At 74.3% G+C, this 57,410-nt stretch carries 46 protein-coding genes and 1 pseudogene (1 of these 47 running past the window's edge); 20 read left to right on the top strand and 27 right to left on the bottom strand.

Going from position 1 to position 57,410, the window contains the following annotated elements; translation table 11 throughout:
* Positions 1-5: 5 nt before the first annotated feature.
* Complete coding sequence (locus Ani05nite_RS36710; RefSeq protein WP_203776152.1) at positions 6-671, bottom strand: response regulator; 666 nt, start codon at positions 669-671, stop codon at positions 6-8.
* Positions 668-1,876 carry a sensor histidine kinase gene (locus Ani05nite_RS36715; protein ID WP_203776154.1) on the bottom strand — a complete coding sequence of 403 codons (1,209 nt, stop codon included), beginning with the start codon at positions 1,874-1,876 and terminating at the stop codon, positions 668-670. Before Ani05nite_RS36715 ends, Ani05nite_RS36710 begins: the two co-directional genes overlap by 4 nt.
* Before the next feature lie 127 nt (positions 1,877-2,003).
* On the opposite strand from Ani05nite_RS36715, the gene Ani05nite_RS36720 reads away from it, so the two are divergent.
* The gene (locus Ani05nite_RS36720; protein ID WP_203776156.1) at positions 2,004-2,348 is read left to right on the top strand and encodes a TM2 domain-containing protein; all 345 of its coding nucleotides are present in this window, start codon (positions 2,004-2,006) and stop codon (positions 2,346-2,348) included.
* 136 nt (positions 2,349-2,484) lie between these two features.
* On the opposite strand, the gene Ani05nite_RS36725 is transcribed toward Ani05nite_RS36720, so the two are convergent.
* On the bottom strand, positions 2,485-2,973 hold the full coding sequence (locus Ani05nite_RS36725; protein WP_203776158.1) for a winged helix DNA-binding protein: 489 nt from the start codon (positions 2,971-2,973) through the stop codon (positions 2,485-2,487).
* A 128-nt stretch (positions 2,974-3,101) separates the two neighbouring features.
* On the opposite strand from Ani05nite_RS36725, the gene Ani05nite_RS36730 reads away from it, so the two are divergent.
* A complete protein-coding gene (locus Ani05nite_RS36730) occupies positions 3,102-4,724 on the top strand; it encodes a methyl-accepting chemotaxis protein (RefSeq protein ID WP_203776160.1) in 1,623 nt (540 codons plus the stop codon).
* A gap of 103 nt (positions 4,725-4,827) precedes the next feature.
* Positions 4,828-6,021 (top strand): endonuclease, encoded by a 1,194-nt coding sequence (locus tag Ani05nite_RS36735; RefSeq protein WP_239131011.1) that lies wholly within the window; start codon positions 4,828-4,830, stop codon positions 6,019-6,021.
* Here the strand turns inward: Ani05nite_RS36735 and Ani05nite_RS36740 are convergent.
* The 6 genes from Ani05nite_RS36740 to Ani05nite_RS36765 all read right to left on the bottom strand — a co-directional run bounded on the left by Ani05nite_RS36740 (position 6,018) and on the right by Ani05nite_RS36765 (position 11,841).
* The gene (locus Ani05nite_RS36740; protein ID WP_203776162.1) at positions 6,018-7,739 is read right to left on the bottom strand and encodes an acyl-CoA dehydrogenase family protein; all 1,722 of its coding nucleotides are present in this window, start codon (positions 7,737-7,739) and stop codon (positions 6,018-6,020) included. The genes Ani05nite_RS36735 and Ani05nite_RS36740 overlap by 4 nt on opposite strands.
* Positions 7,740-7,766: 27 nt before the next feature.
* The gene (locus Ani05nite_RS36745; RefSeq protein ID WP_203776164.1) at positions 7,767-8,312 is read right to left on the bottom strand and encodes a PadR family transcriptional regulator; all 546 of its coding nucleotides are present in this window, start codon (positions 8,310-8,312) and stop codon (positions 7,767-7,769) included.
* A gap of 49 nt (positions 8,313-8,361) precedes the next feature.
* Positions 8,362-8,799, bottom strand: a complete 438-nt coding sequence (locus tag Ani05nite_RS36750) for a hypothetical protein (RefSeq protein WP_203776166.1) — start codon at positions 8,797-8,799, stop codon at positions 8,362-8,364.
* A gap of 103 nt (positions 8,800-8,902) precedes the next feature.
* Positions 8,903-9,301 (bottom strand): hypothetical protein, encoded by a 399-nt coding sequence (locus tag Ani05nite_RS36755; RefSeq protein ID WP_203776168.1) that lies wholly within the window; start codon positions 9,299-9,301, stop codon positions 8,903-8,905.
* 176 nt (positions 9,302-9,477) lie between these two features.
* The gene (locus Ani05nite_RS36760; protein ID WP_203776170.1) at positions 9,478-10,815 is read right to left on the bottom strand and encodes an alpha/beta hydrolase; all 1,338 of its coding nucleotides are present in this window, start codon (positions 10,813-10,815) and stop codon (positions 9,478-9,480) included.
* 84 nt (positions 10,816-10,899) lie between these two features.
* Complete coding sequence (locus tag Ani05nite_RS36765) at positions 10,900-11,841, bottom strand: LLM class F420-dependent oxidoreductase (protein WP_203776172.1); 942 nt, start codon at positions 11,839-11,841, stop codon at positions 10,900-10,902.
* Positions 11,842-11,919: 78 nt separating this feature from the next.
* Between Ani05nite_RS36765 and Ani05nite_RS36770 the strand changes: the two genes are divergently transcribed.
* Both Ani05nite_RS36770 and Ani05nite_RS36775 read left to right on the top strand, forming a co-directional pair.
* Positions 11,920-12,516 carry a TetR/AcrR family transcriptional regulator gene (locus Ani05nite_RS36770; RefSeq protein ID WP_239131013.1) on the top strand — a complete coding sequence of 199 codons (597 nt, stop codon included), beginning with the start codon at positions 11,920-11,922 and terminating at the stop codon, positions 12,514-12,516.
* A 9-nt stretch (positions 12,517-12,525) separates the two neighbouring features.
* Positions 12,526-13,323, top strand: a complete 798-nt coding sequence (locus Ani05nite_RS36775) for an isocitrate lyase/PEP mutase family protein (RefSeq protein ID WP_203776185.1) — start codon at positions 12,526-12,528, stop codon at positions 13,321-13,323.
* A 797-nt stretch (positions 13,324-14,120) separates the two neighbouring features.
* On the opposite strand, the gene Ani05nite_RS36780 is transcribed toward Ani05nite_RS36775, so the two are convergent.
* The gene (locus tag Ani05nite_RS36780) at positions 14,121-14,348 is read right to left on the bottom strand and encodes a hypothetical protein (RefSeq protein ID WP_203776187.1); all 228 of its coding nucleotides are present in this window, start codon (positions 14,346-14,348) and stop codon (positions 14,121-14,123) included.
* Positions 14,349-14,545: 197 nt separating this feature from the next.
* Here Ani05nite_RS36780 and Ani05nite_RS36785 point away from each other — a divergent pair, with 197 nt between their 5' ends.
* Positions 14,546-15,985 (top strand): GGDEF domain-containing protein, encoded by a 1,440-nt coding sequence (locus Ani05nite_RS36785; RefSeq protein ID WP_203776189.1) that lies wholly within the window; start codon positions 14,546-14,548, stop codon positions 15,983-15,985.
* A gap of 39 nt (positions 15,986-16,024) precedes the next feature.
* Here the strand turns inward: Ani05nite_RS36785 and Ani05nite_RS36790 are convergent, their stop codons facing one another.
* A complete protein-coding gene (locus Ani05nite_RS36790; protein WP_203776191.1) occupies positions 16,025-17,011 on the bottom strand; it encodes an aldo/keto reductase in 987 nt (328 codons plus the stop codon).
* Positions 17,012-17,198: 187 nt separating this feature from the next.
* On the opposite strand from Ani05nite_RS36790, the gene Ani05nite_RS36795 reads away from it, so the two are divergent.
* Both Ani05nite_RS36795 and Ani05nite_RS36800 read left to right on the top strand, forming a co-directional pair.
* Complete coding sequence (locus Ani05nite_RS36795; protein ID WP_239131014.1) at positions 17,199-17,891, top strand: response regulator transcription factor; 693 nt, start codon at positions 17,199-17,201, stop codon at positions 17,889-17,891.
* Positions 17,881-19,248 (top strand): sensor histidine kinase, encoded by a 1,368-nt coding sequence (locus Ani05nite_RS36800; protein ID WP_203776193.1) that lies wholly within the window; start codon positions 17,881-17,883, stop codon positions 19,246-19,248. The genes Ani05nite_RS36795 and Ani05nite_RS36800 overlap by 11 nt, the downstream gene beginning before the upstream one ends.
* Before the next feature lie 11 nt (positions 19,249-19,259).
* On the opposite strand, the gene Ani05nite_RS36805 is transcribed toward Ani05nite_RS36800, so the two are convergent.
* Positions 19,260-19,652, bottom strand: a complete 393-nt coding sequence (locus Ani05nite_RS36805; protein ID WP_203776195.1) for a DUF302 domain-containing protein — start codon at positions 19,650-19,652, stop codon at positions 19,260-19,262.
* 32 nt (positions 19,653-19,684) lie between these two features.
* Positions 19,685-20,416 (bottom strand): DUF2202 domain-containing protein, encoded by a 732-nt coding sequence (locus tag Ani05nite_RS36810; RefSeq protein ID WP_203776197.1) that lies wholly within the window; start codon positions 20,414-20,416, stop codon positions 19,685-19,687.
* Between the two features lie 183 nt (positions 20,417-20,599).
* Between Ani05nite_RS36810 and Ani05nite_RS36815 the strand changes: the two genes are divergently transcribed.
* Positions 20,600-22,906 carry a heavy metal translocating P-type ATPase gene (locus Ani05nite_RS36815; protein WP_203776198.1) on the top strand — a complete coding sequence of 769 codons (2,307 nt, stop codon included), beginning with the start codon at positions 20,600-20,602 and terminating at the stop codon, positions 22,904-22,906.
* Here Ani05nite_RS36815 and Ani05nite_RS36820 read toward each other — a convergent pair whose 3' ends face one another.
* Positions 22,907-23,140, bottom strand: a complete 234-nt coding sequence (locus tag Ani05nite_RS36820; RefSeq protein ID WP_203776199.1) for a hypothetical protein — start codon at positions 23,138-23,140, stop codon at positions 22,907-22,909.
* 410 nt (positions 23,141-23,550) lie between these two features.
* On the opposite strand from Ani05nite_RS36820, the gene Ani05nite_RS36825 reads away from it, so the two are divergent.
* Positions 23,551-25,059 carry an FG-GAP repeat domain-containing protein gene (locus Ani05nite_RS36825; RefSeq protein WP_203776200.1) on the top strand — a complete coding sequence of 503 codons (1,509 nt, stop codon included), beginning with the start codon at positions 23,551-23,553 and terminating at the stop codon, positions 25,057-25,059.
* Between the two features lie 32 nt (positions 25,060-25,091).
* Positions 25,092-25,211: pseudogene (locus Ani05nite_RS42480) on the top strand (IS110 family transposase); the annotation flags it as partial.
* A gap of 94 nt (positions 25,212-25,305) precedes the next feature.
* Here the strand turns inward: Ani05nite_RS42480 and Ani05nite_RS36830 are convergent.
* Positions 25,306-28,401: a DNRLRE domain-containing protein gene (locus tag Ani05nite_RS36830; RefSeq protein ID WP_203776201.1), complete on the bottom strand. Its 3,096-nt coding sequence runs from the start codon at positions 28,399-28,401 to the stop codon at positions 25,306-25,308.
* Positions 28,402-28,852: 451 nt separating this feature from the next.
* Here Ani05nite_RS36830 and Ani05nite_RS36835 point away from each other — a divergent pair, with 451 nt between their 5' ends.
* Positions 28,853-36,667, top strand: a complete 7,815-nt coding sequence (locus Ani05nite_RS36835) for an RHS repeat-associated core domain-containing protein (protein ID WP_203776202.1) — start codon at positions 28,853-28,855, stop codon at positions 36,665-36,667.
* A 45-nt stretch (positions 36,668-36,712) separates the two neighbouring features.
* A complete protein-coding gene (locus Ani05nite_RS36840) occupies positions 36,713-37,150 on the top strand; it encodes a hypothetical protein (RefSeq protein ID WP_203776203.1) in 438 nt (145 codons plus the stop codon).
* Positions 37,151-37,328: 178 nt separating this feature from the next.
* On the opposite strand, the gene Ani05nite_RS36845 is transcribed toward Ani05nite_RS36840, so the two are convergent.
* The 8 genes from Ani05nite_RS36845 to Ani05nite_RS36880 form a co-directional block, all read right to left on the bottom strand.
* A complete protein-coding gene (locus Ani05nite_RS36845) occupies positions 37,329-37,739 on the bottom strand; it encodes a hypothetical protein (RefSeq protein WP_203776204.1) in 411 nt (136 codons plus the stop codon).
* 66 nt (positions 37,740-37,805) lie between these two features.
* Positions 37,806-38,327: a pyridoxamine 5'-phosphate oxidase family protein gene (locus Ani05nite_RS36850; RefSeq protein WP_203776206.1), complete on the bottom strand. Its 522-nt coding sequence runs from the start codon at positions 38,325-38,327 to the stop codon at positions 37,806-37,808.
* A 198-nt stretch (positions 38,328-38,525) separates the two neighbouring features.
* Complete coding sequence (locus tag Ani05nite_RS36855) at positions 38,526-39,821, bottom strand: vanadium-dependent haloperoxidase (protein ID WP_203776208.1); 1,296 nt, start codon at positions 39,819-39,821, stop codon at positions 38,526-38,528.
* 160 nt (positions 39,822-39,981) lie between these two features.
* Positions 39,982-41,397, bottom strand: a complete 1,416-nt coding sequence (locus Ani05nite_RS36860; RefSeq protein WP_203776210.1) for an NAD(P)(+) transhydrogenase (Re/Si-specific) subunit beta — start codon at positions 41,395-41,397, stop codon at positions 39,982-39,984.
* Entirely contained in the window at positions 41,394-41,690 is a 297-nt protein-coding gene (locus tag Ani05nite_RS36865) for an NAD(P) transhydrogenase subunit alpha part 2 (protein WP_203776212.1), read from the bottom strand. The genes Ani05nite_RS36860 and Ani05nite_RS36865 overlap by 4 nt, the downstream gene beginning before the upstream one ends.
* Positions 41,687-42,829, bottom strand: coding sequence for a Rossmann-fold NAD(P)-binding domain-containing protein (locus Ani05nite_RS36870; protein ID WP_203776214.1), 1,143 nt, complete (start codon positions 42,827-42,829; stop codon positions 41,687-41,689). Before Ani05nite_RS36870 ends, Ani05nite_RS36865 begins: the two co-directional genes overlap by 4 nt.
* Positions 42,826-46,416, bottom strand: a complete 3,591-nt coding sequence (nifJ, locus tag Ani05nite_RS36875; protein ID WP_203776216.1) for a pyruvate:ferredoxin (flavodoxin) oxidoreductase — start codon at positions 46,414-46,416, stop codon at positions 42,826-42,828. Before nifJ ends, Ani05nite_RS36870 begins: the two co-directional genes overlap by 4 nt.
* On the bottom strand, positions 46,413-48,050 hold the full coding sequence (locus Ani05nite_RS36880) for an NAD(P)-binding protein (RefSeq protein ID WP_203776218.1): 1,638 nt from the start codon (positions 48,048-48,050) through the stop codon (positions 46,413-46,415). Before Ani05nite_RS36880 ends, nifJ begins: the two co-directional genes overlap by 4 nt.
* Positions 48,051-48,228: 178 nt before the next feature.
* Here Ani05nite_RS36880 and Ani05nite_RS36885 point away from each other — a divergent pair, with 178 nt between their 5' ends.
* Entirely contained in the window at positions 48,229-48,510 is a 282-nt protein-coding gene (locus Ani05nite_RS36885) for a hypothetical protein (protein WP_203776220.1), read from the top strand.
* A 22-nt stretch (positions 48,511-48,532) separates the two neighbouring features.
* Here Ani05nite_RS36885 and Ani05nite_RS36890 read toward each other — a convergent pair whose 3' ends face one another.
* Entirely contained in the window at positions 48,533-48,928 is a 396-nt protein-coding gene (locus tag Ani05nite_RS36890; RefSeq protein ID WP_203776222.1) for a helix-turn-helix domain-containing protein, read from the bottom strand.
* Positions 48,929-48,937: 9 nt separating this feature from the next.
* Complete coding sequence (locus tag Ani05nite_RS36895) at positions 48,938-49,828, bottom strand: alpha/beta fold hydrolase (RefSeq protein ID WP_239131015.1); 891 nt, start codon at positions 49,826-49,828, stop codon at positions 48,938-48,940.
* A gap of 136 nt (positions 49,829-49,964) precedes the next feature.
* On the opposite strand from Ani05nite_RS36895, the gene Ani05nite_RS36900 reads away from it, so the two are divergent.
* Together Ani05nite_RS36900 and Ani05nite_RS36905 are read left to right on the top strand one after the other, a co-directional pair.
* Positions 49,965-51,410 (top strand): WS/DGAT/MGAT family O-acyltransferase, encoded by a 1,446-nt coding sequence (locus Ani05nite_RS36900; protein WP_203776224.1) that lies wholly within the window; start codon positions 49,965-49,967, stop codon positions 51,408-51,410.
* A 29-nt stretch (positions 51,411-51,439) separates the two neighbouring features.
* Entirely contained in the window at positions 51,440-52,942 is a 1,503-nt protein-coding gene (locus Ani05nite_RS36905) for a long-chain-fatty-acid--CoA ligase (RefSeq protein ID WP_203776226.1), read from the top strand.
* Positions 52,943-53,005: 63 nt separating this feature from the next.
* Here Ani05nite_RS36905 and Ani05nite_RS36910 read toward each other — a convergent pair whose 3' ends face one another.
* Together Ani05nite_RS36910 and Ani05nite_RS36915 are read right to left on the bottom strand one after the other, a co-directional pair.
* A complete protein-coding gene (locus Ani05nite_RS36910; protein ID WP_203776228.1) occupies positions 53,006-53,881 on the bottom strand; it encodes a universal stress protein in 876 nt (291 codons plus the stop codon).
* 97 nt (positions 53,882-53,978) lie between these two features.
* Positions 53,979-54,866, bottom strand: coding sequence for a universal stress protein (locus Ani05nite_RS36915; RefSeq protein WP_203776229.1), 888 nt, complete (start codon positions 54,864-54,866; stop codon positions 53,979-53,981).
* Positions 54,867-55,080: 214 nt separating this feature from the next.
* Between Ani05nite_RS36915 and Ani05nite_RS36920 the strand changes: the two genes are divergently transcribed.
* The 4 genes from Ani05nite_RS36920 to Ani05nite_RS36935 all read left to right on the top strand — a co-directional run.
* The gene (locus Ani05nite_RS36920) at positions 55,081-55,431 is read left to right on the top strand and encodes a hypothetical protein (protein ID WP_203776231.1); all 351 of its coding nucleotides are present in this window, start codon (positions 55,081-55,083) and stop codon (positions 55,429-55,431) included.
* A 98-nt stretch (positions 55,432-55,529) separates the two neighbouring features.
* Positions 55,530-56,417 carry an esterase/lipase family protein gene (locus tag Ani05nite_RS36925; protein WP_203776232.1) on the top strand — a complete coding sequence of 296 codons (888 nt, stop codon included), beginning with the start codon at positions 55,530-55,532 and terminating at the stop codon, positions 56,415-56,417.
* Positions 56,418-56,523: 106 nt separating this feature from the next.
* A complete protein-coding gene (locus Ani05nite_RS36930; protein WP_203776234.1) occupies positions 56,524-57,276 on the top strand; it encodes a GAF and ANTAR domain-containing protein in 753 nt (250 codons plus the stop codon).
* Positions 57,260-57,410, top strand: the 5' end (the start) of a protein-coding gene (locus Ani05nite_RS36935; RefSeq protein ID WP_203776236.1) for a hypothetical protein. The gene runs 332 nt beyond the window's last position; only the first 151 of its 483 coding nucleotides appear in the window; its start codon is at positions 57,260-57,262; the stop codon falls past the right edge of the window. Before Ani05nite_RS36930 ends, Ani05nite_RS36935 begins: the two co-directional genes overlap by 17 nt.

Raw genomic sequence — 57,410 nt, forward strand, 5'->3', positions numbered from 1 at the left:
GGCCGTCAGTCGTCGCGGCGCCCGGGCACGATCAGCCCGGTCTCGTACGCGGCCACCACCGCCTGCGCCCGGCTGGAGAGGGCGAGCTTGGCCATCAGCCGCGCCAGGTGGGTCTTCACGGTGGCCTCGCTCACCACCAGCGTGCGGGCGATGGCGGTGTTGGACCGGCCGGTGCCGACCAGCCGCAGGATCTCCGTCTCGCGGGGGGTCAGCGGGGCCAGGTCCGGGGCGGGCCGGTCGGGCCGGGGCGACGTCACGTGCGCCTCCACCAGGCGGCGGGTGACGCTCGGCGTGAGCAGCGTGTCGCCGGCGGCCACCGTGTGGATCGCCGCCAGCAGCCGTTCCGGCGGGGTGTCCTTGAGCAGGAAGCCGCCGGCGCCGGCGCGCAGCGCGGCGTAGATGTACTCGTCCAGGTCGAAGGTGGTCAGCACCAGCACCCGGGGCGGGGGCGGGGCTCCGGCGACGATGCGGGCGGTGGCGGCGACGCCGTTGAGGCCGGGCATCCGGATGTCCATGAGCACGACGTCGGGCCGCAGCTCGGCGGCGAGCGCGACCGCCTCCTCGCCGTCGGCGGCCTCGCCGGCCACGTCGAGCCCGGGCGCCGCCCGGATCAGGGCGGCCAGGCCGGCCCGGATGAGGACCTGGTCGTCGACGACGAGCACGCTGGTCATCGGGCTGGGCCGGCTCCTTCCCCCTCGGCGCCGTGCGCGGGCAGCGGCAGGACCAGCCGGACCTCGAACCCGCCGCCGGGCAGCGGCGCCGCGTCGGCCGTCCCGCCGTAGAGCATGGCGCGTTCGCGCATGCCTATCAATCCCTGCCCCGGCCGGCCGGTGGCGGGCGCCTCCCGGCGGGCGCCGTCGTCGCGTACGGTCGCGGTGATCCGGTCCGGGCCGTAGTCGAGCGTGACGGTGGCGGTCGCCGGGGCGGCGTGTTTGAGCACGTTGGTGAGTCCCTCCTGGACGACCCGGTAGACGCAGAGCTGGATGCCGGGCGGCAGCGGCCGCGGCCGGCCGGTGACGTCCAGCCGGATCGGCACCCCGGCGGTGCGGACCCGTTCGATCAGGTCGGGCAGGCCGAGCAGCCCCGGCGCCGGGGCGTACGCGGGTGGTTCGGCCGGCCCGTCGTCGGCGGCGCGCAGCAGGGCCAGCATCCGCCGCATCTCGTCCAGGGCCTCCCCGTCGGCGGCCAGGACCGTGCCGAGCGCCGCCTCCGCGGTCTGCGGGTCGGTGCGCAACACGTACCGGGCCAGGCCGGCCTGGACGCTGATCACCGACATGTGGTGGGCGACCACGTCGTGCAGCTCCCGGGCGATGCGGACCCGCTCGTCGGCGACCGCCCGCCGGGCCCGCTCCTCGCGGTCGCGGCGCAGCTGCTCGTTGGCCTCGGCGAGCAGGCGGTTGGTGCGGTCCAGGTGCCGCGCGCTGTCGGCGACCTTCCAGATCGCGGCCGGGATGGCCAGGGCCTGCAGCACCAGCCCGGCGAGCGAGCCGGCGTGCGCGGCGAGGCCGACCACGACCCAGAGGACGGCGCCCGGGGCCAGCGCGGCCGCGGTGTGCCACAACGGCCGGCTGGCCGCGACCGCGTACATCGCGAGCAGCATCCCGTACGTGGTGACGACGGGGTTGTAGCCCAGCACGACCTGCCACACCCAGAACGTGTAGCAGACCAGCACGACCGGCACCGGCGCCCGCCGCCGGGCCACGGTCGGCAGCGTGGCCAGCGCGGACAGCGCCGCGGCGGTCAGGTCGAACGGGCGCCAGCGGCCCGAGTCGTCGTCGAGGCCCTGCAGGATGCTGACCGCCGTCAGCGCGACCGCGAGCCCGGTGTCCACGACCAGCGGCGAGCGGACGAACCGCGGCCACGATGCGGTGCGCACGGGGGCACCATAGCCGCGGGCGCCGCCGCTGTCGTCAGCCCGGCGCGGTAGCCGGCTACCCCAGCGGGCTGACCCCCGGGACGGTACGGCCGCCCGGAACCCCGGCCCCCGGGCTATCGTTGCGCCGATGAAACCGGGCGACTCCCCGCACCCCCACGCCCCGGCCGCGCTGCCCGGCTGGGAACGGTTCACGGTGCTGAAGGCCGAGGCGGAGTACGAGTCCGTCAAGAAGGACCCCCGGGTGGCGTACGCGTTGTGGGCGGTGGTCGGCCTGCTCGGCGGGCACCGTTTCTACCTGGGTGACACCGGCCGGTCCATCGCGATGTTGTTCACGCTCGGCGGGCTGGGCGTGTGGACGCTGCTCGACGTGTTCTTCGTGGGCCGCCGGGTGCGCTCGGTCAACCGTTCCCGCCGAGCCGCGATCATGGCCCGGCGCGGCATCGTCGAGGACGTCACCCGCCTCCGCTCCTGACGGCGTGGCCGGGCCGGGCGCGCTGATCGCCGAGTTCCGCGCGGCCGGCGAATGACCCGGCGGCGGTGTCCCGGCGCCCCGGGACGATTCCGCGCCGAAACGTTCCGGCCCGGCCGGCGCCGAGGTCCGGCGCGGGTCAGATGGCCATCCCGGCCGCCGCCGCGTGCCGCCGGCCGCCGGGGATCATGTCCTCGGCCTCGATGACGCGGACCAGCAGGTCGTGCAGCAGCTGGCGGTCCTCGGCGCCGAAGATCTCGTAGAGGCCGGCCACCGCCTTCTCCAGGTCGGCCCGGACGGCCTCGACGAAGGCGGTCCCGGCCGGGGTGATGGTGACCACGGTGGTCCGGCGGTTGTCCTTCGGGCGCCGCCGCCGGGTCAGCCTCCGCGCGGTCAGCAACTCGGTGGCGATGGTCGCCGAGGACGCCGCCAGGCCGCTGCGGCGGGCGTGCTCGCCGATGGTGGCCTCCGGCTCGTGCCGGCTGCGGTACAGCTCGGTGAGCAGCCACCACGCGTTGCGGGTCATCCCGTACCGGTCCATGACCTCGACGAACGGGGTGTCCAGCACGCGGCCGGCCTGGACGATGACGCGGCCCAGGACGGAGGCGGTGACGTCGGCATCGGGCATCTCTGCAGTATCGGCGTTCGGGCCCGGCCCGTGCCGTGGAACCCGGCAAACCCCTCATGATCGGTCGTTGACCGCCGAACAGGGGAACGTTCGGGGCTGAAACGTTGCGGGGTCAAGGAGAGTGCGGCATGTCGGTAGCTACGTCAGCACGGGGACCCGGCCGCTCCGGCCGGGGGCGGTTCGGCGATCTGCGGGTCGGGGTGAAGATCAGCATCGCCCTGGGCGCGGCCCTGCTGGCCGGCACCGTGGTGGCCGTGCTGGGCCTGCGGGCGATGAGCGCCGCCGACGCCAACGCGACCGCCATTTACGAGGAGAACCTCCTGCCCCGCGCCGTCCTGGCCGTCGCGCAGGACGCGTTCGACGACGAGCTGCTCGCGCTGGCCATGATGACCATCGCGCCGACCGCCGCCGACACCGCGGAATACCGCCGGCAGGCGCTGGCCGCCGGGGACAAGGTCCGTGCCGAGCTCGACGGCTACGCCCGGCACGGCCTCGAGCCCGCGCAGCAGGACGTGGTCGTGCGGCTCGGCCGGGAACTCACCGCGTTCGCCGCGGTCCGCGACGACCGGCTCATCCCGGCCCGCGACGACGCCGCCTACGCCGCGGCCTACCAGGCCGACGCGGCGCCGCTGGTCGGCCGCGTCACCGGCGCCTTCGACACGCTCGGCGCCTTCGAGGCGGCCAGCGCCGCCGCGGCCGCCCGGGCCAACGCGGAGCACTACCGGTCCAGCCGCGCCGAGATGCTGCTCAGCCTGGCGGCCGGGTTCCTGATCGCCGGCCTGCTCGGCGGCTTCACCGTCCGGCGCATCACCCGCCCGCTCGGCGAGGTCGGGGCCACCCTCGCCCGCGTCGCCGCCGGCGACCTCACCGGCGCCGTCACCGTACGCTCACGCGACGAGGTCGGCGCCATGGCGGCCTTCCTCAACACCGCCACCACCAGCATGCGCAGCACCGTGCAGGCCCTGGGCACCGCGTCGCAGTCGCTGGCCGCCGCCGCCGAGGAACTGTCCGCCACCAGCACCCAGATCGCCGGCGGCGCCGAGCGCGCCAGCGCCCAGGCCGTCGCCGTGGCCGCCTCGGCCGACGTCGTGCGGCGCAACGTCGACACCGTCTCGGCCGGCTCGGAGGAGATGGGCGCCTCCATCCGCGAGATCGCCCAGAACGCCAACCAGGCCGCCGAGGTCGCCGGGCAGGCCGTGACGATGGCCGAGACCACCAACCGGCGGGTCGCCCGGCTCGGCGACTCCTCGGTCGAGATCGGCAACGTCATCAAGCTGATCACGGCGATCGCCGCGCAGACCAACCTGCTGGCCCTGAACGCCACCATCGAGGCGGCCCGGGCCGGCGACGCGGGCAAGGGCTTCGCCGTGGTGGCCAGCGAGGTCAAGGACCTGGCCCGGGAGACCGCCCGGGCCACCGAGGACATCAGCACCCGGGTGACCGCCATCCAGGCCGACGCCGGCACCGCGATCACCGCCATCGGCGAGATCTCCGAGGTCATCGGCCGGATCAGCGACTACCAGACCACCATCGCCGCGGCCGTCGAGGAGCAAACCGCGACCACCGGCGAGATGAACCGGGGCGTCGGCGAGGCCGCCGTGGGCGTCGGCGAGATCGCCACCGGGGTCGAGGCCCTGGCCACCGCGGCCCGGCTCACCACCGAGAGCGTCGACGACTCCCGGCGCGCCGCCGGCGACCTGGCCCGGATGTCGGGCGAGCTGCAGACGATGGTGGCCAGCTTCCGGGTCTGATCCGGTACGGGCGCCCGTATGACGATGCTGGTATGGACCGGGCGGCGCCCCGGGCCCGCATACTTTGTCGATCGTCGATACGTCCCCGGTGAACGGAGCGCCCATGCCCGCACTGACCTCGCAGCGGCGGGCGGTGGCGCTCACGATGCCCGCCCTGCTCGCCGTGCTCGCCCTGGCCGTCACGCTGGTCCGGGCGCCGGCGGGCGCCCCGACCGGGATGCTGCCGATGGCGGCCGGCACGCTGACCGTCGCCCAGGCCATCGGCAGCCAGGGCGGCGCCGGCACGGTCCGCGGGTACGTCGTCGGGCAACCCACGGCCGCCAACACGGTGCTGTCGTCCGGCTTCACCGGGGACACCGCGCTCGCGATCGCCGACAGCAGCGGCGAGACCGACACCGGCGACATGCTGTACGTGCAGGTCACCAGCGCGTACCGGTCGGCCTTCGGCCTGCGGACCAACCCGGGCCTGGTCGGCGACGCGGTGACCGTGACCGGCACGCTGAGCGCCTACTTCACCCACCCCGGCCTCAAGTCGCCGACGGCGATGACGCTCGGCGGCGGCACCCCGACGACGGCGCCGACGCCCGGTCCGACCGGCTCCGGCGGCAGCGACGCCTACTACGCCGCCGCCGCGGGCAAGACCGGCGCGAGCCTCCGGACCGCGCTGCACACCATCATCTCCAGCGGGGTCACCAAGCTGTCGTACGACGCGGTGTGGAACGCGCTCAAGGCCACCGACCAGGACCCGGCCAACTCGGCCAACGTGATCCTGCTCTACTCCGGGACCAGCCGGTCGAAGACGCTCAACGGCGGCGACGCCGGCGACTGGAACCGCGAGCACGTCTGGGCGAAGTCGCACGGCGACTTCGGCACCGCCGCCGGCCCCGGCACCGACCTGCACCACCTGCGCCCCGAGGACGTCCACGTCAACGCCGAGCGCGACAACAAGGACTTCGACACCGGCGGCACGGCCGTCGCCGACGCCCCCGGCAACCGCACCGACGCCGACTCCTGGGAGCCGCGGGCCGCCGTCCGGGGCGACGTGGCCCGGATGATCTTCTACATGGCGGTGCGGTACGAGGGCGGCGACTCCTGGCCCGACCTGGAGGTCGACGACGCCACCGGCAGCGGCACCGCGCCGCGGCTGGGCCGGCTGTCCGCGTTGCGGCAGTGGAACGCCCAGGACCCGCCGGACGCGTTCGAGAAGCGCCGCAACGAGCTGATCTACAGCGCCTACCAGCACAACCGCAACCCGTTCATCGACCACCCGGAATGGGTCGGCGCGATCTTCGGCTAGGGGTGCATCTCGTACGCGCCGCAGAGGGCGACCACCTGCTCCCACACCCGCGCGGTGCGGCCGGCGTCGTGGACCGGCCGGCGCAGGTGGGCCAGCGCCCAGCCGGCCTGCTCCTCGGTGGTGGCCGCCTTGCCACTCAGCTCGGTGGCGTACCCGGAGAAGTCCTGGATCAGCACGGCGAAGATCTCGTCCAGCACGTCGGGGCCGAGGCCGGTCGGCGCGGCCTGTTCCAGGATGAGCTGGCCGTAGACCACGAGGGCGAAGAGCTGGCCGAGGGCGAGCAGGAAGTCCAGGTCGCGCTGCTGCCCCTCGTCCGGGGCGTGGGCGCGCAGCAGGGCGCACAGCCCGTCGGCCTGCTCACGGAAGCGGGCGACGTTGGGCAGGTCGGCGTGGGCGTCGTAGGCCGTGCGCCAGTCGTGGAAGCGGATCGCGCCGAGGCCGCGGGCCGGGCCCTGGTGGAACAGGAACTCGTCGTCGGCGGCGTCCCGGCGGGCCGGCACGGGCGGGTAGCCGGCCGGGTGGAACAGGTAGTTGGGCATGAACTTGAGGATCAGCGCCAGGTTGACGTGCACCGTGCCCTCGAGCTTGGGCAGGCCGCGGATGTCCTTGGCCGCCTTGTCGAAGTAGGTGTCGGCCTCGAAGCCCTTCGCGGCGATCACGTCCCAGAGCAGGTCGATGACCTTCTCGCCCTCGGTGGTCACCTTCATCTTGGTCATCGGGTTGAACAGCAGGTAGCGGCGGTCCTCGGGGCCGGCCGAGCGGAAGTAGTCGACGGCGCGGTCGCTGAACAGCTTCATCGCGACCAGCCGCACGTACGCGTCGGTGAGCTCGCGGCGCACGTGCGGGAAGTCGGTGACCGGCCGGCCGTAGAGCACCCGGCGGTGGGCGTGGGTGACGGCCTCGTACATGGCGTGCTCGCAGATGCCGACGGCGGCGGTGCAGAGGTTGAACTTGCCGATGTTGACGGTGTTCAGCGCGGCGTCGAACGCGGCCCGGCCGGTGTGCAGCACGTCCTGCTCGCGCACGGGGTAGTTCTCCAGCCGGAACTCGCTGACGAACATCTGGCCGTTGACCACGTTCCTGACCAGGTGGTACGCGGGGTGGCGGCTGTCGGCGGCGAAGAACACGTACCCGTCCGGCCCCTCGACGCCGGCCCGGCGGCCGAAGACCGACACCAGGCCGGCGACGTTGCCGTTGCCGATGTAGTACTTGGCGCCGTCGGCCCGGAACCCGCCGGCGCCGTCCGGGGTGAGGATCATGTCGGTGGCGTAGATGTCCGCGCCGTGGCCGCGTTCGGACAGCCCGAACGCCAGCACGTGGCCGTCGTCGAGCAGCCGGGCGGTGTGGGCCCGGGCGCCGGCGTTGGCGCTCTGCCAGACCGGTCCGAGCCCGAGGACGGTGACCTGCCACGTGTACCAGTAGCCCAGGCCGTAGAAGCCGAGGATCTCGCTGAGGGCGGCGTTGCGGGCGGTGTCCCAGCGCTTGTCGGGGTGGCCGTCACCGTCGGCCTCGGGCGTCAGGAACGTCGCGAAGAGGCCCTCCTTCGCGGCGAAGTCCAGGAAGTCGCCGTACCAGGCCCGCTCGATGTAGCTGTCGATCAGCGCCTGCTTGCCGCGCTGCTCGAAGAAGTCGACCGTCGCGCGCAGCAGCCGGCGGGTCTCGGCGTCGAAGTGCGCCGGGTCGTAGGTGTGCGGGTTGAACAGCAGCGAGTCCGCCATGGCGGCGTTCCCCTTCCTGGTGAGGTGTCACAGACCGCGGAGGGTGTCGAGGACGTCGTCGAGCCAGTCCAGCACCATGCGCTCGTACGCGATGCCGCCGCGCAGCACGGTGTGCTGCAACCGCTGCTGGACGTCCAGGCGGGCGCCGGCGGGGAAGTCCCGCCGCTCGCCGGCCCGGTACCGGCCGAGGGTGGCCGCGTGGGTCTCGCGGTAGCGCTCGACCTCGGCGATCAGGGCCGAGCGACCGTCGGCGTCGTCGAAGGCGGCCCCGCGGATCTTCACGGCCAGCTCGTGCCGGACCGCCTCGGGCTGCACGGGGGCGCGCAGCCACGAGGTGAGGGCGGCCCGGCCGGGCGCCGCGACGGAGTAGGACCGCTTGTCGGGGCGCCCGCCCTGGCCGATCTCCTCGGCGGTGACCCAGCCGTCCGCCTCCATCCGCCTGAGCACCCGGTAGATCTGCTGGTGGGTGGCTGTCCAGAAGCGGCCGATGGACCGTTCGAAGCGCCGGGTCAGCTCGTAGCCGGACCCGGGCTGCTCCAGCAGGGAGACCAGGATCGCGTGCTCGAGGGCCATGCCGGCCATCCTGCTATGCAACTCGTTGCATAGCAACCGGCCCCGGCGCTCAGTGCTCCGCCGGCGGGTGGTGGACGGCGCAGCGCCGGCCGAGCTCCGCCTTCGCGACCGTGCGTCCCACGCACAGCCGCAGTTGCGGCGCGAAGCCGCCCCACAGGTAGCCGGGCTCGGCGCCGAAGGCCCGCCGGCCCGGGCCGCAGCGCCGGGCCAGGGTGCGCCACTCGATGCCGTCCGCCGGGCCGTTCTGCGCGAGCTGGACCACACCGCACCGGCCGGGCCCGGCGACCGTCAGCGTGCCCCGGATCCGGATCGGCGGCACCGGCCGCTCCGGGATGCTCATCATGAAGGCGTAGCTGCCGGAGGCGGTGGCGGCGCCGGCCCGCAGCGCGAACGTGGGGCCGGCGGCCGCGGCCGGGGCGGCGGCCCCGGCCAGGGCCAGGCCCGCGCCGGCCAGAATGGCGGTGAAACGGGTGACGGGAGACGGCATTGTCTGCTCCTGGATACGGCGCCCGGCGGCGGAACGGGGACGCGCGGAAGTGGCGCGGCACGGCGCCGCCGGGCGCGGGAAAATGGTCGGTGGAATGCGCGGGTCAGCGCACGAAAAGGGTGTAGCTCGGCGCGAATCCGGTGTGGCAGCGGTAGGACACCCACACCTTGCGGGCGACGCCCGCCGCGCCGACCTGCTCGCATTCGGACCAGGCGTCGTCCACCTCGTAGAAGGCCGCGGTGTAGACCTCACGCTCGTGGGCGCGGGCCTTGGTACGCGGCCGGTAGGTGACCGACAGGTCGTCGCCCGCGAAGCCGGAGCGCACGGAATACGCGCTCCAGACGCCCGCGGCGCGGCCCGCGGCGCCGATGACGCCGGCCCGCCCGAAATCGTAGGTGCCCAGCAGCCGGGTGGTCCGGTGCGGGGCCGCTTGGGCGGCCGACGGGGCCAGCACGGCCAGGGCGGTGCCGGTCAGGAGTACGGCCTGAGTGAACCTGCGCATTTTCCCATGTCCTTCACGAATGGCCGCGGGGATCCGCCCGCGGCGTCCGGACGAGCGCCGAGGGGTTCTTCCCCCGGCGAATCCGTGACGGACGATACGAGACATCCACAGCGGACGGTGTACGGCATCTCACACTTAGTGAAGAACGATTTGTTACGTTGTTGATGACGCGCGGTTCAGTCGATTTCCACCGAGACGCGGTGCGCGCTCGATCGCCAGTTCGGCACCGCCAGGGCCGTACGGCCGCCGCCGCGCCGCCGGGTCACCACCGACACCGTGCCGAGGTGTCGCCGGGCCGCCGGGATGAACAGGTCCAGGCCGGTGAGGAAGGGCTGCGCGAAGAACGCCGGCAGCGGCGCGCTCAGGTCGGTGACGCCGTCGCGGCCCGCGTCGAACGCGAAGATGCCGATCACCCGCTTGGCCCGGGGCGCGTTCGCCGCGTTGAGCACCTCCCGGCCGTTGATCCAGAGGCGGTCGCCGGCGTCGCCCTGGTCGCCCCACCACTCCTGCTGGCGCTGGATGGTCAGGGCCGTGTGCCGGTCGCTCGTCTCGACCAGCGCTCCGATGCCCTCGCCGGGGCGGCTGGTGAGCAGGCGCACCAGCGTGTCGGTGCGCCGGAACGGCTCGAAGTAGAAGTGGTGGACCGGCTGGCCCGGGCGGAGCAGGGCGAACTCGTACCGGGCGTGCGGCAGCACCGGCAGCGGGCCGAAGGAGCCGTCGGCGGCCAGCGGTGTCACGTGGACCGGCCGGTGGGAGAGGCGCCGGCCGGTCAGCGGGCCCACTGCGTACAGCTCGAGCGTCGCGTCGGTGACGCCGGCGTTGCTGGGGAAGAGCACGGCGCGGCCGGAGACCCGGACGGCGCCCGGCGGCTGCCCGACGATCGCGGTCGTGCGCGGCGCGTGGCCCCGCAGGAACCGGAAGATCTCGGTGAAGGACTCCGCGGACGAGACCGTCTGGGTGTGCGACTGCTCCGGGAAGGACACGTTGAGCGCGCCGGCGATGCTGCGGGCCGGGTCGCCCTCGCCCCAGATCGCGAGCGTCGGCACGCCGCCGGGTGGGGCGGCGGCGGTGCGGCCGTCCAGATTGACGTAGTGGGCCACCCGGGCCGCCCGCGCCGGCGAGCCGGCCAGGTAGCCCTGCACGACGAAGGTGCCGAGCGAGTGGGCGATCAGGTCCACCCGGTCCGCGCCGGTGGCGGCGAGCAGCCGGGCGATCCGGGCGTCCAGGTCCGCGTACACCTGGGACAGGATGGTGGCGATGGCCGGCGAGTCGTACTCGTGGGCCTCGATGATCCCGCTCGGGTAGCCGTTGCCGGCCAGGCGCTTGGCCTGGAGCCGGAACTGCAGCGCCGATCCGGCGCTGCCGTGCACGAACACCACCGGCCGGAAGGCCGCCCGGCCCGCGTCCGCGGCGGCCGGGGCCGGCCCGGCGGCGGCGGCCACCGCGGCGGCGGCCGGCAGCGCGAGCAGGTGCCGGCGGGAGATTCTCAGCGGTCCACGGTCATTGACGCCCATGATTATGCACTTTAGGTGCGACTACTGTTGTCGTCCAGGCCCGCGGCCGGCCGGGTCCGCGCGCCGGCCGGCCGCGGGCGCGGATCAGGCCGCGACCAGCGGCTTGAGCGCGGCGCCGACGCCGGCGACCACGCCGGGCCGGTGACCGTTGCGGATCAGGTTGATGGTGATCCCGTCGATCCCCGCGCCGAGCACCTGCTCGTGCAGCTGCTCGGCGACCTGCCCGGCCGTGCCGAGGAAGGCCCGGTCGCGGCGGTCGGCCGGGATGGTCTCGCCGAGCTCCTTCACCTCCTGCTCCGTCTCGCCGACCATGCCCATGACCAGGTAGCTGGTCGCCAGCGTGGCCGGGTCGCGGCCGATCTCCTCGCAGCGCTGCCGCAGGACGGCGACCTTGCGGGCCAGGTCGGCCACGTCGCAGATGATGTTCATGTGGTCGGCGAAGCGGGCGGCCAGCCGGAACGTTTTCTGCTCGCCGCTGCCGCCCAGCATGATCGGCACCGTCGGGCGGACCCGGGGGTTGTTCATGGCGCCGCGGGCCGTGTACCACTTGCCGTCCAGCGTGCCCGGCTCGCCCTTGAGCATCGGCGCGATGATGGTCAGCGCCTCCTCGAGCCGTTCGAAGCGCTGGCCGAAGGTGCCGAACTCGAAACCGTAGTCGTGGTGCTCGCGCTCGAACCAGCCGGCGCCGATGCCGAGGATCGCCCGCCCGTGCGAGACCACGTCGAGGGTGGTGACGGTCTTGGCCAGCAGGGCGGGATTGCGGTACGTGTTCCCGGTGACCAGCGTGGACAGCTGGACCGTCGAGGTCAGGGAGGCCAGCGCGCCGAGCGTCGTGTACGACTCCAGCATCGCGTTCTCCGGTGCCCCGATGCCCGGCAGCTGGTAGAAGTGGTCCATCACCAGCACGGTGTCGAACCCGGCGGCCTCGGCCTCGCGGGCCTGGGCGGCGACGGTGTCGAAGGTGTTCTCGACCGGTACGCCGGGATAGGTGAAGTTCGGAATCTGGTACCCGAGCCGGATGCTCACAGTGCCTCCGCCATGTAAGAGGGCTATCACCTGCTAATGTAAGAGCCCTCTTACACGATGGCAAGCGAGGAGGCCGGTGTGTCGGGGCGGGCCTACCATCACGGCGACCTCCGGGCCGCGCTGATCGAGGCGAGCTTCGGCCTGCTCGCCGAGTGCGGGCTGCAGCGCTTCTCGGTCGCCGCCGTCGCCCGCCGGCTGGGCGTCAGCTCGGCCGCGCCGTACCGGCACTTCCCGGACCGCGACCACCTGCTCGGCGCGGTCTCGGCCACCGCCGCCCACGACCTGCGCGCGGCGATCACCGCCGCCGCCGACGCGGCGGGCCCGGACCCGGCGGCCCGGCTGGCCGCGGTGGCGGGCGCCTACGTCCGGTACGTCACCCGCACCGGCGCCGGCTTCCACGTCATCTTCGCCGCCGAACTGGCCCGGCTGCCCGGCGACGCCCGCCGCGAGCAGACCCGGGCCCTGATGACCACGCTGCTCGACCTGGCCACGGCGGCCGGCACCGCCTCGTACCCGGAAGCGGTCCGGCTGGTCGAGGCGACGATCGCCGTGGCCCACGGCTACACGTCGCTGTACGCCGACGGCTTCTTCACCCGCACCGCCGGCGCCGTCGACGACATCGCGGCCCGCGCCGTGCAGGCTGCCCGCGCGCTGCTGGCCAGCGCCCGGCGGTAGCTTCGGGGCATGAACGACCTTCGTGAGCGCTTCCGCGCGCTGCATGCCTCCGGCACCTTCCTGCTGCCCAACCCCTGGGACGCCGGCTCGGCGCGGCTGCTGGCCGGCCTGGGCTTCGCGGCGCTGGCCACCACGTCGTCCGGCCTGGCGGCCGGCCTGGGCAAGCGCGACCAGCAGGTCACCCGCCAGGAACTGGTCACGCACGTGGCCGCGCTGACCGCCGCGGTCGACATCCCGGTGACCGTCGACGCCGAGCACGGCTACGCGGACACCGCGACCGGCCTCGCCGAGACGGTGGACCTGCTGGCCGAGGCGGGGGCGGCCGGCCTGTCCATCGAGGACTACGACCCCGCCACCGGCCGGCTGGAGACGCCGACCCGCGGCACCGAACGGGTCGCCGCCGCGGCACGGGCCTGCGCCCGGCACGGCCTGGTGCTGACCGCGCGGGCCGAGAACCACCTGTACGGCCACGACGACCTGGACGACACGATCGCCCGGCTGCGGGCCTACCGGGAGGCGGGCGCCGAGGTGGTGTACGCGCCGGGCGTGCGCACCCCGGCGGAGATCTCCCGGCTGGTGCAGTCCGTCCCCGCGCCCCTCAACGTGCTGGCCGTGGCGGGCGCGCCGAGCGTGCCGGAGCTGGCCGCCCTGGGCGTCCGCCGGGTGTCCACCGGCGGGGCGCTGGCCTGGGCGGCGTACGGGGCGCTGCGCGATGCTGCCCGGGAGCTGCGCGACACCGGCACCACGACGTTCCGGGAGCGGTCGCTGAGCGGCGCGGAGATCGAGGCGGCGTTCGGACCGTCCTGAGCGCGCCCGGCCCGCGACTCGCAAGCGGGGTCGTGCTGCTCCGTGGGGTGCGGATCTTGTGGCCTTGGGCGGTCCGCTGGTTCACAAGGTCGGCTGTGCTGGTGCGGTGGGTCGTGCTGGCGCCTGTGGGCGGATCTTGGGGCCGTAGGTGGGCTTTGGCGGGCGGTGTGTCTCAAGATCCGAGTCGTGCTGCCCCCGGGGTGTGGATCTTGTGGCGTTCGTGGCGCTGGATGGGCCGCTGGTTCACAAGATTGGTGTACCAGTGCTGTGGCCATTGGTCGTGCTGTCACCTATGCGCGGATCTTGGAGCCGTGGGCGTGCTTCGGCGGGCCGTGTGTCCCAAGGTCGGATCGGGCCGCTCCGTGGGGCGCGGATCTTGTGGCGCTCGCAGCGTTGAACGGGCCACCACTTCACAAGATCGGCTGCGCCGGCGCCCTTGGCATGCTGGCGCCCTTGGCCGCTCCGACGCGTTGGCTGTGCTGGCGCCCTTGGCCGTTCTGACGCGTTGGCTGTGCTGGCGCCCTTGGCCGCTCCGACGCGTTGGCTGTGCTGGCGCGTCGGCCCGTGCTGGCGCCGTCAATCGTGCTGTCGCCTATGCGCGGATCTCGGTGCCTCAGGCGTGCTTCGGCGGGCGGCGTGTCACAAGATCGGGGTCGGGCTGCCCCCTGAGCGCGGATCTCGCGACGTTCATCCCGCAAAACAGGCCACCCCTTCACAAGATCAGACCGAGCTGCCCCCCCAGCCGGATCTTGAAGCAGCCAACGCCAGCTCGCCCTTCCCCAAGATCAAACCCACGCTCACCAGTAGCGCAGCGCCTGAACGACGAACGACACACCGAACGAGCCCACAATCACGCCCACGACAACGCGCAGAACCACACGCGCCGCCCGCCCGCCCCCGGTGCCCTCGGCGAGCCGTCCCACCATCTCCGTGCGCGCATCGGGGGAGTACGGATTGGTGCTCGTGTCGGTGTAACTGCGCTTCAGCCAGTCACGGTCCGGATCCGGGTCCTGGATGGTTCCCACGCGACCCATTGTGCGCCCCGCCACCAAGCCACGCTGCCGTCGGGAAGCCCACTGAACGGGTGGCCCGCCGGGCTGAGCCGGACCTGCATGGCCCCACCCTTCCCCGTCGTCGGCCCGTCTCTCCGCGGGATGCGCCTGCGCTGGGGGCCGCCTCACACCCGCTCAGGTCGGTTGCCGGCCGTCCGATGGTCCCCGGTATGAGTTCCCGGAACGTCTGGCTGCTGGTGGCGTCGGCCCTCGCGGTCACCGTCGCGACGATCGTCTGGTACACCACGGACGCCGCCGCCGTCGGCTACACCGTCGCCTACGTCGCGCTGTGCGGTCTGGCGTGGTGGTCGGCGCTGCGCCGGCAGTCGCCGCGGGACCGGGGCCCGTGGGCGCTGGTCGCGGCCGCGCTGAGCCTGTGGGGCGCCGGCAACGTCCTGGAGCTGGTCGAGTACTACCTGGTCGAGGTGCCGCACCTGACGCCGGACGTGCTGTGGCTCGGCGGCTATCCGGTGTTGGCCGTCGCCCTCGTCCGGATGGCCCGGCGCCGGGCGCCCGGCCGGTTGCGTGGCGCGGCGCTGGACGGGATGACGGTGGCCGTCGCGGCCGGCGTGGCCAGCTGGCAGTTCTTCATCGCGCCCTGGCTGGCCGAGGGCTACACGGTGGTCGAGTCCACGGTGACCGCGCTGTACCCGGTCGCGGACGTGGTGCTGCTCGCCGCGGTGCTGCTGATCGCGCTGTCGCCCGGCACCCGGACCGCGCCGACCCGGCTGCTGCTCTGCGCGATCTTCGGCTATCTCGGCGTGGACGTGGGCCTGAACGTGGGCCTGTACTTCGCCGACTACGCCGCCTTCGAGCCGCTCAACTCGGTCATCCTGCTGGCCAACGCCCTGCTGGTCGCGGCCGGGCTGCACCCGCGGCGCGCCGAGCTGACCCGGGCCGGTCACCAGGTGCCGTCGCTGCACCCGGCGCGGGTGCTGTTCCTCGGCCTGGCCCTGATGACCGCGCCCACGCTGACCCTGGTGAGCTCCGGGATCGGCCAGGACCAGATCCTCGCGCTGGTGGCCACCGCGGTGTGCGCGGCGTTCGTCCTGGCCCGGTTCACCATCGCGGTCCGCGAGCAGGAACGGGCCCAGGCCAGCCTGGTCTTCCAGGCCCGGCACGACCCGCTGACCGGCCTGGCCAACCGCACCACGCTCGGCGACCGGCTGGCCCGCCAGGTGGCCGCGCCGGACGCCGCGGTCACCGTGCTCTACCTCGACCTGGACGGCTTCAAGCAGGTCAACGACCAGCACGGGCACGACGCCGGCGACGCGGTGCTGCTCGCCGTGGCGGCCCGGCTGTCCGCCGCGGTCCGCGAGGGTGACCTGGTGGCGCGGCTCGGGGGCGACGAGTTCGTGCTGCTCTGCCCGGGCGTGCCGGAGGACGAGGCCGTCCGGCTGGCCGAGCGCGTCCTGCACGACGTCGCTCAGCCGGTCGCCTTCCGGGGCCACCAGTTCACCGTCGGCGCCAGCATCGGCATCGCCGCCCGCGCGGGCGGCGCCGGGGAGGGCGCGGCGGCCGTGCTGCGCACCGCCGACGCCGCGATGTACCAGGCCAAGCGGCTGGGCCGGGGCCGCTGGATCCTCGCCGAGCCGGCCCTGGCCGGCTGAGCGGGACGGCCGCGGCCGGCCGGCGAGCGGTGCTCCCGCTCAGCGGTTGGTCATGCGCTCCAGGTGGTCCGGGTACCGCGCGCCCTGTACCTCGATCTCGGCCGCGGCGACGTCGAGCTCGTGCCGGTCGTCGGCGGTGAGCTCGACCTCGACCGCGCCGAGGTTCTCCGCCAGCCGTTCCCGCCGGCGGGTGCCGGGAATGGGCACGATCCACGGCTGCCGGGCCAGCAGCCAGGCCAGCGCGATCTGGGCGACGGTGGCGCCGGCGCGGGCCGCGACGCCGCCGAGCAGGTCGACCAGCGCCTGGTTGGCCTGCCGGGCGGCGGCGTCGAAGCGGGGGATGCCGGCGCGGATGTCGCCGTCGGCGAAGCTGGTGTTCTGGTCGATCGTGCCGGTGAGGAAGCCCTTGCCGAGCGGGCTGTACGGGACCAGGCCGATGCCGAGCTCGGCGCAGAGCGGCAGGATCTCCGTCTCGGGCCGCCGCCACCACAGCGAGTACTCGTTCTGCAGGGCCGTGACCGGCTGCACCGCGTGCGCCCGCCGTACGGTGGCCGCGGCCGCCTCGGACATCCCGAAGTGCTTGACCTTGCCCGCCCGGATCAGCTCCCGGACGGCGCCGGCGACGTCCTCGATGGGCACGTCGGGGTCGACGCGGTGCTGGTAGAACAGGTCGATGCGGTCGGTGCGCAGCCGCTTGAGGCAGGCGTCGGCGGCCTGCCGGATGTGCTCGGGGCGGCTGGACAGGCCGGTCTGGCGGCCGTCGGCGTCGAACGCGAAACCGAACTTGGTGGCGATGACGACCTGGTCGCGTACGGGTTGCAGGGCCTCGCCGACCAGCTCCTCGTTGACGAACGGCCCGTACACCTCGGCGGTGTCGAAGAACGTGACGCCGAGCTCGACGGCGTCGCGCAGCAGCGTGATGTTGGCGGCCCGGTCGGGGCCGGGGCCGTAGCTCTGGCTCATCCCCATCGCGCCGAAGCCGAGGGCGGAGACCCTCAGGTCCCGGCCGAGAATGCGGTACTGCACAGCGGTCTCCCTTCGAGCGTGACGTGCGGGCGCTGGATCCGACGCTAGCGGCGCCGTGGCCCGGGCACACCGGTTGCGGGGGGTTCTGTCATTACCTGGTTCGGCAGACCGCCCACCGGCGCCGGGACCGCCGGTCCGGGCCGTCCGGCCCTGTCCGGCGGGCGGTCCGCCGCCGCAGAGTGGGGTCATGACCGGTCCCGTGCTCGTCGTCGAGGACGACCGCGAACTGCGCGGCGTCGTGCGCCGCTACCTGGAGCGCGCCGGCTACGCCGTGCACACCACCGGGCTGGGCGCCGAGGCGCTGCGGCTGCTCGACACCGCCGATCCGGTGGCCGTGGTGCTCGACCTCGGCCTGCCCGACATCGACGGGCTGGCGGTGCTGGCCGCCGCCCGCGACGGCCGGCAGGTGCCGGTGGTGGTGCTGACCGCCCGCAGCGCCGTGGAGGACCGGATCGACGGCCTGCGGCGCGGCGCCGACGACTACGTGACCAAGCCGTTCAGCCCGACCGAGCTGGTGCTGCGGGTGGAGGCGGTGCTGCACCGCACGGGCGGCGCGCCCGCGACGCCGGGCGTGGCCACGTTCGGCGCCGGCCGGCTGGCCATCGACGAGGCGCGGCACGAGGCCCGCCTCGACGGCGTACTGCTCGACCTCACCCCCACCGAATGGGGCGTGCTGACCACCCTGGGCTCGGCGCCGGGCCGGGTCTTCTCCCGCTACGAGCTGGTCAACCGGGTCCGCGGGTACGAGTTCGCCGGCTACGAGCGCACGATCGACTCGCACGTGAAGAACCTGCGGCACAAGCTCGGTCCCGACGCCGCGCGGATCGTGGCGACGGTCCTGGGCGTCGGCTACCGGCTGGGGTGGGCCCGTGACGGGTGAGCCGACCGTGCTGCGCAGCCCGCTGGGCCGCCGCCTGCTGGCCGCCTTCCTGCTCGCCGCCCTGTCGTCGGTGCTGGTCCTGACCGTCGCGGCGCTCATCGCCACCGACCGGGGCCTGAGCGGAGCCCGGCGCGCGGACCAGCAGCGGGTGGCCGACCGGGCGGCCGCCGCGGCCGCCACCGCCTACGCCGCCGCCGGCGGGTGGGCGGCGGCCGATCTGGGCCGCGCGGCCGACCTGGCCGAGGCCGCCGGCGGCACTCTGGTGGTGCTCGACCGCTCCGGCGCGATGGTGTGGCCCGGTCACGGGATGGGCGGGATGGGCATGGGGGCGATGGGCGCCGCCGACCGGCGGCAGGCGCCGGTCGAGGTGGCCGGCGCCCGGGTCGGCACCGTCCGGGTGGGCTTCCCGGCCGGCTCATCCGCGGCCCGGCGGATCGCCTGGTCGTGGGTGGCCGGCGCCGCGGTGGTGGCGCTGCTGGCGGCGCTGCTGGTCAGCGGCTTCGTCACCCGGCGGCTCACCCGGCCGCTGATCGCCCTGGCCGGCGCGGCGCGCCGGTTCGCCGCAGGGGAGCGCGGGGCCCGGGCCGGCGCCGGCCCCGGCGTTGGCGCGCCCGGGGAGATGGGTGAGGTCATCCGGGCCTTCGACGCCATGGCCGACGAGGTCGTCCGGGCGGACACCGTACGCCGCCGGCTGGCCGCCGACGTGGCCCACGAGTTGCGCACCCCGCTCGCCGGGCTGCAGGCCGGGCTGGAGGAACTGCGCGACGGCCTGCGTACCGCGGACCCCGAACGGCTGGGCGCCCTGCACGACCAGGCCCTGCGCCTGGGCCGGATCGTCGCGGACCTGGCGGACCTGTCCGCCGCGGAGTCGGCGGCGCTGTCCCTGCGCCCCGCCGACGTCGATCTCGCCGTGGTCGCCCGGGCCGCGCTGGCCGCGCAGCGGTCCCGGCTCGACGCCGCCGGCCTGCGGGTCGAGACCGACCTCGCGGCTGCCCTGCCGGTGCGGGCCGACCCGGACCGCCTGCACCAGGTCGTCACCAACCTGCTCACCAACGCGGCGCGGTACTGCCGCCCGGGGGACCGGCTCACCCTGCGCGGGTACGCCGACGGCGCCGGCGCCGTGCTGGAGGTGGCCGACACCGGGCCGGGCATCGCCGCCGCGGACCTGCCGCACGTCTTCGACCGGCTCTGGCGCGGCGACCGCCACCGCGACGTCGCCGGCTCGGGGATCGGCCTGGCCATCGTCCGCGAGCTGGTCACCGCCCACGCCGGTACGGTCGAAGCCGCGTCCCGGGAGGGCGCGGGCACCGTCATCACGGTCCGCCTGCCGTCGGCGGCGCCCCGGCCGGCGCCCTGACCCGGGGTCGTTCAGCCGCCGAGCGTGGCCAGCGCCGCCCGGAGCCGCGCGGTGGCGTCGTCGGCCACCTCCTTGAGCGCGGGCCGGCCGGACAGCTGCACCATCGTCTGCGGGTCGACGGCCTGCACCAGGACGGCGCCGGGGCCCTCGCCCCGGACCACGACGTTGCAGGGCAGCAGCAGGCCGATCTCGCGGTCGATGCCGAGCGCCCGGTGGGCCAGCGCCGGGTTGCAGGCGCCGAGGATGAGGTAGTCCTCCATCTGCTCGCCGAGCTTGTCGTGCAGGGTGGCCCGCACGTCGATCTCGGTGAGCACCCCGAAGCCCTGCTCCTGGAGCGCGGCGCGGACCCGCTCCACGGTCTCGCCGAACGATCCCGCCACCCGGGCCGTGATCGCGTACGTCATCGCCGGTCGTCTCCTTTCCGGGCCGGACCGGGTCACCGGTTCGCCCAGCTGGTGAATGCGGTCAGGTGGTGCTGTGAGGCCATCCGCAGGTGCTGGTAGACCTGCGTGACGTCGGGGGCGGTCAGGCCGGTGAGGGCCCGGTCCAGGTCGGCGATGTCCGTGCGTTCCACCTCCTGGCCCACCCGCAGGGCCTCGGCCCGGCTGGTGCCGCGGGCGAGCAGCCGGTCGTAGGTGGCCTGCACCGCCGGGTCGCTGAACCGGCCCGCGGCCACGCCGGCCGTGGGGTCGTCGAGCCCGTACCGGGTGAGCAGGGTGCGCACGGTGGTCAGGTGCTGGGTCTCCGCGACGGCGATGTGGTCGAAGACCGGGGCGTCGTACTTGCCCGCGAACGTCACGTAGAGGTCGTGGGCCAGCTTCTCCTCCTGCGCCATTGCGGCCAGCGTACGCTTCTGCTGATCGGTGAGGGTGCCGCTCGGGGCGGTGACCCCGGCGCCGGGGCAGATGCCGCCGCCCATCCCGTAGCCGCCGCCCATGCCCATCCCGTTGCCGCCCATCCCGTTACCGCCCATCCCGTAGCCGCCCGTGCCCATGCCCATGCCGCCCATGCCGTAGCCGGCGCCGCCCGGGTCCTGCCGGGTGGCCGTGGTGCGGGTGGCGGTGAAGACGTCGGAGCGGGCCAGGGCCGGGCCCGCCGCCGCGATCGCGCCGAGTCCCAGCGCGCCGGCGGTGGCCAGGACGGCCGCCCGGCGGGTTGTCGCGTTCATGATTCCTCCCTTTTCGTGCTGCATCTCAGCCTCCCGCGCCCGGGTGCGGACCGGATGCATCCGGTGTGGAGACCGTGTGGAGAAACCCGAGGTCTTGTGGCCCTGCCGGGGCGCCGGCCCGGGCCCGATCATGAAGGCGCGCCGACGGACGTCCGGCTCCGTCCCCGCCCGGTGGAGGTCTGTATGCGGTGGTGGCAGCGACGGGAGCAGGCGTTGTTCGCCGCGGTGACGCTGCTGACGACGGCCGGGCTGGCGGCCGTCGCGGCGGGCGCCCGGGGCCCGGCCGAGGCGGCGTGGGTGACCGCGACGGTGCTTGGCCTGGTGTACTCCACGGCGTCGCTGATCGCGGCGGTGCGGCGGCGCGAGCCCAGCGTCGACGTGATCGCCTGGTTGGCGCTCGCGGGGGCGCTGGGGGTCGGCGAGGCGTTCGCCGGCGCGGTGATCGCGGTCATGCTGGCCGGCGGCGTGCTGCTGGAGGCCCGCGCCGCGGCCCGGGCCCGCCGGGAGCTCAGCGCGCTGGTGGCCCGGGCGCCGCGTACCGCCCGGCGGGACACCCCGTCGGGGCCGGTCGAGATCCCGGCCGCCGAGGTGGTGGCCGGTGACCGGCTCGTGGTCGGCGCCGGGGAGATCGTTCCGGTGGACGGCCGGCTGCGCGGCCCGGCGGTGCTGGACGAGTCGGCGCTGACGGGCGAGCCGCTGCCGGTCGAGCGGCGCGCCGGCGAGGACGTCCGCAGCGGCGTGGTGAACGCGGGCTCGCCGGTACGGCTGACAGCCACCGCGACCGCCGAGGCATCGACCTACGCCGGTGTGGTTCGGCTGGTGGAGCAGGCGCAGGCGGCCGGCGCGCCGTTCGTGCGGCTCGCGGACCGGTTCGCGATGGCCTTCGTCCCGGTGACGCTGCTGCTGGCCGGCGTGGCCTGGGCCGTCGCCGGCGATCCGGTCCGGGCGGTGGCGGTGCTGGTCGTGGCCACGCCGTGCCCGCTGCTGCTGGCCGCCCCCATCGCGATCATGTCCGGGCTGTCCCGCGCGGCCCGCAGCGGGGTCGTGGTCAAGGGCGGTGGCGCCCTGGAGCGGCTGGCCGCGGGCCGGGTCGTGCTGTTCGACAAGACCGGCACGCTGACCGCCGGCCGGCCCGTGCTCACCGACGTGGTGACCCCGGTGGAGCCCGGGTTGGCGGCGGGGGAGGTGCTCCGCCTCGCGGCGAGCCTGGACCAGAGCTCGGCCCACGTGCTGGCCGGCGCCCTCGTCACCGCGGCCCACGACCGTGGCCTGCGCCTGGTCGCCCCCGAGGGGGTGCAGGAGCGGCACGGCTACGGGGTGGAAGGTGTGGTCGACGGCCACCGGGTCCGGCTCGGCAAGGCGGCGTGGGTGCTCGGCGGCCCGGTGCCGCCCTGGGTCCGGCACGCCCGCCGGCGCGCCGCCCTCGACGGCTCGCTGACGGTGTTCGCGGCGGTCGACGACCGGCCGGCGGGCGTCCTGCTGCTGGAGGATCCGGTACGCCCGCAGGCCCCGCGCATGGTCCGGGCGCTGCGCGGCGCCGGCATCGACCGCGTCGTGCTGGTGACCGGCGACCGGGCCGACACGGCGCAGGCCGTCGGCCAAGTCGTCGGCGTCGACGCGGTGCACGCCGAGTGCGACCCGGCGGACAAGCTGGCCCTGGTCCGGGCCGAGCAGGAGCTGGCCCCGACGATCATGGTGGGCGACGGCATCAACGACGCGCCGGCGCTGGCCGCGGCGGGCGTGGGAGTCGCCCTGGCGGCCCGCGGCGCCACCGCGTCCGCCGAGGCCGCCGACGTGGTGCTCACCGTCGACCGCATCGACGCGCTGGCCGACGCCATCCTCATCGCCCGGCGCTGCCGGGTCATCGCCGGCTGGGCGGTCGGGGCCGGGATGGGAATGTCGATGGCGGCGATGCTCGTGGCGGCGGCCGGTCTCCTGCCCCCCGCCGCGGGCGCCCTGCTGCAGGAAGGCATCGACCTGGCGGCCATCGCCGTCGCCCTGACCGCCCTGCTGCCCGGGCGCTCGCACACCGTGACCATGCGGCCCGCCGACGTCGCCACCGCCCGCCGGCTGTACGCCGAGCACCGCGACGTGCGCCCCCTGGTCGAGCAGGTCCGCACGGTCGCCGACGCGCTGAACCGGCCGCCGTACGACCTGCGCCCGGTCCGGGAGCTGCTGGACCACCTCGAGGTGCGCCTGCTGGCCCACGAGCACGCCGAGGAGGCCGAGCTGCTGCCGATCATGGCGCGGGCGCTGGGCGGCGTCGAGGCCACCAGCGGGCTCAGCCGCACCCACGCCGAGATCGAACATCAGATCGGGCGCCTGCGCCGGACGGTGGACGACCTGGTCCAGGAGGCGGAGGCCGAGGACGTCACCGACGTACGGCGGCTGCTGTACGGCCTCTACGCGATCCTGCGGCTGCACAACGCGCAGGAGGAGGAGGGCGCCTTCAGCCTCGTACCGGACCCGGACCCGCCGTCCCGCCCCTGATCAGTCCACCGTCCGGATGGTCGCGGTGGCGCCGTTGTTCCAGCCCATCGCCTCGCTGATCGGCGCGCCGGCGCGGTTGGCGCCGACGACCCCGAGGTCGAGGCTGACCCCGATCCACGGGCTGGTCGGCGTGGTGACGATCGGCGGCCAGGACGAGCCGGCCCGCTCCAGGCCCGCGCCCGGGAAGAACTCGATGCTCAGGCGGGCCGGGCGGACGCCCCAGCGGTGCCGCACGGTGACCGCCAGCGTGCCGTAGCGGTGACCGCCGACGGCCGGGGCCGAGGGTCAGGTCGCCGGCGGACACCGAGGTCTCCGCCACGGACGGGCTGACCGTCATGACGCTCGGCCCGCCGACCTGCACGAAGTGGCCGTGCGTTGCGCAGCACCGACAGGGCGATGTGGCCGTCCGGCGCGGCGCGGCGGGGAGAGGCCGGGGCCGACGGCCCGGCCGGCGACCGTGGAGGCGCCGCCGGGCGGCGGCCGGAGGCGGAGGTCGTGCGGTGCCGGTACGAAGGTCGGGAAGTGGCGCATCGGGGCGTGGCGCTCCGGTGACCGAATTGTTAGGGTCGCTGTCGAGGGGACGAACTCGCCGGGCCGCGTCGCCCACGCGCAGCTGCGGCCCGTTCCCGCGGGGGGAAGATGTGATGAGGCTGTCCACTGTGCCCGGCGTGCTGCTGACCGCAGCCGTCGCGACCGCGTCGCTGGCCGCGCCGGCCCCGGCGGGCGCCGCGGTCCCCGCGGCCCTGCGGGCGGCGCCGGCCACCGCCTCGTGCCACCCCGCCGGCGTCACCGCGGCCGACACCGCGATCGCCCAGCGCCTGCGCCCGGCGATGACCGGGCGGCGGCTCGGCCGGTCCGTGAACGGCTACACCATCTCGTGCGCCCGGGCGATCGTGGAGCAGGTGAAGCGGCGCGGCCTGCCGGTGCGGGCGGCCGTGATCGCGGTGACCACCGCGATCACCGAGAGCACGCTGCACAACTACACCGTCGCCGTCGACCACGACAGCCTCGGGCTGTTCCAGCAGCGTCCGTCGATGGGCTGGGGCTGGCCCGAGCAGCTGCTCGACCCCCGCTTCGCCACCGACGCGTTCCTGGACAAGATGATCCGGCTGCATCCCGGCGACGGCTGGGCGGCCGGGGACATCGGCCAGATCAGCCAGCGGGTGCAGGTCTCGCGCTATCCCGCCGCGTACGCGCCGGAGGCCAACGACGCCCGGCTGATCGTCGCCCAGCTGTGGAGCGGCCCGGCCGCCGCGCCCCCGCCCGCGCGGCCCGGGCCGGGCGGGAAGAAGGCCGGCCCGTTCGGCACGACCCTGCTGAAGACCGTGCCGGGCTTCCCGGCGGCGCTCGACCAGCGGCACCAGGTGCTGCTGGCCGACTGGAACGGCGACGGGGAGTCCGACCTGGTCGTGGTGCAGCCGTCCGGCACGGTCACCGGCAAGACCGAGGTACGCGTCGTGAACGGCGCCTACGACTTCCAGCACCTGCTGCTGAACACGGCCACCGCGCTGCCCGCGACCGACACCCCGCCCGACTTCGCCGTGGCCGACTGGAACGCCGACGGCCGCCCCGACCTGCTGGTGATCCAGCGGCCCGGCCCGGCCGGCGGGCGTACCGTGGTCAAGATCCTCGACGGCGCCTCGTACCTGCAGCGCACCCTGCTGGAGACCGCCACCGCGCTCGGCCCGGCCGACGCCTGCCACGCGTTCTCGGTGGCCGAGTGGAACGCCGACGGCCACCCCGACCTGGTCGTGGTGCGGCGGTGCGGCACCGCGAGCGGCAAGACGGAGGTGCGGGTGCTGGACGGCGCCTCGAACTTCCAGCGCTACCTGCAGGAGAGCGTCACCGCGCTGGGCCGGGCCGGCGCCGACCACTCGTTCGCGGTGGCCGACTGGAACGGCGACCTCTATCCGGACCTGGTCGTGCTGCGCCGGTCCGGCGCGAAGAGCGAGCGGACCGTGCTCCAGGTGCTCAACGGCGCCACCCGCTTCCGGAGCTTCCTGGTCAAGAACAGCGTCGCGCCGGTCAGCACGGACGCCCGGCACAGCCTGGCCGTGACGGACTGGAACCAGGACGGCCGGTTCGACCTCGTGGTGGTGCAGAAGTGGGGCACCGCGGGCGGCCGCACCGAGGCCCGCATCCTCGCCGGTTGACGGACCCCCCCCGTTACCCGCGGCCGAGACGGCCCGGACTGGCGCCGCGCCGGATCGCTGACCTGCACCCCGGCGCGGCGAAGACCGACGCCCGCGACGCCGATGCCGCCGCTGTGCTCGCGACAACGTCCCCTGCCCACCTCGGCCAGCTCAACCCTTGGCGCACCCCCGGCCTCGACCGCTGTCCGGGGGCGCACGCGAAGGCCCGGGCAGCCGAGCTGCCCGGGCCTTCGCGTCCCGCCCGGCCTACCCGAATGCCTTGATGCCCCGCCAGTCCACCGACAGCACGGTCTTCTGCGCGCCGCCGTAGGTGGTGGTGGCGTGGTAGATCCGGGTCGTGCCGTCCACCCCGGACACGGCCCACATGTCCGGCACGCGGTCGCCGTTGACGTCCGGGATGCCGATGACCGCGTAGATGTTCGCCGCGCCCCAGCCCGTCCCGTACTGCACGTCGCCCGCGCGGGAGGCCGCGGCCGTCTTGAGCGAGTCGAGGTTGACGCTGCCCGCGACCGTCCCGGGCTTGCCGTGGCGCAGGTTCATGATCCCGGTGTCGAGGTGCCGCCAGGTCAGGTCCGGGGTGCCGTCCAGGTCGATGTCGGCGATGTTGACGATCTCGGCGCGGGCCCAGGCGGTGCCCTCCATCAGGGTCGCCTGCTGGAAGCTGCCGCCGGTGTAGCCGCTGAGCAGCCAGAACGCCGTGCCGGCCCGGACGGCCAGGTCGGGCAGCTTGTCGCCGGTGATGTCGCCGATCGCCTTGACCTGGGTCCAGGTCGAGGGCGCCGGCGCGTTGGCCGGCAGCAGCACCCGCAGCCGCTGGTCGACGTTGAAGCTGCCGTACCCGTCGCCGGGGTAGAGCCAGAAGCCGCCGTCGGGGGTGCGGGCGAACAGGTCGGTGGTGCCGTCGCCCGGGTACGCGTCGCCGAACTTGGCGATCAGGGCCGCCTTGCCGGTGGCCGGGTCCAGCCAGTGGCCGGCCGGGTTGAGCTTGCCGCCGGTGGAGTACGACGCCGCCAGGTTGCCGTACAGCTCGCCGTCCACGTCGCCGGGCAGCGTGAGGAGCCGGCCGGACGCGTCCACGACCATCAGGTCGGCGCGGCCGTCGCCGCCGACGTCGCCCGGCCCGTCGGCGGTGTCGCGGGGCGGCACGTAGAAGTGGTAGAGGGTGGCGTCGCTGCGGTTGCCGGCGGCGTCGTAGGCGTACACGACCAGCGTGTTGGGGCCGGAGTGCCGCGGGGCCAGGTTCTGCACCGTGTAGGTGCCCGTCGTGGTGGTGACCGGGGTCGGGCCGACGTACCCGAAGGAGTACTCGAATTTCTTGGCGTCCGGCGACTTGAAGGTGACCGGGCCGGTCGAGCCGAACTTCACCGTGGACCAGGTCGCGCCGTCGGGGGTGGCCTCCAGCCAGACGCTGCTGTCCACGTCGGGCGGGCTGGGTTTGGTGGCGTCGATGGTGATGAGGCAGGTGTTGGTGCCCGGCGGGTAGTACGTCGACTCCGCGCTCGAGGTGTCCTCGGCCCGGGCCGCCCACGAGTAGGTCGTCTTGTCCACCAGGGTGGTGGAGGCGATGGTCAGGCTCGCCTTGCCGGTGCTGTCCGGGGTGACGGCCGTGCCGGCGGGCAGCGTGGTGCCGGACTTCCAGAACTGGAAGCGCACCTTGCTGAGGTTGCCGTCCGGGTCGGTGGCCTTGACCGACAGCGTGATGTTGGTCTTGGCGACCGTGACACCGAGCGCGCCGGTGGCGCCGGTCACGCAGGCCCCGCCGGGGGAGGAGACGCCGGTGGTCGGCTCCGGCGGCGGCGTGTTGTAGGTGGCCTCCAGCGTCGCGGTGGTGGCCGCGAACTTGCGCCAGGTCTGCGTGTCGGTCTCGGTGGTGGCGCGCAGGCCGAGCGTCAGGTTGGTCGCGCCGACGTCGGCGGCCCGCTGGGCGGCGTCCCGGATGTTGAACGAGACGTAGTCGTCGGCGCAGGAGCTGCCGTAGCCGTACGCGAAGGACTTCTTCTGCTGCAGGGCGGTCCACGCCGGCTGCTTGTTCCAGGTGGTGCCCGAGGAGATGGCGCCGGTGAACCAGAGCTGGAACTCGCGCGAGGTGCAGGACCACGAGTGGTTGTTGAGCACCTTGAAGGTGGCCGCGCTGACCTCGGCGTCCTTGATGTTCTTGAAACCCATCCGCCAGAACGAGCGGGCCAGGCCGCCGTTCTCGCTCTCGTAGCCCACCCGGGCGTCGGAGGTGCCGCCGTTGTAGCTGGTGCCGTTCATGAAGTTGCTGTTCGCGTTCTGCTTGTGCACGAACGTCCAGGCCTGGTCGCCGCTGTTGATCGGCGGGTCGAGGAAGACCGGGAACCGGGTCCGGGCGTCGGTGAGCAGGCCGGTGGCCGCGGCGTCGAGGTGCAGGCGCGCGGCGCCGGTGCCGTCGCCGTCGAGGCGGGTCGGCATGGGGGCCTGGCGGGCGCCGGGCTCCAGGCCGCTGAGGCCGGAGAGCTTCAGCACGTCCGCCGGGGTGGCCGTGGAGGTGCGCGGCGCCTCGGGGGACTCCGGGTCCCGGCCGGCGGAGTCCCACGCGAACGGGGTGGGGATCGCGCCGATCTCGGCCCGGGTCTTCGCGTCCAGGATCCGCACGCCGCCGGTGGCGGCGTCGCGGCGGAACACCGCGCCGGCCGACCGCAGCCCGTAGCTGAGCGAGGCGAGCGCTGTGCCGGCCGCGGCCGCGCGGGTCTTCACGATGAGCAGCTGGCCGAAGCCGCCCTCCGGCCGGGCGACCAGCAGCAGGTCCACGCCGGGCAGCACCTCGGGGTAGAGGGCCCGGGAGCCGTCGAGCACCGGCGCCGGCAGCGTGCCCGGCCAGGTGTAGGCGATGGTGCGGCCGCCGATCTCCATCTCGGCCAGCACGGTGTCGCCGTCGCCGCCCGGGCGGGCCGCCGGGCCACCGGCGAAGCGTACGGGGGTGGGCGGGTTGCCCGGCCGCACGCTCAGCCCGTCCGGGGCCTCCCCGGTGCTGGTCAGGTTCATGTCGACCGGGGCCCACCGTCCCTGCGCGTCCTGGGTGCGCTGGGCCACGGCGTGCACCTGGGTGCGCCGCTGGCCGTCCGGCAGCGCCCAGGTAAGCGACGTGGCGGTGGTGGCGGAGTCGATCAGGACGTCCTTCTTGGACGCCCGTGCCTCGGTGAGCGCGGCTGCCTCGTCCCGGAACGGCACGGCGCCCGCGCCGGGGACCGGAGGCGTGGCGCGCGACGACGGCCACCATGCCAGGCCGGCGGCGACGAGCGCGGCCACCAGCAGGGCCGAGGTGCAGATCAGCCGGGTACGCGTACGCACGAAGCAACTGAAGAGGCGAGGCACAGTCACGGCGGTCTACTCCCGTGGGACCAGGCGGAATGGGGACAGCACAGGCGGCCCCGTCCGGCGAATGGCCGGGGCAGAAAGCGCCGACACGATCGCACGGCACCCCGGCGGCCCGTCTACCCCGTGACCGTTATCGATCCGTGATGTCGCGTATGGCGACGGATCGACGCCGTCCCATATGGACGCTTCGGCGACTTATACGGGCCATAGTTAGGCCGGATGTCCGGCATATCCTCAAGATCCATAAACGGCTCAATGTCTGGCGATGATCAAGATCGTGATGTGACCGGGATCACCATGGATCGAGGACTGTCACTCTCTGTCACGTTGAGTTTGGCCGCCGGCTGCCGGAGAGTCGCCCCACGCATGCGCCGTGCGTCTCGTCCGGCGGGTGCGTCTCCGTGTCTCGTGCACTTCTTCTTTTCGTCCTCGCCTGGGTGGGAGTCGACTCGTTATGCGTGGAACAGGTCCGCTGTGGTGGCGTGGTCGCCGGCCCCTCGGTGCCCGCCGGCCAGGCCGTGCCCGTCAGGCGCTCATCCTGGGTCTGTCGGCCACGTTGGTGGCGACCATGCTGCCCACCCGGGCGCTGGGCGTCCCCGGCGACGGCATGTCCCGCGAGGACGCCGCGGTCACCCTGCCCAAGCTGCCCACGCCGGCGCCCGCCGGGCAGGACGAGCAGGCCGAGGCCGACCTCACCACCGCCGACGAGGTGCCGGTCGAGGAGTACCAGCCGACCGCCGTCGCCCCCTGGCAGCAGGACAGCGGCGTGGTCGACCTGACCGGCCTCGAGCCCGGCGCCAGCAAGCCGGTCGACGACCTGCCGATCGCCCTGGGCGTGCCCGAGGGCGGCGACCCGGCCGCGCTCGCCGGCAGCTGGACCGTGGACCTCGCCGCACCGGAGGCGTCGCAGGCGTCCGACGTGGCCGGCCTGATCATGAAGATCGTCCCGCCGGCCACCGCCGCGCCGGACGCCGAGGTGGCCCTCAGCGTCGACTACACGACCTTCGCCGACCTCTACGGCCCGCAGGCCGCCGACCGGTTCGGCATCGTCGTGCTGCCGGACTGCGTCTACGACGCGCCCGGCACCGGCGAGTGCGCCTCCACCGGCGAGACCGGCGAGGAGCCGGCGGGCGGGACCGCCGAGGCCGTGCCCAGCGAGGTACGGATCGAGTCGGCCGCCACCGCGACGACGCTCAGCCGTACCGCCTCGGCCACCGCCGCGCCGAAGCGGCGCATCGTCAGCGCCGACGTGCCGCTCGACAAGCTGCTCGACGACTCCGGCACCGGCGGCGCCGGCGGCGGGGTCACCAGGCGGGCCCTGGCCGGCACGGACGGCGGTGTCGTCGGCGCGATGGACACCGGCGCCTCGGCGGCCGGCGACTTCACCGCCACGCCGCTGCTGTCGTCCGGCTCGTGGGCGGCGGGCTCGTCCTCGGGCGCGTTCACCTACTCGTACCAGGTGCAGGTGCCGGAGACCGCCGGCGGCCTGATGCCCAAGGTCAACCTGGGCTACTCCTCGCAGTCGGTCGACGGGCGCACCTCGGCGACCAACAACCAGGCCTCCTGGATCGGCGACGGCTGGGACTACAGCGCCGGGTCGATCACCCGTACGTACGCCAACTGCAAGCAGGATTCCAAGAAGGCCGGCGCCAACAACACCGACCTCAAGACGGCCGACCTGTGCTGGGGTTCCAAGAACGCCACCCTGTCGCTCGGCGGCATGAGCACCGAGCTGGTCTGGGACGCCGGCCAGGACAAGTGGGTCACCGCCAACGGCGACGGCTCCGTGATCGAGCAGAAGTTCGACACCGGCAAGGCCAACGGCGACCAGGACGGCGAGTACTGGATCGTCACCACCCGCGACGGCACGAAGTACCACTTCGGCCTGAACCGGCTGCCCGGCTGGTCCGACCACGGCGACGACGCCGACGACCCGGTCACCCGGTCCGTGCTGACCGTCCCGGTCTACAGCAACCACGCGGGTGAGCCCTGCTACCGGGGCTCGACCACCGCCGACTACAAGAAGTCCTTCTGCACCGAGGGCTGGCGCTGGTCGCTGGACTACGTCGAGGACGTGCACGGCAACGCGATGAGCCTGTGGTGGGCCCAGGAGGAGAACTACTACGCCCGCGGCTTCGACTGGAAGAAGCCGGTCAAGTACCACCGCGGCGGCTACCTCACCCACATCGACTACGGCCAGCGCCGGGACAGCCTGTTCACGGCGACCGCCCCGGCCCGGGTCGGCTTCTCGGTCGCGGAACGCTGCTACGACAAGGGCGCCGCCACCTGCACCGAGGAGAACTTCGCCAGCAAGAACCCCGGCGACTACCGGATCTGGTACGACACGCCCGCCAACCTGCGCTGCGCGGCGCCCACGCCCAAGGTGCTGTGCTGGAACGCCGCGCCGACCTTCTTCTCCCGCAAGCGGCTCGACAAGATCACCACCTCGGCGCAGCGGCGCACCGACACCACCGCCCGCCAGGTGGTCGACGACTACCAGCTCAAGCAGTCCTTCCCGATCCTCAAGACCGGACCGAACACCGCGCTCTGGCTGGAGTCGATCACCCGCACCGGCTACGCGCGCAACGGCACCACCGACGAGAAGGTCACCCTCAACCCGGTGCGCTTCGAGTCCAACGTGGACAACATGCCGAACCGGGTGCTGCGCGGCGCCAACGACCCGCGCCCGGGCTTCTCCCGGCTGCGCATCGGCCGCGTGATCAACGAGTACGGCGGCGAGACCGTCATCACGTACTCCAAGCCCGAGGGCGCCTGCGCCAGCGGCTCCGGGCTGCCCGGCAAGAACGACACCGCCGCGCTCAAGAGCAACACCAGGCTGTGCTACCCGGCGTTCTGGCACCCGGACCCGGCGGTCGAGGACATCGACTGGTTCCACAAGTACGTGGTCGACAGCGTCGAGGAGCTGCCCGCCGTCGACGGCGCGTTCGGCACCACCACCCGGTACGCCTACGACAAGGCCGGCTGGAAGCTCGCCGAGCAGGAGTTCACCAAGAAGTCCACCCGCACCTACTCGCAGTTCGCCGGCTTCCAGCAGCTGACCGTGCTGACCGGCGAGGACAACGCGAACTTCGGCGGCAAGCGCACCAAGTCGGTGACCCGGTACTTCCGCGGCATGGGCGACACGGTGCCGATGGACGACATCACCGGCGCGGAGATCGCCAAGGACCGCGAGCCGTTCGCCGGCCGGATCGCCGAAGCGCTCACCTACACCTCCGCCGACGACGCCGACGGCGACTGGCTCACCCGGAGCATCACCTATCCGCAGGCCGTCGAGCTGGCCCGGCGCGACCGCGGCGCCGACGACATCAGCCCGCTCATCGCGTGGCGGGTCCTCGACGCCAAGCAGGTCACCCACACCCGGTCCTCGGGTACCGGCGACGACAAGCGCACCGAGCGCCGGGTCGAGAGCCGCACCAGCTTCGACAACACCTACGGCCTGCCCACCCGGGTCGAGTCGCTGGGCGACACCGGCCGGACCGGTGACGAGTCCTGCGCCGCGCTCGACTACGTCCACCACACCGGCAAGAACATCATCGGCCTCACCCGGCAGGTTCGGACCAGCCCGACCACCTGTGCCGACGCCGACTTCGACGACCTGAGCTCGCTGACGTCCGCGCTGCGCACCGGCTACGACGACCAGCCGTACGGCGCGGCGCTGCCCGCCACGACCCGCGGTCTGGCGACCCAGACCTACTCGCTGAAGGCGGACGGCACCGGCTTCCAGCTCGAGGGCACCACCGCCTTCGACGCGATCGGCCGGGTCACGTCGAAGGCCGACCGGGACAACCGCGCCTCCACCCTCACCTACGAGCCGGCCACCGGGCAGGCGTTCCGGATCCGGGAGAAGAACCCGCTCCTGCACGAGCAGATCCGCGAGGTGGAGCCGGGCCGCGGCGTCGGGGTCCGCACCACCGACGCCAACGGGCACGTCAGCGAGGCGCAGTTCGACCCGCTGGGCCGCCTGCGCAAGGCCTGGGGTCCCGGGCGCGCCACCACCGCGGTGCCGGACTTCGAGGCGATCTACACCACGCCCGACCCGGCGAGCAGCGAGCGCAAGCCGCCCTACGTCACCACCAGGACACGCGGACACGAGGGCCGCATCCAGACCTCGGTCACCATCTACGACGGCCTGGGCCGCGCGCGGCAGAGCCAGGAGGAGGCGACCGGTGGCGGCCGCCTGATCAGCGACACCCTGTACAACAGCTCGGGCGAGGTCTACGAGACCAACAACGCCTACTACACCGGTGGCACGCCCAGCGGCCAGCTGTTCAAGCCGGACGCGCCCGTGCCCAACACGACCCGCTACTCCTACGACGGGCTCGGCCGCGTGGTCAGGGAACTGCCCGTGCTGCGCGGCGAGGAGATGCCCGGGCGGGCCACCAGGTACGAGTACGGCGCGGACTACTCGACGGTCATCAACCCGGCCGGGGCCGCCTCCTACCGGACGTACTCCGACGCCCTGGGCCGCACCACGCGGGTCGACACCTTCACCGACGCCGGCCGCACGGCCTTCACCTCGATGGCCTACCAGTACGACGCCCGGAATCAGCTGACCAGGGCGTCCAACTCGGAGAACGCGAAGCTCTCCTGGTCCTGGACCTACGACCGGCGCGGCCGGCTGATCAACTCCACCGACCCGGACAGCGGGACCACCAGCACCAGCTACGACGACTACGACCGGCCCCTGACCGCCACCAACGCCCGTGGCGCCACGGTCTGGAACGCCTACGACGCCCTGTCACGGCCGATCGAGCAGCGGTTGGACAACAGCACCGGTCCGCTGGTGGCCTCCTTCACCTACGACACGGCCCCCGGCGGCAAGGGCCTGCCCGCCGCCTCCACCCGCTACACCGACGGACTGGGCTACACGCAGAGCATCGGCGGCTACACCGATGACTACCAGCCGACCTCCACCACGCTGACACTGCCGCAGACCGTCGCCGGCACCTGGGGTCTGAAGCCGTCGTACACCTACTCCTACGCGTACACCGACACCGGCCTGATGGAGTCGGCGACGCTGCCGGCGGTCGGCGGCTTCACCGAGGAGAAGCTGCTGGTTCGTTACACCAAGGACGGCCTGCCGCTCTCGGTGTCCGGCAAGGACTGGTACGGCGCCGAGACGGTGTACTCCCCGCACGGCCAGGTGCTGCGCTCGACGCTCGGCGCCCAGCCCTACCGCGTGTGGGCCCTGTCGAACTACGACGACGCCAGCGGCGCGCTCACCCAGCAGCAGGTGTACCGGGAGAAGTCCGACGACAAGGCCATCGTCGGCGGCAACCTGGTCTCGCAGCGCTCCTACGGCTACGACGACGCGGGCAACGTCACCACGATCCGCGAGCACGCCGTCGGGATCGAGGAGCGGCAGTGCTTCACGCACGACCCGCTCGGCCAGCTGAAGAAGGCCTGGACCGCCAAGGACCAGGACTCCTGCTCCGCCGGGCCGCTCGGAGCCGACGGCGCCGTCAACGTGGCCGCGGGCAAGGACAACACCGGCTACTGGCAGGAGTACGAGTACGACCTGCTCGGCAACCGCAAGAAGCTCGTCCAGAAGGACATCACCGGCGCCACCGCCAAGGACGCCACCACGGACTACGGCTACGGCAAGGCGGACGGCAGCCAGCCGGGAACGCTCACCAAGGTCACCAAGAAGTACGTGACCCCGTCCGGCGCCGCGGTCACGGCCGAGGCCGAGCGGCTCTACGAGCTGACCGGTGAGACCAAGCTGGTGACGTCGCAGCAGAACGGCGACAAGCAGGAGCTGGCCTGGACCCACGACGGCCGGATCGATCGGATCTCCGGTCAGGGCGAGAACGGCAAGACGTCCTACGTCGGCCTGGCCAGCAAGTGCCTCGACCTCAAGTCCGCCCTGCCGGTGGCGGCCCAGCCGATCCAGCTGTACACCTGCAACGGCGGCCTCGCCCAGAAGTGGCGCTTCGCGCCGACCCCGGGTCAGGCCGACGCCAACCTGGGCGCCATGGTCATCCACGACGGCTGGTGCCTGCAGCCGGCCGGCACCACGGCCGGGTCGCTCGTCCAGCTGCAGAAGTGCGACGGCTCGGCCGCCCAGCAGGTGCGCCGGCTGGCGGCCACCAACCAGCTCAGCCACGTCGCCTCCGGCCTGTGCGTCGCCGTGAAGGACGGCGCCACCACGGACGCGACGCCCGTCGTGCTCGCGACCTGCGCCGGCACCGCCACCGCCCAGCAGTGGCAGGCGCAGAACGAGACCCGGCACATCTACGCCCCGGACGGCAGCCGCCTGCTGACGGTCCAGGGCAAGCAGGCGACCCTGTTCCTGGGCGAGGCCCAGCTCACCGTCCAGCAGGGCGGCGCGCCGGTCAACACGCAGCGTTCGTACCCGTCGCCGGGCGGCACGGTGATCCGCAACGCCTACGGCTACGGCGCCGCCGGCCTGACCGCGGTCGTCGGCGACCACCAGGGCACGCCGTACGCCGAGGTCGGCCTCAGCGGCACCATGCAGGTCCGGATCCGCAAGCAGGACCCGTTCGGCAACCAGCGGGGCACCGTGCCGCTCGGCATGCACATCGCCAGCAACGAGGGCTTCCTCGGGGCCAAGCGCGACGACGCCTCCGGCTTCGTGCCGCTCGGGGCCCGGCTGTACGACCCGGTGGTGGGCCGCTTCCTCTCGGCCGACCCGGTGCTCGACCTGGCGGATCCGCAGCAGTCCAACGGCTACGCCTACGCCCACAACAACCCGGTGACGCACGCCGACCCCACCGGTCTGTCCGTCGGTTCGGTCGCGCTGACCGCCACCGAGATGGCGGCCGCGCTGGCCGGTGTCGGCCTGAGCCCCGCGCAGGTCGCCGAGGCCCAGGCCAACGCGAACCGCTCGCTCAGCTCGATCATCCTGTCCGCCGCGTGGGGCATCCTCAGTGAGTTCATCGGGCTCACCGACGCCATGAACTGCTTCGGCGGCGACCTGTGGGCCTGCGGCAGCCTGATCCTGGGGATGATTCCCTGGGGCAAGCTCATGAAGGTCGGAAAGATCGCCAAGGCGATCGACCGCACGATCAACGCCATCCAGGCCTGGCGCTCGGCCAAGAAGGCGGCCGAGGCCGTCCTGGCCACGGCGCGGGCGGCGGAACGCATGGCGCTGCAGGCCAAGAAGGCGGCGATCGAGCGGGCCAAACGGGCCGCCCAGGCCGCCCAGAAGAAGGCCGCGGAGAAGGCCAGGACGACCAGCAACGACGCGGTCAACGCGGCGAAGAAGACCGGTAATCCGGTACAGAAGGACGCCCAGGCCAAGGCCAACCCGGGCGCGGCGTCGTCCGGCGGTGGCGGCGGCAAGGGCGGCGGCTCCGGCGCCAAACCCGGCGGCTCGTCCGGCGGGTCCAGCCGCAGCAACGGCGGCACCAGCGGCGGGGGAGGCTCCGGCAAGTCCGGCGACGGCCCCGACGGGGGTGACACCTGCAACAGCTTCCTCCCCGGCACCCAGGTCCTCATGGCGGACGGGTCCACCAAGGCCATCGAGGACGTCCGGGCCGGCGACGAGGTCGAGTCGCACGACTCGCGGACCGGCGAGAACCAGGCGCAGGCCGTCACCGCCGAGATCCGCGGTGAGGGCGACAAGAACCTGGTGCGGGTCACGGTCGACACCGACGGCGACGGCGACGGCGACGAGGGCGCCCAGGTCACCGCCACCGACGGCCACCCCTTCTGGGTCGTCGAGCTGGCCGACTGGGTTCCCGCCACGGAGCTGCAGCCGGGCCAGTGGCTGCGGACCAGCGCCGGCACCTTCGTGCAGATCACCGCCGTGGACCGGTCGACCAGCAGCCAGGCCGCCGTGCACAACCTCACGGTCGGGGACCTGCACACGTACTACGTCGTCGCGGGCGGCTCGTCGCTGCTCGTCCACAACTGCGACGTCACGGTCTACCGGGTGGAGGGCGCCGCGAACGAGCGGATCCGGGTCCACGAGGACGGATCGGTGCTGGTCCGCGGGGCCAACAAGACGCTCTTCCTGGGCTTCGACAACCGGGCCCGCGCGGAGGAGTTCCTGGCCAAGCGGCTGGAGCAGGGCTTCTCCGACTCGGTGATCAAGAGCTTCAAGGTCAAGCGCGAGTTCCTGGACTACCTGCGGGCCGACATGGTGCCGGAGAGCATGTCGAAGCAGTTCCCGACCAGGCCGATCTCCGTCGACCATCCGGCCGCGGACCAGTACGGTCTGAAACCGTTCAACACCAGGCTGATGCTGGAGTACATAGTGCCCAACAGCGGCGCCGTCGGTTAGCGGCCGGCGGGATCATCACGACAGGAACGGCACGGTGGGAAACTGATGCGAACCAGGGTGGAACTGGTCGGCGCACCCGGCTCCGGGCAGCGGGTCCGCGAGGTGGCGGAGCTCCTCACGGCGCTCCGCGACCAGCGGGACGCCGACCCGGAGGACGTGCTGTACACGGCGCCGCCGTGGCTGCTCGACGCGTTCGCGCCGGAGCGCACCACGGAGCAGGCCGAGGCGTGGCTGGCGCAGTGGCGGGCCGCGCCCGACAAGGTGGCCTTCGAGCGCGACTCCGGATGGTCGGTCTCCAACTGGGTGCACTGGTTCTCCGCCGACAACGAGGACTGGCGCCTGGGTGACGTCGTCGTCGACGAGGACGACCGTCGCCTGGTAGTCCACCTCGAGCACGACGACGACCCGATCGCGTACGAGGCGCTGCGCTGGCTGGCGATCAAGGGCGGCCTCGCGATCGCCGGCGAGGCCCGGGTCGCCTGACCGGACGGCCCGCGGAGGCGAGCGTGGAAGTACGGTGCGGGACCTACGAGCCGGCTCCGGGCCGGACGACCGTCGAGCTCAGCGAGGTGCCGGCGACACTGGAGGCTGTGTCGCCGGGGCGGAGGCGTGGCTCGCGCAGTGGCGGGCCGCGCCCGTCCGGCCGGCCTTCGAACGCGCCTCAGCCGGCACCCGGGCCCCGGGCCACCACGCGCCCCCGCGCCCAGCCGTAGTACCCGCCCAGCACGACGTACAGCACGATGAACGCCGTACCGGACGTGCGCTGGTGCCCCGGTGGATGCCCGAAGATCAGCGCGGCCAGCAGCAGCGCCGCGTAGCCGCCCAGCACGGCGACGATCGCGGTGTCGGAGCGCGCCCAGCGTGCCGTCGAGCCCGGGGCCACCCGGCCCGCCTGCGCCGTCAGCTCTCCCACCAGGATCGCCGTCCCGGCCGTGGTCAGCAGGAACCGGACGACCGTTGTCCAGACGTCGGACACGTCGGCGAAGAGGTCGGCGCCCCAGCCCGCCGCCAGCAGGCCGGAGACCACCACCCGGGAGACGCGGGCCCCGGTCGGCGGCGCGGTAGCGGTCACGCGGTGTCCCAACGCCGGCTGCGGATGATCACCCCGAGTACAGCACAGCCGGCGGCCGGGCGACGGTCAGACGCGGACCCGGGCCCGCGCCCGTACCGTGTCGCGCATCCGCAGCAGCGGCACGCCCAGGCCGTACGTCACGTAGTGGCCCACCGGGGTGATCTCGATGATCGCGCAGGCCTCCCGCCGCCCGGGCGGGACCAGCCGGGCCAGGCCGGCCAGCTCGGGCGACTGCAGCAGCGTCCCGGCCGGATGCACAACGGCGCGGGCCGCGAAGCTGATGGTCGCCGGCGGGATCGGGAACAGCAGGGCCAGCAGGCCGCCGCGGCGGACGGTGACGGTCACGGCCACCTCCCCGTGGGCGGCGACGTGCCGGGCCTTCCAGCTGTCGCGGGCGACGGCCACGTACATCCGGGGCCCGGCGGTGCAGTAGACGACGCCGCTGGAGCGGGGCGCCCCGGCCGGCGTCACGTGGCCGAGGACGGCGAACGAGGCCTTGGTGACGGCCCGCCAGATCTGGTCGGCGGTGAGTTGCGGACCGGCGGCGGCCGGGCGCTGCGCCGCACCCGCAGGCGTGGAGACGGACATGGTGGCTCTCCCTCCCACAACGGTACGGCCCCAGCGAAGCAGGGGCGGCGCCGGCGCGCGTAGAGGCCAACGGCCCGGGTCGGCGCGCGACAGACCCCGGTCACCCGCGCGGGGCGGGACCGGGCCGGGCGTCAGTCCCGCGCCGGCCTTCTGGGTCCACCAGCGACCGGGCGCGGCCGCCAGCCACGCGCCGCCCGGTCAGAGCGGGCAGGAGCCGACGTGCGTCCGGCCCTGCTCCCGCAGCAGCCGGGTGGCCAACACCTCGTCGCCGACGCCCCGCCCGATCGCCTGGCCGGCCCGGTCGCTGAAGGCGAAGTGCTGACCGCCGTACACCCGGGACCGGCCGGCCTCGGCGGCGGCCGAGGAGAAGCTGGGGTAGGTGCGGGCCTGCCCGGCCGGCGCGGTGTCGGTGGCGAGGCTGAACCCCACGTTGTCCGAGCAGAAGAAGCCGGCCAGCACGGTGGCCGCCGCGTTGCTGTACGAGCTGTGGCCCGAGGTCCACTCCGGCGTGCCGCCCACCGAGCCGGAGCGCGCCGTCCACGCCGGGTCGGCCGAGGTCAGCGGGTTGCCGTCGGTGTCGGCCTCGCGGATCGCGGTGGTCGGCCGCCAGTGCCGGTACGTCTGCTTGGTCCGCACGGTCGTCACCGTGCTGTCGGCCAGGGCCATGCTCACCAGCGCCGTCATCCGGGCGCCCCGGGCCAGCGACAGCCCGCGGTCGCCGCCGGCGGTCAGCGCGATCCGCATCCACTCGCCGGGCGGCTGGTCGGAGCCGGCCGGCAGCGACCAGAACTGGTAGGTGGCCAGCAGGTCCGGCGCCGGCACGCGCGCGTCGCCCAGCACGGCGATCTCGGCGAAGGCCGCCGCATAGGTGACGCTGTCCAGCGCGGGCGGCGGGCCGGGCACGTAGGCGCCGGGATCCCGGACGGCGAACGGGCGCACGTCGGCGTACTGCACGCCGGACCACTCGGCCCGGAAGACGCCCGGGCCGGCGCCTGCGGGCTGGCTGCGTACCGGCGAGGAGCCGTCGTCGGCCCGCGCCCGCACGACCTCCCGGCCCACCTGCTCGCCCCAGCGGACGCCCTCGGCCCGGCGGTGCCCCGGCGCCACCCGGGCCAGGTCCGCCGCGCGCCGGGCGTCGTACTCAGCCGCCCGGGCCGGGTCGACCGCCACCAGCACGGTGTGCGCCGCCGCCACGGCCGCCGCGAACGGGTCGCCGTCGCGCGGGCCCCGCCCGGTCACCAGCGCGGGTTCGCGGGCCGGTTCGCCGCGCCCGCCGACGATGCCGTTGACCGCGTCGTACATGGCGACGTTGAGCATCGCGTACCAGCGGGCCGCGTCGGCGTCGCTGGCCCGCAGCGCGCGGACCGCCTGCAACGCGGCCTCGTTCCAGCCGCGGACGCCGTCGAACCCGCGCGCCGGGGCGCCCGCACGGGCCGGCGCGCCCAGCCCCGTGCAGACCAGCCCCAGCAGCACCGCGACGATGATCCTGCGCATGGCTTCCTCCAGGGTGTCGAGCCGGCGTTCCGCCCAGCCCACTGCACCCGGCGGCTTGATCGGTAGGGACCAATGGCCCTAGGTGGCGCGAGGGCGACCGGCCCGCCGGCCCCGGCCGGCCGATGACCCGCGTCCCCGGGCCGGGGGGCCGACGAACCGGTCAGGCGGCGTACTCGCGCACCCCGGCCAGGATCGCCCCGAGCCCCTGCCGCGCGTCGGCGAACAGCATGGCCGTCACCGGCAGGCTGTAGAGCTCGTTGTCGATCCCGGCGTACCCGTGGCCCAGCGACCGCTTGATCACGATGACGCTGCGCGCCTTGTCGACGTCGAGGATCGGCATGCCGGAGACCGGGTTGCCCGGGCGGCGGGCGGCCGGGTTGGTCACGTCGTTGGCCCCCACGACCAGCACCACGTCGGTGCCGGGGAACTCCGGGTTGATCTCGTCGAGGTCCTTGAGCAACGGGTACGGCACGTCCGCCTCGGCCAGCAGCACGTTCATGTGGCCCGGCATCCGGCCGGCCACCGGGTGGATGCCGTAGCTGACGTCCACCCCGCGCTCGCTCAGCGCCCGGGCCAGGGCGGCCACCTCGTACTGCGCCTGCGCGGCGGCCAGCCCGTAGCCGGGGACGATCACGACCTTGCGCGCGTACGACAGCTGGAGCGCGGCGTCCTCGGCGGTGACCCGGCGCACCGGGGCAGCCGGGCCGGCGGCGGCGACGGCCACCTCGTCGCCGGTGCCGTAGCCGCCCGCCACGATCGCCGTGATCGAGCGGTTCATGGCGTCGGCCATCAGCTTGGTCAGGATCGCGCCGGCCGCGCCGACCAGCGCGCCCGCGATGATCAGCACATCGCTGCCCAGCACGAACCCGGCCATCGCGACCGCGGTGCCGGTGCAGGCGTTGAGCAGGGAGATGACGACCGGCATGTCGGCGCCGCCGATGGGCAGGGTCAGCAGCACGCCCGCCGCCAGGGCGAGCACGCCGATGCCGACCAGCGCGGCGATCCCGGCGCCGCCGGTCAGGAACCAGCCCGCGAGCCCGGCGGCGGTGAGACCGAGGAGGATGTTGATCCACCGGCCGCCGGGCACGATGATGGGCCGGCCGGGCACCCGGCCGGCGAGCTTGCCCGAGGCCACCAGCGAGCCGCTCAGGGTGACGCCGCCGATCACCAGGTCGAGCACCGTCGTGGTGGTGGTCTGCAACGGCAGCCGGTCGAGGTCGCCGGCGTGGGCGACCGCGTCGCCGAGCGCGATCAGGGCCGCCGCGCCGCCGCCGACCGCGTTGAACAGGCTCACCAGCTGCGGCATGGCGGTCATCTGCACCCGGCGGGCGGCGAGCAGGCCCGCGACCGCGCCGCCGGCCGTGCCCGCGGCGAGGGCCGCGACGGCCCAGGCCGCCAGGTGCCCGCCGTGGACGAGGACGGCGACGGTGGTCAGCACGGCCACGGTCATGCCGGTGGCCGACACCTGGTTGCCGCGGCGGGCCGTGGCGGGGGCGTTCATCAGGTGCAGGCCGACCACGAAGCTGGCCGCGCAGGCGAGGTAGATCAGGTGCACGGTGGAGTCGAAGGCGTTCACTGGCGATTCTCCTGCCGGGTGCGGAACATCGCGAGCATGCGGTCGGTGACGACGTAGCCGCCGGCGACGTTCATGGCGGCGAAGGCGGCGGCGACGAACACCACGACGTAGCCGGTGACCGTGGTGGCGGTGGCCGCGAGCAGCATGACCCCGACCAGCACGACCCCGTGGATCGCGTTCGCGCCGGACATCAGCGGCGTGTGCAGGGTGGCCGGCACCTTGCTGATCACCTCGAAGCCGACCAGCAGGCCGAGGACGAAGACGGTGATGTCGGCCAGCAGCAGCGGATTCATGACCCCACCTCCGAGCCGAGGGCGGCCAGCACCCGCGGGTTGACGACCGCGCCGTCGCGGGTGACCACGATGGCCGCGTGGATCTCGTCGTCCGGGTCGAGCACCGGGGCGCCGTCGCGGACGAGACTGCCGAGCAGCGCGCAGATGTTGCGGGAGTACGCGGTCGAGGCGGCCTGCGGCAGCTGGGCCAGCAGGCCGGCCGCCCCGACGACGGTCACGCCGCGCGGCGTGACCATGGTCTTGCCCGGTTCGGAGCCGGCGACGTTGCCGCCGTGCTCGCCCGCCGCGGTGTCGACGACCACCGCGCCGGGCCGCAGGCCGTCCAGGGCCGCCTCGGTGACCAGCACGGGCGGGCGCCCGTCCGGCACCTGGGCCGTGGTGATGACGATGTCGAAGCCGGCGACGGCCCGGTCCAGGGCCTGCTGCTGGGCCGCGGTCTCGGCCGCGGTGAGCCGGCGCGCGTAGCCGCCCGTCCCGGTTCCGGCCGCGGTGTCCAGCCGCAGCACGGTCGCGCCGGTGGAGGCGATGTCCTCCTGCGCCGCCTCGCGGACGTCGTAGCCGGTCACCGTCGCGCCGAGCCGGCGCGCGGTCGCGATCGCCTGCAGGCCCGCGACCCCGGCCCCGAGCACCAGGACCCGGGCCGGGCGGGTGGTGCCGGCCGCGGTCATCAGCATCGGCAGATAGCCGCCGTACGCGCCGGCGGCCACCAGGGCGGCCTTGTACCCGGCCACGCTGGCCTGCGAGGTCAGCGCGTCCATGGCCTGCGCGCGGCTCAGCGTCCGCGGCAGCAGGTCCAGGCTGACGGCGGTGACCCCGGCCGCGGCCAGCCGTTCGGCCAGCACCGGGTCGGTCAGCGGGGCGAGCAGCCCGGCCAGCCACTGTCCGGGGCGCAGCGCGGTGAGGTCGTCCGGGGGGCCGATCACCACCAGGACGTCGCTGCCCGCGTACACCTCCGCACGGTCGGCGAGCTCCGCGCCGGCGGCGGCGTAGGCCGGGTCGGGGAACCAGCTCCCGGCCCCGGCCCCGGCCTCGACCAGCACGCGCAGGCCGGCCCGCCGCAGCTTCGGCACGTCGTCGGGGGCCAGCGCCACCCGCCGCTCGCCGGCGTCCGTCTCCCGGACCACGCCGATCGTCGTCATCGTTCCTCCCCGGATCTCGCACCGTCCGCGACGTCCCGGGCGTCCGCCGGGAAGTGCTCCGGCCCGCGCCCCGCCATCTCTTCGTACACCTGCCAGCGCTGATTGACAGCCTCCTGGGCCAGTCCGGCGAGCCGTTCGGCCTCGGCCGGCGCGGTGCGGCGCAGCTGGCCGAACCGCAGCTCCCGCTCGGTGTACGCGCTCAGCGGCAACCGGGGCCGCGGCGAGTCCAGCAGGAACGGGTTGGCCCCGGCCGCCCGCAGCACCGGGTCGTAGCGCATGAGCGGCCAGTATCCGGTGGTCACGGCCCGGTGCTGCTGAGCCATGCCCTGGCGCATGTCGATGCCGTGCGCGATGCAGTGCGCGTACGCGATGACCAGCGACGGGCCGTCGTAGGCCTCGGCCTCGCGCAGCGCCCGCAGGGTCTGCTGCGGGTCCGCGCCCATGGCGACCCGGGCCACGTAGACGTTGCCGTACGCGATCGCCTGCAGGGCCAGGTCCTTCTTGGGCGTGCGCTTGCCGCCGGCGGCGAACTTGGCCACCGCCGACAGCGGGGTGGCCTTGGACATCTGGCCGCCGGTGTTGGAGTAGACCTCGGTGTCGAGCACCAGCACGTTGACGTCGCGGCCGCTGGCCAGGACGTGGTCCAGGCCGCCGGCGCCGATGTCGTAGGCCCAGCCGTCGCCGCCGACGATCCAGACGCTGCGCCGCACCAGGTGATCGAGCACGCTGCGCAGGTCGGCGACGGCGGGCTCGTCCGCGCCGAGCCCGGCCAGCCTGCGCTCGAGCTCGGCCAGGCGCTCGCGCTGCGCCGCGAACTCCGACTCGCGCTGCTGCGGCGCGTCGACCACGGCGTCGACCAGGTCGGCGCCGAGCCGGTCCCGCAGCTCGCGCAGCCGGTTCACCGCCAGGTCGCGGTGCAGGTCGGCGGCGAGCCGGAAGCCCATCCCGAACTCCGCGTTGTCCTCGAACAGCGAATTCGACCAGGCCGGCCCGCGGCCCTCGGCGTTGTGCGTCCACGGCGTCGTGGGCAGGTTGCCGCCGTAGATCGAGGAGCAGCCGGTGGCGTTGGCGACCATCAGGCGGTCGCCGAACAGCTGCGAGAGCAGCTTCAGGTACGGCGTCTCGCCGCACCCGGCGCAGGCCAGGGAGAACTCGAACAACGGCTGCAGGAACTGCGCCCCGCGCACCGTCTCGAAGTCGACCCGGGTGCGGTCGGCCACCGGCAGCGTCTCGAAGAACGCGATGTCCTCGCGGCCGCGCTCCAGCAGCGGCTCGCGGGCCGCCAGGTTGATCGCGCGGTGCCCGGGGTCGGCCGGCGCGGTCACCGGGCAGGCCTCGACGCACAGGCCGCAGCCGGTGCAGTCCTCCAGGTACACCTGCAGGGTGAAGCGGGAGTCGGGGACCCCGCGGGCGTTCAGCGGCGCGGACCGGAAGCCGTCCGGCGCCCCGGCCAGCTCCTTGAGGTCGTAGAAGCTCGACCGGATCACGCTGTGCGGACACACGAAGCTGCAGTTGCCGCACTGGATGCACAGGTCGGGATCCCAGGCGGCCACCAGGTCGGAGACGTTGCGCTTCTCGTAGGCGGTGGTCCCGCCGGGATAGGTGCCGTCGGCCGGCAGCGCGCTGACCGGCAGCCGGTCGCCGTGGCCGGCCATCATGGCGGCGGTGACGGTGCGCACGAACGGCGGCGCCCCGGGCGGGACCGGCGCCGGTCGTTCGCGGGTGGTGCTGACCGCCTCCGGCACCGGGACCGGGTGCAGCTCGGCCAGGGCGCGGTCGACGGCGGCGTGGTTGCGGGCCACGACCTCGGGGCCGCGCTTGGCGTACGTCTTGGTGATGCTCTGCTTGATCCGGGCGATCGCGGTGTCCTGCGGCAGGATGCCGGACAGGGCGAAGAAGCAGGTCTGCAGGACGGTGTTGGTGCGGCCGGGCAGGCCCGCCTCGGTCGCCACCCGGTCGGCGTCGATGGTGTGCACGCGCAGGCGCTTGGCGATGATCTGCTCCTGCACCGGGCGGGAGAGGGTGTCCCACACCTCGCCGGCGGGCCGGGTGCTGTTGAGCAGCAGGGTCGCGCCCTCGTCGGCCGGCTCCAGCACGTCGGCGCGCTCCAGCAGGCTCGGGTGGTGGCAGCCGACGAAGCCCGCGCGGGTCACCAGGTACGGCGCGTGGATCGGGGCGGGGCCGAACCGCAGGTGGGAGACCGTCATCGAGCCGGACTTCTTCGAGTCGTAGACGAAGTAGCCCTGGGCGTGGATGCCGGGGTCGGCGCCGAGGATCTTGATGGTGTTCTTGTTGGCGCCGACCGTGCCGTCCGAGCCGAGTCCGAAGAAGACCGCGCGGTGGGTGCCGGGCGGCTCGATGTCCAGCGGCTGCCACGGCAGGCTGGTGCCGCCGACGTCGTCGACGATGCCGACGGTGAACCGCGACCGGGGCTGCCCGGCGGCCAGCTCGGCGAAGACGGCGGCGACCATGCCGGGGGAGAACTCCTTGGAGCCCAGGCCGTAGCGGCCGCCGATGACCGTCGGCAGGCTGCTGCGCCCGCTCTCGGCCAGCGCCGCCAGGACGTCCAGGAACAGGGGCTCGCCCTGCGAGCCGGGCTCCTTGGTGCGGTCGAGGACCGCGATCCGGCGGGCCGTGGCGGGGATCGCGGCGGCGACCGCGGCCGCCGGGAAGGGCCGGAACAACCGGACCTGGAGCACCCCGACGCGCTCGCCGCGGTCCGCCAGGCACCGGGCCGTCTCGATGGCGGTCTGCGCCCCCGAGCCCATGATGACCAGCACCCGCTCGGCCCGGGGGTCGCCGTGGTACTCGACGATGCCGTACCGCCGGCCGGTGCGTTCCGCCAGCTGGTCCATCGCGTCCTGCACCGCCGTGGGCACCTGGGCGTAGTACGGGTTCACCGTCTCCCGCCCCTGGAAGTACACGTCGGGGTTCTGCGCGGTGCCGCGGATGACCGGCCGCTCCGGCGACAGCGACCGCCCGCGGTGGTCGCGGACCAGCGCCGCCGGGACGAGCGCGCGCAGGTCGTCGTCGGTGAGCAGCTCGACGGTGTTGAGCTCGTGCGAGGTGCGGAAGCCGTCGAAGAAGTGCACGAACGGCACCCGGGTCCGCAGCGTGGCCGCCTGGGCCACCAGGGCGAGGTCGTGGGCCTCCTGCACGGACGCCGAGGCCAGCAGCGCGAAGCCGGTGGCCCGCACGGCCATCACGTCGGAGTGGTCGCCGAAGATGGACAGTCCCTGGGCGGCCAGCGCGCGGGCGGCCACGTGCAGCACCGCGGGGGTGAGCTCACCGGCGATCTTGTACATGTTCGGGATCATCAGCAGCAGGCCCTGCGAGGCGGTGAACGTGGTGGTCAGCGCGCCGCTCTGCAACGCGCCGTGCAGCGCGCCCGCGGCGCCGCCCTCGCTCTGCATCTCGACCACGGTCGGCACCGATCCCCAGATGTTCGCCCGGCGGGCCGTCGACCACTCGTCGGCCAGCTCGGCCATCGGCGACGACGGCGTGATCGGGTAGATGCAGCAGATCTCGTTGAGCCGGTACGCGACCGACACCGCGGCCTCGTTGCCGTCCATCGTCGCCCTGGTCATGAGGGCACCTCCGGAACCATCTCGATCGCGTGCACGGGACACTGCTCGGCGCAGGTGGCGCAGCCGGTGCAGCGGTCGTAGTCGATGCGGTAGCGGTTGCCCGGGCCGAGCTTGATGACGGCGTCCTCCGGGCAGGCGCCCAGGCAGCCGTCGCACTCGAAGCAGTTGCCGCAGGACAGGCAGCGGGCGGCCTCGTACCGCGCCGCCGTGGCGTCCAGGCCGCCGACGATCTCGCCGAAGTCGGCGACGCGGGCGGCGGCGTCGCGCTCGGGCTGGACGCGGCGCCCGGTGTCGCCGAAGTACCAGGGGTGCAGCAGGTCGAACTCGGCCACCGGATGCTTGTCCGGCGGCCGGTACGCCCCCGCCCGCAGGTACGCGTCGATGTGCCGGGCCGCCTTGCGGCCGTGCCCGACGCCGACGGTGACGGTCCGTTCGGCCGGCACCATGTCGCCGCCGGCGAACAGCCCGGGGCAGCCGGTCATGAACGACGGCGACACCTCCACCGTGTCGTCCGGGGTGAACCGCACGCCCGGCACGGCCCGCAGGAAGCCGACGTCGCTGCGCTGGCCGAGCGCCAGGATCACGGTGTCGGCGGCCAGCGTCTCGGTCCGCCCGGTGGGCGCCGGCCGGCCCTCGTCGTCGAGCTCCATCACCTCGACGGTCAGCGCCGGGCCGTCGAAGGCCTGGATCGTCCGCAGCCAGTTGATCGTGATGCCCTCGCGCTCGGCCTCCTCGGCCTCCTCGGCGTGCGCGGGCATCTGGCCGCGGGTCCGCCGGTAGACGATGAGCGCCTCGTCGGCGCCGAGCCGTTTGGCCACGCGGGCGGCGTCCATGGCGGTGTTGCCGCCGCCGTACACGGCGACCCGCCGCCCGATGACCGGGCGCTCGCCGGAGGCGACGCTGCGCAGGAAGCCGACCGCGTCGACGATCCGGCCGGCCTCGCGGGCCGGGATGTCGACGCGCCGGGACAGGTGCGCGCCGACCGCCACGAAGACCGCGTCGAACCGGCCCGCGGCGCGCTCGGCCTGCAGGTCGAGCACCGGGTGCCGGGTGACGATCTCGACGCCCAACGCCTGGATCCGGGCGATCTCCGCCGCCAGCACGTCGCGGGGCAGGCGGTAGGCGGGGATGCCGTACCGCATCATGCCGCCCGGCTCGGGCCCGGCGTCGTGGATCTCGACGTGGTGGCCGAGCCGCGCGAGGTGGTAGGCCGCGGAGAGCCCGCTGGGCCCGGCGCCGATGATGAGCACGCGCCGGCCGGTGGGCGCCGGCGGCGGGTCGAAGGCCCAGCCCTGCTCGAGGGCGAGGTCGCCGAGGAAGCGCTCGACCCCGTGGATGGAGACGGGCGTGTCGAGCAGGGCGCGGTTGCACGCCGACTCGCACGGGTGGTAGCAGACCCGGCCGTGCACGGCCGGCAGCGGGTTGTCGGCGACCAGCGTGCGCCAGGCGCGCTCGTAGTCGCCGGCCTGGGCCGCGGCCAGCCACGCCTGGATGTTCTCGCCGGCCGGGCAGCCGGCGTTGCAGGGTGGCAGCAGGTCGGCGTAGACGGGCCGGCGCTGCCGCACGGGCCCGCTGCGGGCCTGGTCGTGCAGCAGGTCGGGCAGGGGGGTCAGGTCGCGGTGCCGAGTGGACATACCGGCCTCCTCGAGCGGTTACCGCCAGCCTGCGCGGCGCCGGGCGGTGCGGTGGAGGGCCGGAGGTCCCGAGCGGTCCGGGCCGCCGGTCACCGGCCAGGACGGGACGCCCGGCCCTGACGGTGTTAGCAGTGGATGGCTAACGTGCTAAGTAGGTCGAGGTCGGAGGGAGGTTGTCATGACCACCACCACTACCAAGCCGGCGCGCGAGACCGTGCCGGCCAAGCCGGTGCACCGTCCGGAGCCACGGCGTGAACGGACCCGGCGGATCGGCCGTGAGGTCGGCACGCTCGCCGTGAACGCCTACGAGCGCGGCGTCGCGGACGTCGTCGCCTTCGAGAAGGACGTTGCCAAGATCGCCCCGTACCCGTGGGCGAAGAACGCGCTCGCCCTGAGCGCCGAACTGATCGGGGACGTCGGAGCCGCCTACATCAAGACGGCACGGCAGGTCTTCAAGTGAATCACCGCGACCGGCCCGGGCGTCAGCGCCCGGGCCGGTCCTCGTGCGCCGGCGGCCCGCCGCCGCGCCGGCGGCGGGCGATGGTCGTCTCCCGCAGCGCCGTGTAGACCTCCACCAGCGCCCGGCGCTGGTGGGCGGTGAGGTCGGGGTCCGCGGCGATCGCGGCGAGCATCGCGGCGGGCGGGGACGGCTCCGGGGTCGCCTGCTCGACGAGGACGTCGGCGGTCGTGCGCAGCTGCGCGGCGATCGCGTGCAGGACCCGGTCGGACGGGGCGCGCAAGCCGCGCTCGATCTGCGACAGGTACGGGCCCGAGATGCCCACCATGGCGGCGAGCTGGCGCATCGGCAGCTCGGCCAGCTCGCGCCGGCGCCGGATGATCTCCCCGAGGCTCAGGGGCGGGCCGGAACTCTCCGTCACCGCCGCAGCTTAACGCGCCGCCGGGCCGGTATCACACCCGCGCAGCGCGACCGCGGCGATCTCGCCGGCGATGGCCGGTTGCAGCGCCGCGGGCAGGTCGTGGCCCATGCCGGGGTGGACGATCAGCGTCGCGCCGCGCAGCGCGCGGGCGGTCGCGAGCCCGCCCGGCAGCCGCACCAGCGGATCGGCGTCACCGTGGATCACCAGCGCCGGCAGGCGCAGCGCCCGCAGCATCGGCCGCCGGTCCGCGGCCGACACGATCGCCGCGAGCTGCCGGCGGAGGCCCGCCGGGTCGTGGGCCCGGTCGTAGCTGCGGCGCGCGACATCGGCCAGCCACGCCTCGTCGTGCGGGTAGGCGGGCGAGCCGATGACCCGGAAGACGTCGACGATCTGCCGGGCCGCGTCGTCCCGCCCCGACGCCGGGCGGCGCAACAGGGCCGCCATGGCGCGCGGGCGGGGCCGTCCGATCCGGGGCGCCGGCGTGGACGAGATGGACGTGAGCGACCGGACCCGGGCCGGGTCGGCGCCGGCCATGGTCTGCGCGATCATGCCGCCCAGCGACACCCCGACCACGTGGGCGCTGTCCCAGCCCAGCGCGTCCAGCACGGCGAACGCGTCGCCGGCCATGTCGGCCAGCGCGTAGCCCGGCCCGCGGCGCAGGGCCAGCGCCAGCGGGGTGGGCGTGCCCAGGTCGCGGAGGTGGGTGGACAGCCCCACGTCGCGGTTGTCGAACCGGGCCACGCGGAACCCGGCGCCGGTGAGCAGCGCCCGGAACTCCTCCGGCCAGAACAGCATCTGCAGGCCCAGGCCCATGATCAGCAACAGCGGCTCGCCGTCGGGCGGTCCCTCGACGTCGTAGGCGATCCGCACCCCGTCGGGCCGGGCGAAGCCTTCGGTCATGCCTCCAGCCTGCCCGCCCCGGGGCCCGCGCACCGAGGGCCGGACGTCCCCTGTGCGGGCCGTCCGGCCCTGGCCCCGGCGGCGCCGGCCGAGGCACGGTGACCAAGAGTGACGCGCTGCGACCGAGGAGGATGCCGTGGAATACCTGAGCCCGCTGGACGCGTCGTTTCTGGACGCCGAGGACGAGGACCCGCACGCGTCGCTGGCGATCGCGTCGATCGCCGTGCTGGACGGGCCCGCCCCGAGCCAGGCCGAGTTCGCCGCGGCCATCCGGGGCCGGCTGCCGCTGGTCCCGCGCTACCGGCAGAAGGTGCGCCGGGTCCCGTTCAACCTGGGCCGGCCGGTCTGGGTGGACGATCCGGACTTCGACCTGGACTTCCACCTGCGCCGGACCGCCCTGGCCGCGCCCGGTGACGACGCCGCGCTGCAACGGCTGGTCGCCCGGGTGATGACCCACCGCCTGGACCGGGACCGCCCGCTGTGGGAGACCTGGCTGATCGAGGGCCTGCCGGAGGGGCGCTGGGCGCTGCTGTCCAAGGTGCACCACTGCCTGATCGACGGCGTCTCCGGGAACCAGCTCTACCGCCTCGTCTTCGACGCCAGCCCCCGCCCGCACCGGCCGGTGGCCGACCACTGGCAGCCGGTGCCGGGCGCCGGCTCGCTCGACCTGTCCCTCGACGCGCTGGCCCAGCTCGCCCGGATCCCGTTCGACCAGGCCCGCGTGGTGGCCCAGGCGGTCCGCACGCCCGTCGCCGTGACCCGGTGGCTGCGGGACACCACCCGCGGCCTGACCACGCTGGCCCTCGGCCTGACCCCGACCCCGCCGACCTCGCTGGCCGGCCCGCTCGGCAAGTCCCGCCGGTACGCCGTGGCCCGCACCCCGCTGGCCGACATCGCCGCGATCGCCGGCGACTGCTCGGTGACCATCAACGACGTCTACCTGGCCGCGGTGGCCGGGGCGTTCCGCCGGCTCATGCTCGAGCGCGGCGAGGAACCGGCCGCCGGCGCCATCCGCACCCTCGTGCCGGTCAACGTGCGCAGCCGCGACGAGGAGGGCGTGCTGAACAACCGGCTCGCCTCCATGCTGCTGCTCCTGCCGGTGGAGCTGGACGACCCGGCGCAGCGGCTGCGGGCGGTGCACGAGCGGATCGCCGAGCTGCGTGCCGCCGGCGAGGTGGAGGCCGGGGCGGCGCTGGTGGCGCTGGCCGACCGGGAGCCCTTCACCCCGGTCTCGCTGATCATCCGCACCGCGCTGCGGCTGCCGCAGCACGCCATCACCACGGTGACCACCAACGTGCCCGGCCCCGACCAGCAGCTCTACATCCTGGGCCGGCCGATCCGCGAGATCCTGCCCTACGTCCCGATCGCCGAGCGGATCCGCATCGGCATCGCGGTCTTCACCTACGGCGGCCAGGCCACGTTCGGCGTCACGACCGACTTCGCGTCGGTGCCCGAGGCCGACCGGTTCGCCGCGTCGGTCACCGACGAGGTGGCGGCCCTGCGCCAGGCGGCCCGGCCGCCCCAGCCCAAACCCGTGCGTCGCCGCCGCGCCCCCGCGGCCGCGCGCGCCCCGATCGCCTGAGACATCCGAACGCCGGAGGGGAGCCGACGATGTTGAACCTTGCCGTGATCCTGCGTGAGTCGGCGGAGATCCGCCCGGCCGCGCCCGCCCTCGTCCACGACGGCGTGACCATGACCTACGCCGAGCTGGACGCCCGTTCCGACTCGGTGGCCGAGGGCCTGCGGGCCCGCGGCATCCGGGCGGGGGACCGGGTGGCGCTGCAACTGCCGAACGTCCCCGAGTTCCCGATCGCCTACTACGGCATCCTCAAGGCGGGCGCGGTCGTGGTGCCGCTCAACGTGCTGCTCAAGGCGCCCGAGATCGCGTACCAGCTCACCGACTCGGCCGCCCGGCTGCTGATCACCTGGGCCGGCGCGGCCGGCGAGGCGGCCAAGGCGGCCGCCGACTGCGGCCTGGCCGAGGTCTACGTGGCCGGCCCCGTCCCGGACCCGGCCCGGCCCTTCGCCGACCTGCCGGCGCCGGTCACCGGGTCGTTCCCGCTGCACGCCACCGAGCCCGGCGACACCGCCGCGATCGTCTACACCTCCGGGACCACCGGCCGGCCCAAGGGCGCGGAGCTGACCCACTTCCAGCTCTACATGAACGCCGACATCCCGGACCGGCTGTTCGCCCTCAACCCCGACGACATCATCCTCACGGTGCTGCCGCTGTTCCACGTCTACGGCATGTCCAGCGCGATGAACATCGGCATCCGCTTCGGCGCCTGCCTGTCGCTGGTGCCACGGTTCACCCCGGAACAGGTGCTGGCCACGATCGAGCGGGACCGCGCGACCATCTTCGACGGCGTGCCCACCATGTTCGGCGCGCTGCTGGCCTGCCCGCAACGGGACCGCTACGACACGTCCTCGCTGCGCGTCTGCATCTCCGGCGGGGACTCGATCGCCGCCACGGTGCTCGACGCGTTCGAGCAGCGGTTCGGCGTGCCCATCCTGGAGGGGTACGGGATGACCGAGACCGCCTCCACGATCAGCTTCAACGAGGGCCCCGACCAGCGCCGCGTCTACAGCGTCGGCCGGCCGGTCTGGGGCGTGCAGGTGCAGGTGTGGGACTGCGACGACCGGCCGCTGCCGCCCGGGCGCGACCACGTCGGCGAGCTGGTGACCCGCGGCTACCACACGATGCGCGGCTACCACCGCCAGCCGGAGGCCACCGCGGAGGCGTTCCGGCACGGATGGTTCCACACCGGGGATCTCGGCTACGTCGACGAGGACGGCTACCTGTTCATCGTGGACCGCAAGAAGGAGCTGATCATCCGGGGTGGGTACAACGTGTACCCGCGCGAGATCGAGGAGGTCCTGCACCACCATCCCGCCGTGCTCCAGGCGGCCGTGGTGGGCGTGCCGGACGAACGGCTGGGCCAGGAGGTCAAGGCGTTCCTGGTGACCCGCCCGGACGCCGCGACGACGGCCGAGGAGATCATCGCCTACTGCCGGGAGCGGCTGGCCGCGTACAAGTACCCGCGCCTGGTCGAGCTCCGCGACGCCCTGCCGCTCAGCGGGGCCGGCAAGGTCCTGAAGAAGTTGCTGACGTAGCCGCCGCCGGAGTCGGCGCGGGCCCGGTCACCGTGGTGACCGGGCCCGCTCGCCGCCGGCGCGCTACCGCTGCGGAAGCCGGTCGATGAGCACCGGGCAGTCGGCGTGGTGCAGGAGCTGCATGGTGGTCGAGCCGAGGAAGGTGCCGGCGACCACACCGTGGCCGTGGCTGCCGACGACGACCAGCTGCGCGCCCTGCGAGATGCCGGTGAGCACGGCCGCCGCGCTGTCGTGCGACAGCATCGTCTCGACCGCCACGTCCGGGTACTTGGCCTGCCAGGGCGCCACCAGCCGGGCCAGCGCGGCGCGCTCGGCGGCGTCCTGCTCCGGGGTCGTCACGTCGATGGCCGGCACGCTGCTCTGCAACCACAGCGGCACGGCGGGCAGGTAGGCGTGCACCACGGCCAGGGCGCTGCCCCGGGCGGCGGCGGCCTCGAACGCCGTGCCGAGCACGTGATCGGCGGCGGGGGAGTCGTCGACGCCGACCGCGACGGGGCCGTCGGTGACGTCACCGCGGCCGCGCACCACGACCACCGGGCAGGACGCGTGCACCGCCAGCCGCTGGCTCACCGAGCCGAGCAGCAGGCCGCCGAAGCCGCCCCGGCCGCGGTTGCCGAGCACCATCAGCTCCGCGCCCCCAGCCAGCTCCAGCAGCCGGGCGCCGGCGTGGCCGAGGACGGTGTCCAGCTCGATCGACAGGTCCGGGGCCACCTCGCGGGCCTGGTCGTGGCCGGTCATGGTCACCTGTTCGGCGACCTGCCGGGCGATGTCGGTGTACTGGTTGGTGTAGTCGAAGCGTCCCTCGCGCCATTCCCAGTCGTACACGTGCACGATGCGCAGCAGGGCGTGGCGGCGTTCCGCCTCGCGTGCCGCCCACCGCACCGCCGCCCGGCTGGTCTCGGTGCCGTCGGTGGCCACGATGATCGCGGTGGTGGTCATGATTCCTCCTCTGCTCCTGCCTCGATCGTCGACACGTCGGGGTGGCCCGGGGCAGAGCGCAAAGCCCCGTCCGGGCGGGCCGGTCGGCGGGGCCCGGTCAGCCCACCCGGGAGCGGGCGTGGGACCGCACCACCATCGTGGGGCAGTCCGCCTCGAAGATGAGGTGCCGGCCGACCGAGCCGAGCAGGTGACCGGTGAGCCCGCCGCTGCCGTGGTCCCCGACCACCACGAGCTGGGCCAGGTGGGACCATTCGCCGAGCAGCGCCCCGGCGTGGCCGCGCACGACCTGCCGCCGGACCGGCACGTCCGGGTAGCGGTCGGCGGCGCCGGCCAGCGCCTCGGCCAGGACCCGCTGCTCCTGCTCCTCGCCGGAGCGGGTCCCGCGCGAGGCCGCCGGCTCGTCGTCGAGCTCGGTGCGGTCGGTGCCGGTCCAGGCGTGCAGCGCCACCAGCGAGGTGCCGCGCAGCGCCGCCTCCTCCAGGGCCAGCTCGAGGGCGTCGGCCGAGCGGGCGGAGCCGTCCACCCCGGCCACCACCGGGCCCGTGGCCCGTAGCTCACCGCGAACCACCAGCACCGGGCAGGCCGAGTGGGAGGCGAGGTGCCGCGCCACCGAGCCGAAGAGCAGGCCGCCCTGCCCGTGTTCGCCGACGACGAGCATCTCGGCCCGGGCGCTGACCCGCGTCAGGACCGCCGCCGGCGGGCCGGAGAGCAGCTCGGTGGTCGTCGGGACGCCGGGAGCCACCTCGCCGGCACGCTGGACCGCCTCGACGAGGTAGGCCCGGGCCTGGGTCGGCACGGCCTCCGGCGAGGCCTCGGCCAGGCCGGGCGGCAGGGGCAGTTGCAGCGCCGGCCAGCTCAGCGCGTGCACGATCCGCAGTGGGCGATGACGGCGGGCGGCTTCCGCGGCGGCCACCTCCACGGCGGCCATGCTGCGGGACGATCCGTCGACGCCGACGACCACGGCGGCTCCGGCGACAGTGGTCATGACCTGACCTCCAGATCCTCGTTCGGAACCGGTTGACATGGGGGTGTGACAGCGAGTATCCGCCGGCGTACGGCGGGGCGGGGAGGGTCGTAGGTCCCGATCCACGGGTCCGCGTCCGGCCCGGGCCGAAAGACCCTGGGCAGCCGTTCCGTCCCGGTTCGATGATCTTCGTAGGAGCCCTGCACCGGGCAGGGGGACATCCGGGAGGCACGTCATGAGGAGCATCAGCCCGATCACCGCTCCGCACGTCCGTACCCACGGTCCCGTCGACGAGACGGCACGAACGTACGCCGTCGAGAAGCTGGAGGCCGCGCTGCACCACGCCCCGGCGCCGGTGCTGCAGTCCTGGCTCACCCTCGACGCGGCGGCTCCCGGTGACCGGGTCGACGCCCATGTCAACGTCAACGGCCTGCCTGTGCACGTGCACGCGGTGGGCGTGAGCCTGCAGGAGGCGACCGATCTCATGCAGCAGAAGCTGCGTTCCTGCCTGCGGCGCATCCGCCGGCGCCCGGACCAGGGACCGGCCGCGCCGCCCCCGATCGGGGCGGTTCCCGGCGGCGCGTGAGGGTCGCGGGCTGCCGGGCGGGGTGATCGTGAGCTAATCTCGGGTCATCCGGTAGGCCAGAGCCCACTGTGCACGCCGGCGCCGCGAGAGGCGGCAGCATGGTCACCACACCTGTGCCCGACCGTCCCGTTCCGGGCGGCGAGGTGGAGCCCGGCGAGGCGTCCCGGCAGGCCGGCGATCCGTGGAAACCGGGCGCCGCTCATCCGGGACGCCCGCCCGAGCCGCACGAGCTCCCCCCGCACTGGCTGTTGTTCTGCACCGACGCCGTCCGGGCCCTGGGCAGCGCCGGACCGAGCGCCGTGGGCCGCTGGCTGCTGCGGGCGGCCCCCCTCGGCGACGGCCACCCGGTGCTCGTGCTGCCCGGCCTGGGCGGCGGCGACGGCTCCACGATCGTGCTGCGCCGCACTATCCGCCGCCTCGGCTACGAGGTCAGCGGCTGGAACCTGGGCCGCAACCGCGGCCCCACCCCCGAGGTGATCGAGCACGTGCCCCGCCTCGTCGCCGAGCTGGCGGAGCGGCACGGCCGGCGGGTCAGCCTCATCGGTTGGAGCCTGGGCGGCATCTACGCGGTCGCCGCGGCCCGCGCCCACCCCGGCCTGGTCCGGCAGGTGATCACGCTGGGCAGCCCGATCCGCATGTCGCACCCCGCGCAGACGCATGCCATGCCGTACTACAACCGGCACGTGCACCGGCACGCCCCGGAGGACCTGCTGCCGCCGTCGGAGCTGGTCCAGCCGCCGCTGCCGGTGCCGGCGACGTCCATCCTGTCGCAGTGGGACGGCATCGTCTCGTACCGGGCCTCGCTGCACCCGTCGTCGCGGGAACGGCACGAGAACATCGCCACCGTCAGCAGCCATTTCGGCCTGGGCCAGCATCCCGCGGTGCTGTGGGCGATCGCCGACCGGCTGGCTCAGCCCGAGGACGACTGGCAGCCGTTCCGCCCGCCGGGTTTCCTGCGGCCCTTCTTCCCGCCGGTGCCCGCCTGAGCGACCGGGCCCGGACCGCCGTGATCCACGGGCCGTCCGCCTCTACCACCGGGCCCGCCCGCGCGGGAATCGTCAGGGGCGGAACCGGTACGGGAGGGTGCACGCCGTGGGCGCGGACGAGGAACTGGCGCGGAGCCTGGCACGGCTCGCCGGCTCGTGGTACCTGCCGGACGCCGAGGAGGTCCGCCGGCGGATCACGGCGGCCGCGCCGGCCCTGGTGCCCGGCTGCGAGCAGTCGGCGATCTCCCTGCTGGACCGCCACGGCGGGATCGTCCCGGTCGCGGCGACCGCGGAGGCGGCCGCCCGGGCCGGACGGATTCAGCACGAGACCGGATCCGGGCCCGGCCTCGACGCCGTGCGCCTGCGCCCGGTGTGCCGGGTGGGCGACCTGCTGCTCGACGAGCACTGGCCGGAGACCAGCCGGCGGATCGCCCGGGAGACGGGCATCCGCTGCCTGCTCGCGGTCCGTCTCGCCGCCGGCGACGACGTGCTCGGCGCCCTGAACCTGTACGCGCGGGCGCCGTACGCGCTCGGCGCGGCCGCCGAGACCCGGGCCGGTCTGCTCTGCTCGCACGCCGCCCTGGCGCTGGCCGCCACGGACTGCCGGCGCACCTGTGCGGAGCTGCGTGACGCGCTGCGCTCCAGCCGGTCGATCGGCATCGCGCTGGGCATCGTGATGGCGCAGCGCCGGGTGACCCCGGACGAGGCCTTCGCCGTGGTGCGCCGGTGCGCGCAGCGCCAGCACCGCAAGGTCCGGGAGGTCGCCGCCGACATCGTGCTCACCGGCGAGATCCCCGACGCCCGCCGGCCGGCGCCCGCGGCCCGGACGCCCGCCTCCGCTGGTGACCTGTTGTCGTGAGCCGACCGCGAGCGGGAACACCACCCGCGACCGGGGTCCCGGCGGGCACGTCGGCGTGGCCACCAGCGCCGGCCGAACCGGGGGCCCAACGAGGACTTCGTCGGCGCGGTGCCCGGCGCTGCTGGACGGCGCCG

The sequence above is a fragment of the Actinoplanes nipponensis genome, assembly GCF_016862275.1.
Taxonomy (GTDB): Bacteria; Actinomycetota; Actinomycetes; order Mycobacteriales; family Micromonosporaceae; genus Actinoplanes; species Actinoplanes nipponensis.

Coding starts and splice junctions, on each gene's coding strand:
- Ani05nite_RS36735 (WP_239131011.1), top strand. CDS start 4,828: ATGCCCGCACTGACCTCGCAGCGGCGGGCGGTGGCGCTCACGATGCCC.
- Ani05nite_RS36730 (WP_203776160.1), top strand. CDS start 3,102: ATGTCGGTAGCTACGTCAGCACGGGGACCCGGCCGCTCCGGCCGGGGG.
- Ani05nite_RS36850 (WP_203776206.1), bottom strand. CDS start 38,327: ATGTCCGTCTCCACGCCTGCGGGTGCGGCGCAGCGCCCGGCCGCCGCC.
- Ani05nite_RS36885 (WP_203776220.1), top strand. CDS start 48,229: ATGACCACCACCACTACCAAGCCGGCGCGCGAGACCGTGCCGGCCAAG.
- Ani05nite_RS36855 (WP_203776208.1), bottom strand. CDS start 39,821: ATGCGCAGGATCATCGTCGCGGTGCTGCTGGGGCTGGTCTGCACGGGG.
- Ani05nite_RS36785 (WP_203776189.1), top strand. CDS start 14,546: ATGAGTTCCCGGAACGTCTGGCTGCTGGTGGCGTCGGCCCTCGCGGTC.
- Ani05nite_RS36910 (WP_203776228.1), bottom strand. CDS start 53,881: ATGACCACCACCGCGATCATCGTGGCCACCGACGGCACCGAGACCAGC.
- Ani05nite_RS36805 (WP_203776195.1), bottom strand. CDS start 19,652: ATGACGTACGCGATCACGGCCCGGGTGGCGGGATCGTTCGGCGAGACC.
- Ani05nite_RS36710 (WP_203776152.1), bottom strand. CDS start 671: ATGACCAGCGTGCTCGTCGTCGACGACCAGGTCCTCATCCGGGCCGGC.
- Ani05nite_RS36755 (WP_203776168.1), bottom strand. CDS start 9,301: ATGCGCAGGTTCACTCAGGCCGTACTCCTGACCGGCACCGCCCTGGCC.
- Ani05nite_RS36920 (WP_203776231.1), top strand. CDS start 55,081: ATGAGGAGCATCAGCCCGATCACCGCTCCGCACGTCCGTACCCACGGT.
- Ani05nite_RS36825 (WP_203776200.1), top strand. CDS start 23,551: ATGAGGCTGTCCACTGTGCCCGGCGTGCTGCTGACCGCAGCCGTCGCG.
- Ani05nite_RS36880 (WP_203776218.1), bottom strand. CDS start 48,050: ATGTCCACTCGGCACCGCGACCTGACCCCCCTGCCCGACCTGCTGCAC.
- nifJ (WP_203776216.1), bottom strand. CDS start 46,416: ATGACCAGGGCGACGATGGACGGCAACGAGGCCGCGGTGTCGGTCGCG.
- Ani05nite_RS36745 (WP_203776164.1), bottom strand. CDS start 8,312: ATGGCCCTCGAGCACGCGATCCTGGTCTCCCTGCTGGAGCAGCCCGGG.
- Ani05nite_RS36810 (WP_203776197.1), bottom strand. CDS start 20,416: ATGAACGCGACAACCCGCCGGGCGGCCGTCCTGGCCACCGCCGGCGCG.
- Ani05nite_RS36895 (WP_239131015.1), bottom strand. CDS start 49,828: ATGACCGAAGGCTTCGCCCGGCCCGACGGGGTGCGGATCGCCTACGAC.
- Ani05nite_RS36720 (WP_203776156.1), top strand. CDS start 2,004: ATGAAACCGGGCGACTCCCCGCACCCCCACGCCCCGGCCGCGCTGCCC.
- Ani05nite_RS36795 (WP_239131014.1), top strand. CDS start 17,199: ATGACCGGTCCCGTGCTCGTCGTCGAGGACGACCGCGAACTGCGCGGC.
- Ani05nite_RS36840 (WP_203776203.1), top strand. CDS start 36,713: ATGCGAACCAGGGTGGAACTGGTCGGCGCACCCGGCTCCGGGCAGCGG.
- Ani05nite_RS36815 (WP_203776198.1), top strand. CDS start 20,600: ATGCGGTGGTGGCAGCGACGGGAGCAGGCGTTGTTCGCCGCGGTGACG.
- Ani05nite_RS36915 (WP_203776229.1), bottom strand. CDS start 54,866: ATGACCACTGTCGCCGGAGCCGCCGTGGTCGTCGGCGTCGACGGATCG.
- Ani05nite_RS36925 (WP_203776232.1), top strand. CDS start 55,530: ATGGTCACCACACCTGTGCCCGACCGTCCCGTTCCGGGCGGCGAGGTG.
- Ani05nite_RS36865 (WP_203776212.1), bottom strand. CDS start 41,690: ATGAATCCGCTGCTGCTGGCCGACATCACCGTCTTCGTCCTCGGCCTG.
- Ani05nite_RS36905 (WP_203776226.1), top strand. CDS start 51,440: ATGTTGAACCTTGCCGTGATCCTGCGTGAGTCGGCGGAGATCCGCCCG.
- Ani05nite_RS36725 (WP_203776158.1), bottom strand. CDS start 2,973: ATGCCCGATGCCGACGTCACCGCCTCCGTCCTGGGCCGCGTCATCGTC.
- Ani05nite_RS36740 (WP_203776162.1), bottom strand. CDS start 7,739: ATGGCGGACTCGCTGCTGTTCAACCCGCACACCTACGACCCGGCGCAC.
- Ani05nite_RS36750 (WP_203776166.1), bottom strand. CDS start 8,799: ATGCCGTCTCCCGTCACCCGTTTCACCGCCATTCTGGCCGGCGCGGGC.
- Ani05nite_RS36775 (WP_203776185.1), top strand. CDS start 12,526: ATGAACGACCTTCGTGAGCGCTTCCGCGCGCTGCATGCCTCCGGCACC.
- Ani05nite_RS36870 (WP_203776214.1), bottom strand. CDS start 42,829: ATGACGACGATCGGCGTGGTCCGGGAGACGGACGCCGGCGAGCGGCGG.
- Ani05nite_RS36835 (WP_203776202.1), top strand. CDS start 28,853: ATGCGTGGAACAGGTCCGCTGTGGTGGCGTGGTCGCCGGCCCCTCGGT.
- Ani05nite_RS36760 (WP_203776170.1), bottom strand. CDS start 10,815: ATGGGCGTCAATGACCGTGGACCGCTGAGAATCTCCCGCCGGCACCTG.